Raw genomic sequence first — 56,187 nt, 5'->3', positions numbered from 1 at the left:
GCACCCTACCCCTTCACCTCCGGCTTCAACGACAGCGGATCGGTCGGATTGCGCTGCTGCGTGACATCATCGAAACGCAGTTGCACCGATGCCAGAATGTTCGGGTGCGTCAGCACATAAAACCGCCGCTCGCGCACCGCGTCGAAGGTCAGTTCCGCCACCTGTGCCGCGCTCAGCTTCCCGCTCTCCACCGCCTTCGAGAGTTGCTTTCCCGCCATGCGCTGCGATGCCGTCAGTGGTTCATCGTTGCGCAAACCCTCGGGCCGCACCCGTTCGGCGTTCGCAATGCCTGTCGGCACGAACGCCGGACATAGCAGCGAGCAATCCACCTGGCCGCCGATGATCTTCAGGTCGTGATACAGCGTCTCCGTCAACGCGACGACCGCATGTTTCGATGCGTTATAAACGCCCATTCCCGGCGCCGACAGCAAGCCTGCCACCGATGCCGTGTTGACAATATGCGCCGGCTCTTGCTGCGCGAGCATCAACGGCGTGAACGCGCGCAAGCCGTTCGCGACGCCCATCACGTTGACGCCGAAGACCCAAGCCCAGTCGTTCGCGCTGCTTTCCCAGACGAAACCGCCCGTGCCGACGCCCGCGTTATTGAAGAGCAGATGAACGGCGCCGTAGGTATCGATAGTCGTGCGCGCAAGCGCGTCGACCTGCGCGGCATCGGAAACGTCAGTAGGCACGCCGAGCGCCTCAGCGCCTAAACCGCGCGCCATCTCGACCGTTTCCGCGAGACCTTTCGCATCGACATCGGCGAGTACGAGCTTCATGCCCAGCGCCGCGCCCTTCAATGCGAACTCGCGGCCGAAGCCGCTGCCGGCGCCCGTGATCACGGCCACTTTGCCGTTGAAGTTATCCACCCTGTCTCCTTCGATCTTGTAGATTTCGAACGTTCAGATCAGCCTGACGAGCTGCTTGCCGAAGTTCTTGCCTTTGAGCAATCCGAGAAAAGCCTCCGGGGCATTCTCCAGGCCCTGCGCAATCGTCTCGCGATATTGCAGCTTCTTCTGAGCGACGAGCCCGCCGAGTTGCGTGAGCGCCTCGGGCCACACTTCCGGCGATTCGCTGACGATAAAACCCTGCACCTTCAAGCGCTGCGTGAGCATCAAAGCGGGCTTTTTGAGCGGCATCGGTGAACCGTCGTAACTGGCGATCATCCCGCACAACGCGATGCGACCGAATGCGTTCATGCGCGACAACACGGCGTCCAGTATCTCGCCGCCGACGTTTTCGAAGTAACCGTCGGCACCGTTCGGCAACGCGGCCTTGAGGTCGTCGTGGAGGTTGCCCGCTTTGTAGTCGATGCATGCGTCGAAACCGAGGGTCTCGGTGACGTAGCGGCATTTGTCCGCCCCACCTGCGATGCCCACCGCGCGGCAGCCCGCTGCTTTCGCCAACTGGCCGACCACGCTTCCCACCGCGCCGCTCGCCGCACTGACCACGACCGTTTCGCCTGCTTTCGGCTCGATGATCTTGTTGAGCCCAAGCCATGCTGTCACGCCGGGCATGCCGACCGGGCCGAGATACGCTGAAAGCGGGATATGGGTGTCATCGACTTTACGCAGGCCCTTGCCATCCGATGTGCCGAATTCCTGCCAGCCGTAGATCCCGACCACCTTGTCGCCGATCGCAAACTTCGGATTCTTCGATTCCACCACTTCACCCACCGTCCCGCCGATCATCACCTCGTTGAGCGGCTGCGATGCGGCGTAAGACTTCGAGTCGTCCATACGGCCGCGCATGTAGGGATCGAGCGAGAGGAAGTGATTACGTACGCGCACCTGGCCGTCCGCCAGGGCCCCAAGCGGGGTTTCGACGAGTTTGAAGTTGTCGACGCTTGCCGCGCCTTGCGGGCGCGAAACGAGGAGGATCTGGCGATTGATTGAAGTGTGTTCTGGCATTGTGATACTCCTGTGCGGTCGGGGACAAACCAGAGCGCGAGGCGCGCGCTGGCAGCGGCGTCAGGCGTCGCTGGGACCGGGTGTGGCGGACGGATCTGAGCGCAGGCGTTGCTTTGCGATATCGCGGCCGACAGCCAGCCTTCGCATGTATTTGAAGGTGCCGAGCGCCTTTGCGACGAAATGGCCTTCGCTGTCGCGGATTTCGCCTTCGCAATACGCCATGGTGGTCGAGCGGTGCAACACGCGGGCAAACGCGCGGAGTTCGCCGCGGCCCGGCTGCATGAAGTTGACTTTCATTTCGACGGTGACTACGCCGATGCCGTCGCCGGCGAGACTGCGCGCGGCCATCGCTAGGGCGCAGTCGGCGAGTGTCATGGTCACGCCGCCATGTGCGATGCCCCAGGTGTTCATATGCGTGCTGGTCAGCGGCAGCAGCACTTCGCTTGCGCCGTCTTCGGCGGTGACGAGCTGTACGCCGAGCGAATCGATGAACGGGCTTTCAGAAAGCGTGGAGAAGTCGGTCATGGCTTCAGACTTCGTAATCGATGCATTGACGCGATTCGCGTACCGCTGCAACGAACTCCTTGATCGCCAGGTGCTTGGGGTGAACCTGATACGCCTGAAGGGCTTGCGCATTGTCGAAATCGGACACGAGGACCACGTCATACGTGGCTTCGAAGCCGGGTTGCGCCACGCCTACTTCGAAGTGCCCCTGGCCCGAAACAATGCTGCGACAGGATTCGAGTTTGGCTTTCAGCTTGACGATGTTTTCCTCGCGCGTGCCGCCCTCGGCGCTTTCCTTCAACTTCCACATGACGATATGTCTTAGCAACTTGCTCACCTTGATTGGTTAGTGTTCAACGGCGTTTATCCCGGCGCATGGGTCGGGCCGATATCGGAAAAGGCAAGACCGGGCGTTGATACACTTTGTCCTACGTAGCGATATGCGAACGAACCCGCGAACGAACCCGCGAACGAACCGCAGCGGATCAGCCCGATAAATTAACAGATTCCTGGAGTCTTTACCTGAGGGTTAAACCCATGATCACTGCTCGCCGATGAAGCCGATTCTGTCCCGGGCATGGCCAACAAAAAAAGCCACCGGTTTGAGCGCGCAATTTCTGAGTGGGCCACATTCCGGCAGTAACGCGTTGGGTGACGAACTGACCGGTTGACCGAGCGGATCAGCCAGAGACCCAACACGTTTCCCGATCCAACGGATACACGGGCCGAGTAATCCGCTCGAAATTGAACAACTCGTACCCCGAACCCGTCACGCCTCGGCTATCGCACTCGACGAGCGCCGCCGCGATCGGCACGAACACCGGCCGGCAATACATGCGCGACTTGAGCAGCAGGAATCGCGCGCGCCGCGGGTCGATGCCGACGCTCTCGAATACGCCAAGATCCCACGGCTCCTGCGTGCGCTCGGTGACGACGAGTATCGCAGCACCGGTATCGAGCACGGCGGAGCGGCCCATGAACGCCCGCTGGCCGGTGTAGATCGGGCCGCTGATCACGTATTCGCCGTCGGTGATCGCGCGCACGATGCCTGTCGCGATGAACGGCGCGCGGCGCGCCCCGGGCCGTGCAGGCAGCTTGTTGCCGACCGGCACCGTCAGCGTCGAGCCGACACCGGCGGCGATCAGCGCGGCTACCGCCTCGGGATCGCACAGCGGACCGCTCACGAGACCGTCCAGACCCTGCGCCAGCGCCTCTTCGAGCAGGTCCATCGTGTCACAGGTGCCGCCCGACATGCAGTTGTCACCGTGGTCGAGCATCAGCACCGGCTTGTCCGCGCCGCGTGCAAGCGAGGCCGCCTGTGCGACCGATTCCGCAAGCGGCGGGCTACGATAGACGAAATCGTCGCGCTCGCGCCAGATCTGCTGCGCGATGCGCTCGGCGACCGCTTCGGCCTTGGCCGTATCGCCGTCCCCGACCACCACCACGCTGATGCACGGCGCAGGAATGTCTGCGAGCGCGAACCCGGCGAGCACTGACACCGCGAGCATCCCGTCCGCCTCTGCCGCGCGCGCCGCTTCGACCGCGCGGCGCATCGCGCCCTCGGCAGTGGCGCTGCGCAGCGTCGACGTCAGCAGTGGCGGCTGCCGCCAGGCGAGCACCGGTCGGGCACGTCCCTGCAGCCGGTCGAACAATAGCCGCGCCGCATGCTCGCCTGTTTCATACATGTCCACGTGCGGATAGGTCTTGAAGCTGACGATCACGTCGGCGTGGTCGATCATCTTCTGCGTGACATTCGCGTGCAGATCGAGCGCCACCGCAATAGGCGCAGCGGGCAACGCCGCGCGCACGCGCGCGAGCAGGTCGCCCTCGCCATCGGCTGTCTGCTCCGCCACCATCGCGCCGTGCAGGTCGAGCAGCACCGCGTCGCAACCCGGCGCGGCGGCGAGGATTGCATCGCAGATCGCGTCATAGGCATCGGCCGCGACGGGGCCGCTCGGGTTCGCCGACGCCGACACAGGCGTCACGCACTGCGCGCCGGCGCGCTCGGCCGCATCGATGAAAGCCGCCATCGCGGTACGCATGCCCTTGTTCTGCCGATACGCCTCGTCGCCGTAATCCGGACCGTGGTGACCGAACGCCGCAAGCGGAGTCGCCACCGGCGAAAACGTGTTGGTTTCGTGATTCATCCGGGCGATCAGGATTTTCATCGCGTCGTGCTCCCCATGGCTTGCGCCGCGTTCAGCATCGCATGCAGCAGTACGTTGCAGCCGGCTTCCAGATGCTCGGGGCGCGCATCTTCGATCTCGTTGTGGCTGATGCCGTCCTTGCACGGCACGAAGATCATCGCGGCCGGCGCCACACGCGCGAGATACACCGCGTCGTGGCCCGCACCGCTGATCACGTCCATCGCGCTCAGGCCGAGCGCTGCCGCACCCGCGCGTACCGCCTCCACGAGCGCCGGGTCGAACGGCTGAGGCGCAAAGTAGACAACCTGCTCTACGTCGATCCGCATGCCGGCCTTCGCGCCCGCGGCGGCGCACGCCGCGCGCAACGTCGAATCCATTGCGGTGAGCGCCGTATCGTCGGGCGCGCGCAAGTCGACCGTCAGCGTCACGCGGCCCGGGATCACGTTGCGCGAATTCGGATGCACATCGACCCAGCCAACCGTGCCGCGCCCGTGCGGCGCGTGATCGCGAGCGATGCGGTTCACCGTCATGATCAGCTCGGCCGCAACCAGCAGCGCATCGCGGCGCAGTTCCATTGGCGTCGGGCCCGCATGCGCCTCCATGCCGTGCACGCTCACGTCGTACCAGCGTTGGCCAAGCGCACCTTGCACGACGCCGATCGTCGTGTCATGCGCCTCCAGCACCGGCCCCTGTTCGATGTGCGCCTCGAAATATGCGCCGACCGGATGCGGCGCGGCGCTTGGGCCCGCGTAGCCGATCGCTTCCAGCGCATCGCGCACCGAGACACCCTCGCGATCGCGTTGCGCCAGCACATGGTCGAGTGTGAAGGCGCCGGCGAACACGCCCGAGCCCATCATCACGGGCACGAAGCGCGAGCCTTCCTCGTTGGTCCACACCGCGACTTCGAGCGGCGCCGGCGTCATCACGCCAGCCTCGGCAAGCGTGCGCAGGACCTCGAGCCCCGCGAGCACGCCGTAGTTGCCATCGAACTTGCCGCCCGTGGGTTGCGTGTCGATGTGGCTGCCCGTCGTCACGGGAGGGAGGTCGTCGCGGGTACCCGCGCGCCGCGCGAAGATGTTGCCGATCGCGTCGATCCGCACCGCACAGCCGATCTCCTTCGCCCACGCGACGAACAGGTCGCGGGCCTGCCGGTCGAGTTCCGTCAGCGCGAGGCGGCAGACGCCGCCCTTTTCGGTCGCGCCGATCCGCGCGAGCTGCATCAGGCTGTCCCACAGGCGCGCGCCGTTCACGCGCAACGCGGCCGAAGCCGGTGCGCCGGATGTCGATTCCCGCATGTCCATCGTTACGTTTCCTCGCAATGAAAAATGGACGTCGCTCAGACGACGCCGACGCCCAGGTATCGGTCCTTGATCGAATGATCGGCGGCGAACGCCGCGTTGTCGCCCACGTAGACGATCACGCCCTGTTCAATGATGTAGTGCCGGTCCGCGAGCTGCGTGCAGACCTCGAGATTCTGCTCGACGAGCAGGATCGCCACCCCTGCCGCCTTGATCAGCTTGAGCTGCGCGACGATCTCTTCGACGATCACCGGCGCAAGCCCTTCCACCGGCTCGTCGAGCATCAGCAGGCGAGGATGGTTCATGAGCGCGCGGCCGATCGCGAGCATCTGCTGCTCGCCACCGGACAACTGGCCGCCGCCGTTGGTACGGCGCTCCTTCAGGCGTGGGAAGATCCGGTAGATATCGTCGAGTTGCCACGGCGACTCCTTGCGCGCGCCGAGCCGCAGGTTCTCCTCGACTGTCAGCAGGCGGAAGATGCCGCGATGCTCCGGCACGAAGCAGATTCCGCGCGACGCAATCCGGTGCGGCGCGAGGCCGGTGAGCGTCGCGCCGTCGAACGTCACCGCGCCGTTGCGCGGCGCGACCACGCCCGCGATGCTCTTGAGCGTGGTCGACTTGCCCGCGCCGTTTCGCCCGAGCAGCGTGACCGTCTCGCCTGCGCCGACCGCCAGCGTCACACCCTGCAGGATGTGACTCTTGCCGTAATACCCGTGTACGTCCCGCACGTCGAGCATCATGCGCGGCCTCCCGTGATCATGTTGCCGAGATAGGCGGTCCGCACGCGCTCATCGCCGCGGATCTCGTCGGGGATGCCTTCCACCAGCACGCGACCCTGCTGCATTACGGTGATCGTGTCGGAGATGTCCATCACGATGTTCATGTTGTGCTCGATCAGGACGACCGTGTAGTCGGTGCGCAGACCCCGGATGAGTTCCTTCATGTCCTCGAGATCGTCGATCCCCATGCCCGAGGTCGGCTCGTCGAGAAAAATCGCCAGCGGCCGAGCGGCGAGCGCCATGCCCACTTCGAGGCGGCGCTGCTGGCCGTGCGACAGCGCGCCCGCCGCCACGTCGGCGTAGCGCTGCAGCGAAAGCCGTCCGAGCACGTCCGCCACCGTCTCTTCATGCGCGAGCGCACCGCGCGGCGGCGTCCAGGCGTTCAACGCCCGGCGTGCGTCGACGCCTTGGGCGGCAAGCCGCAGGTTCTCGCGCACACTGAGGTTCTGGAACAGGCTCGTCACCTGGAAAGAGCGCGCGATGCCGCGGCGCACCCGCTTGTGGTCGGGCTCGCGGGTCACGTCGTGCCCGTCGAAGACGATCTTCCCCGCCGAGATCGGCACGGTGCCCGTCAACACATGGAACAGCGTTGTCTTGCCGGCGCCGTTCGGCCCGATCACCGAATGCACGGTGCGCGGCGCGATGCGCAGGTCGACGCCCGCCAACGCCGTGAACTTGCCATAGCGCTTCACGACGCCGCTAGCGCTCAGAATGGCTTCGCTCATGCTTGCTCCTCGCCGGCCGGGGCCGCTTGTCGGGCGCGCCGCAGTGATGCCGCGAGCCGTTCCCCGAGCCCCCACAGTCCGCGTTGCATGAAGAGGCTGACCGCGATCAGCACGAGGCCGAGCAACAGCAGCCAGCGCGGCCATAGCGTCGCCAGCCAGTCGGCGAACAGCACATAGAACGCCGCGCCGAGCACCGACGCGAAGAGGTTGCCGGTCCCGCCGATCACGGTCATCACGAGAATCATCTCGCTCGTGTGGTAGTCGATGTTCGAGAGCGGCGCGATGCCCGTCATCAGCGCATGCAGCGCGCCGGCGAGCCCAGTGACTGCGCCCGAGATCGCGAACGCCAGCAGCTTGAAGCGCTTCACGTCATAGCCTGTTGCGGCCGCGCGCGCCTCGTTGTCGCGAATCGCGAGCAGCGTGCGGCCGAACACTGAGTGCGAGACGCGCAGCATCAACCAGAACACGAGGACGAAGAGCGTCGCGACGAAGCCGTAGAACTGCCAGGGCGTAGCGAGGGGTACGAGTGGATGGCCGAACAGCCCGAGCGCCGGGCGCGGGATGTCGAGCAGGCCGTTGTCGCCGCCAGTGAGATCGGGCGTGGTATAGGCAATGAAGTAGAACAACTGGCCAAACGCGAGCGTCAGCATGACGAAATACGTACCGCGCTGGCGGATGGAGAACCAGCCAACCAGCGCGGCGGCGGCGGCACCCACCACGAGCGCCGCCGCCAACGCAACGGGCACCGGCAGCGCGGCGCGCGTCAGGACGAGTCCCGCGGTATAGCTGCCCAGCCCGAAGAAGATGCCCTGCCCGAACGACAGCAGGCCGGTGAAGCCGAGCAGCAGGTTGCAGCCGAGCGCGGCTAGCGCGAACACGAGCACTTCGGTCGCGAGCGAACCGGAGCGCAGCACGAGCGGCAGCGCGCACACCACAGCGAGCGCGAGCAGAAGATAGCGGTGGCGCTGCAGCGGTTTCAGTGGTTTCAGTGGTTTTAGCGATTCGATCATGTGGCCCTCCCGAGCAAGCCATTCGGGCGCAGCAACAGCACGGCCGCCATCGCCACGTAGATCATCAGCCGCGCGCCTTCTGGCCACAGCGTGCTCATCACGCTCTGCACGATGCCGACCAGCAGGCCGCCGACGAGCGCCCCGAGAAAATTCCCCATGCCGCCCACCACCACCACGACGAACGCGACGCCGAGAGCCTCGATGCCCATGAAAGGATCGACGCCACGGATTGGTGCGGCCAGCACGCCGGCAAGCGCGGCCGTCGCTGCGCCGAGCGCGAACACCAGGCTGAACACGCGCGTGACGTTGATGCCGAGCAGTGACACCATCTCCGCCGCTTCGCTGCCCGCCCGCACGGTGCTGCCGAGCCGCGTGCCCTCGAGCAACCACCAGAGCAGCGCGGCAAGCACCGCGGTGAAGCCGATCACGAACAGGCGATATTTGGGGTAGATGAAGCCGCCCCACATGACGACGCCGTTGAGCGCATCGGGCGCCGGCACGTTGTCGCCGAGCGGCCCCCAAACGAGAATCGCGCATTCCTGCAACACGAGCGCGAGGCCGACGGTCGCGAGAATGTGGAATTCGTGTTGCTGCGCGTAGACGTGCCGCAGCACGAGTTTTTCGACGACCCATGCAAACGCCCCGACCACGACCGGCACCACGACGAGCGCGACCCAGAAGTTGGCCGACCATTGCAGCGCCTGATAGCAGAAATACGCGCCGAGCATATAGAACGCACCGTGCGCGAAATTCACGAAGCGCAACAGGCCGAACACAATCGACAGGCCCACCGCGAGCAGGAAATACAGCATCCCGATGCCGATGCCGTTGACGATCTGCAGCAGATAGACGTTCATGGCTTCAGAGTGTGAAAAATGAGGCGGAGCCGAATGTCCGCGGCGCGTGCGTCGCGGACCTGACGAGCCGTGTTGGCCGTGCGCTCTCAGGCGAGCTTGCAGCCCGTCTTGTCGAGCGGCAGGAACGACTGGCCGGAACTGACGATGTCGGCGTAATCGTCGGCGTTCTTCATCTTGTTCTTCGGCTTACCCTTCAACAAGTAGTAGTTCTTCAGCACCTGATGGTCCCCCTTGCGGATTTCCTCGGGGCCTGTGAGCCCGTCGTACTTCATACCCTCGAGCGCTGCGATCACCTTCTTCGGATCCGCGCTGCCCGCCTTCACCATCCCGTCGAGCAGGATCTTCGTGCAAATGTACGAACCCGCGAGGCTGTAGTTCGGATTGCTTTTGAACGCGGTGTTCGTGCGCTGGATGAGATCGCGGTTGAGCGGAGAATCGATGCCGTGCCAGTACTGCGCGCCAAAATAGACGCCATCGCACAGATCCGCGCCGAGCGCCTCGAACTGTTCGAGGCCCGACGCCCAGGCCACCAGGATCGTGCAGTTGTTCTTCATGCCGAAACTGACGGCCTGGCGGAGCGTATCTGACGACTGAGAGCCGAAGTTGAGGATCAGCAGCACGTCCGGCTTCGCTGCGACCGCGTTCGTCAGGTAGCCGCTGAATTCCTTTTCGCTCAAGGAGTGGTAGCTGTTGCCCACGTGCTCAATGCCCGTTTCCTTGAAGACCGCCTGCGCCGCCGACAGCAGGCCGTCGCCGAAGACGTACTGCGGCGTAATCGTGTACCAGCGCTTGGCCTTCGGCAGCATCCGTATCAGCGGCCGCACTGTCTGCTCGATCGCGCCGAAGGTCGGCACCGACCAGCGGAACGTGGCGCTGTTGCAGTCCTTGCCGGTAATTTCGTCCGCGCCCGCCGTGGTGATGAACACGCCGCCCGCCTTCTCGACTTCCTTGCCCATGGCGAGCGATTCGGACGACAGGATGCCACCCGCGAAATAACGCACGCCATTCTGCTGCGCGACTTCCTGCACACGCCGCACGGCGGTGGCTGGCTTGCCCTCGGTGTCGAGCACCGTATAGGAAAGCGGCGCGCCGAGCACCTTGCCGTACTGCCGGATGGCGAGTTGCATGCCGAGATCGGCATACTTGCCGTTCGCGGCGAATGGGCCCGACATCGGCACGGGACACGCGAGCTGGATAGGTGCACCCTGCGCGACGGCCGCGCGAGAGACGAGCGCACCCGGCACGGCCGACAGCGCGGCCAGTTTCAATAGTTCTCGGCGATTCAAGTTGACGCTCCTTATGGGGATGACCTATGCGATGCAGACCGGCTGCCCAGCCGTGTCGGCCACCTTGCGGGTGCACGCCGACGATCAATCCTATTTATCATGATGAATAGGATTAATCGGATACTAGGTATAATAAATTTGAGTGTCAATCGGAAAAAAATACCGGCCAGACGGCAGCCCGCTGGCCCCGAAATCGGGCCACCGGCGGCGCGTACCGCACACGAAAGGAGTTTCTAAAATGGTCATGGACAGAGCCAGGGCGGGGATCGCGGTCGAAATCAAGCAGCCGAAGCGCGCCGACCTGGTTGCCGAGGAAATCAAGCGGCTGATCACCGAGAAGGACCTGAAACCGGGCGACCGCCTGCCGCAAGAAGCGGAGTTGCAGCAGCTCTACTCGGTGAGCAAGAGCACGATTCGCGAGGCGCTGAAATCGCTCGAGGTCCAGGGCCTCATCAAGGTCACGACGGGGCCGGGCGGCGGCGGCATGGTGATCGAGGTACCGCTTGCCCGCACGCTGCAGTTGCTGCAGAACTACCTGTTCTTCAAGGACGTGACGATCGACGACATCTACACCGTGCGCAAGCTGCTCGAACCCGAGTTGGCTGCGGGGGCGGTGCCACACCTCACGGAACAGGATTTCGCCGCGCTGGAGGCGAACATTGAATGTTGTGACGGCTCGTCGGGCGCACACGATCGCGGCCATCTGATACGGCAGCGCAAGGAGGACATCACGTACCACGACATCCTCGCAGCGGCGAACCCGAATCCGTTCCTGCGTTTTAGCTGCGAGCTGATCAACGAGATGATCCGCCAGCTGATCGAATTTCGCAACGACACGCCCCTCGCCGCGCACAAGCGTTTTGGCGAGGCCAACGTGCAGATCCACCGCGCGATCACCCAGGCCGCGCGCGAACGCAACGTCGAGAAAGTGCGCACGTTGATGAGCGAACACATGACCGAGGCGCCCAAGCACGTGAAACGCATGAAGGGCAAGCTGCGTGGCCGGCTGATCCTCGATTCGGAGATGCGAAAACGGACGCGCGCTAAGGCCGTCGTGGTTGATAAGGATAGCTGATGAATCGGCCGGGTTTTGAAGCGGAAGTGATGGATTTGGAGAGATTGTTTATTTTCCTGCGGTCCCAAGGAGACACAGGAAGGTTTGCTACCGCATACTTCGATCGCCCAAGCGTATTAAAAACGCCGGGCGACCGTACAAAATCACACTACTTCGAACAACCCGGCCGCGCCCTGCCCGCCGCCGATACACATGGTCACCACGACGAACTTCGCGCCGCGCCGCTTGCCTTCGATCAACGCATGCCCCGTGAGCCGCGCTCCCGACACGCCATACGGATGTCCCACCGCAATCGCACCGCCGTTCACGTTCAGGCGATCAGCCGGGATACCCAACGTATCGCGGCAATAGAGCACTTGCACGGCGAACGCTTCGTTCAGTTCCCACAGGTCGATATCGCTGACTTTTAGTCCGGCTTTCTTCAAGAGCTTGGGCACGGCGAACACGGGTCCAATACCCATTTCATCCGGCTCGCAACCCGCGACCGCAAATCCCCTGAAAATCCCCAGCGGCTTCAGCCCTTCTTTTTCCGCCAGCGTAGCGTTCATCACAACACATGCCGACGCGCCATCGGAGAACTGGCTCGCATTGCCCGCCGTGACCACTCCGCCGGGCATCGCGGTGCGAATCTTCGATACGCCTTCGAGCGTCGTGTCGGCGCGAATGCCTTCATCGGCGGCGAGCGTGACTTCCTTCGTGAACATGCGGCCGGTGGCTTTATCGGCGACACCGGCAAGCACCGTGATAGGCACGATTTCGTCGTTGAACTTGCCCGCTGCTTGCGCTGCAGCGGCGCGCAATTGCGATTGCACGCCATACTCGTCCTGCCGTTCTTTCGAGATCTCGTAGCGCTTGGCGACATTCTCGGCCGTCTGCAGCATCGACCAGTAGATGGCTGGCCTGTGCTCCTTCAACCAGCCATCCAACAGCATGTGCTGGTTCATCTCGTTCTGTACACACGAGATGGACTCCACGCCGCCGGCGACATAAACATCACCCTCGCCGGCGATCACGCGTTGTGCTGCCAGGGCGATAGTCTGCAGCCCTGACGAGCAAAAGCGGTTCACAGTCATGCCCGCTACGCTGACCGGCAGGCCTGCACGCAGCGCAATCTGCCGCGCGATGTTCATGCCGGTCGCGCCTTCCGGATTCGCGCACCCCATGATCACGTCTTCCACGCGCGCCGGGTCGATGCCCGCGCGCGCCACGGCTGCTTGCGTGGCATGCCCGCCGAGCGTCGCGCCGTGGGTCATGTTGAATGCGCCGCGCCAGGATTTGGCGAGGCCCGTGCGTGCCGTCGATACGATTACCGCGTCAGTCATGCTTGTCTCCACTTCGAATACGAATAGGGTTGGTTCATTTGGCGGAACCCGCGGGCCTTAAATTAAACCCGCGAGTTCAGCCCGCCGTTCAGCGCAGCAAGTCCGTCGATCCGATTCGCGATACACCCGCTGCCGTCATCTGCTCCCACGCACGCGCAAGCGAACCGTCGAGATCGATCGCGCGACAGGCATCGTCGATAACGACAGCTTCGAAACCCGCGCTGCGCGCATCGAGCGCCGACCACGCGACGCAATAATCCGTCGCGAGTCCGCAGCAATAGACGCGCTTCACGCCGACATCGCGGAGATAACCCGTGAGGCCCGTCGGCGTGATACGGTCGGCCTCCATGAACGCCGAATAACTATCGACATCCACGTGATGGCCCTTGCGGATCACCAGCCGCGCGTGCGGCACGTCCAGATCACGATGCAGGGCCGCGCCGTCCGTGTTCTGCACGCAATGCGTCGGCCATAAAACCTGCTGGCCGTAGCTCAGCGTGGTCATGTCGAAAGGGGCGCGGCCCGCGTGGTTTTCCGCGAAGGAAATATGTTTCGCCGGATGCCAGTCCTGCGTCAACACGACATGCGAAAACGCACGCGCCAAGCGGTTGATCACGGGCACGACTTCGTCGCCGTGAGCGACCGCCAAAGCGCCGCGTGGCATGAAGTCATTCTGGACATCGACCACAAGCAGGACTTCGTCAGCGCCTTTCATCGCGAATCTCACGGGTTGTATCCAGCTCTTGGATCTAACTGTTAAAGCCGCGCCCTTCTGCGGCCAGTTCGGTCACGCGCACCGCGGGCTTCCATGCTTCGCCGTTAGCTTGGGCTCCGTACTTGCGCATCGCGCGTTCGACGTTGTACAGGCCGACCGTATCCGCAAACAGCATCGGTCCACCGCGATACAGCGGGAAACCGTAGCCCGTCAGGTACACCATGTCGATGTCCGACGCCTTCGATGCAATCCCTTCTTCCAGGATCAGCGCACCTTCATTGACGAGCGCGAACACGAGCCGTTCGACGATCTCGTCATCGGAGATCTTGCGGCGGGTAACGCCTTGCTCGTTCGAATACGCCACGATCATCTCGTCGACGATCTTCGATGGATGCGCCGTGCGATCGCCGGCCTTGTAGTCGTACCAGCCCGCCCCGGTCTTTTGTCCGAAGCGCCCGGTCTCGCACAAACGGTCGGCGATCTTCGAATACTTCAGATCCGGCTTCTCCTGATAACGCCGTTTGCGAATCGCCCAGCCGATGTCATTGCCCGCGAGATCGCTCATGCGAAACGGTCCCATCGCGAAGCCGAATTTTTCGATCGCGCGATCCACTTGCGCCGGCAACGCACCTTCTTCAAGCATGAAAAGCGCTTGACGCAGATACTGCTCGATCATCCGGTTGCCGATAAAACCATCGCAAACGCCCGACACCACGGCCGTCTTCTTGATCTTCTTCGCAAGTTGCATGACCGTGGCGAGCACGTCCTTCGACGTCTTCGCGCCGCGCACGACTTCCAGCAGCTTCATCACGTTCGCCGGGCTGAAGAAGTGCATGCCGACCACGTCTTCGGGACGCTTGGTGAAGGCTGCAATCTTGTCGACATCGAGCGTAGACGTATTCGATGCCAGGATTGCACCCTTCTTCGCGACCTGATCGAGTTTCGAAAACACCTGCTCTTTCACGCTGAGTTCTTCGAACACCGCTTCGATGATCAGGTCGGCGTCCTTGAGATCCTCATAGACAAGCGTAGGCGTGATCAGCGCCATGCGTTCTTCCAGTTTCTCGGCAGTCAGACGGCCCTTTTTCACGGCGCTTTCGTAGTTCTTGCGGATGGTGGCCAGGCCACGATCCAATGCTTCCTGCTTCGTTTCCAGCAGCGTCACCGGCAGGCCCGCGTTGACGAAATTCATGGCGATGCCGCCGCCCATCGTCCCTGCACCAATCACGCCAACGTGTTCGATCTTGCGCACTGGCGTGCTCGAAGGCACATCGGGAATCTTGCTCGCCGCGCGTTCGCCGAAGAACGCGTGCCGTAGCGCGCGGCTCTCGGGCGTCTGCACCAGCGCCATAAAACATTCGCGTTCGAAGGCCAGGCCTTTATCGAAACCGAGCTTCACGCCGGCTTCCACCGCATCGATACATTTGAGCGGTGCCGGGAAGTTCTTCGCCAGCGGCGTAACGCCGTTGCGTGCGAACTGGATAAAGCCCTCGGCATTCGGATGCTCGATTTTGCGATCACGTACCTTCGGATGCGGGCCGCTTTGCGCGCCCACTTTTTGCGCGAATTTGACGGCTTCGTCGAGCAGGTCGCCTTGCGCCATTTGATCGAACAATCCCGTGCCGGCCAGTTTCTCCGACATCACCGGCGCACCCGACACGATCATGTTGAGCGCAGTCTCCAGGCCGACCGCCCGCGGCAAGCGCTGCGTGCCACCTGCGCCCGGCAGGATGCCAAGCTTGACTTCGGGCAACGCGATCTGCGCTCCCGCCGACGCCACCCGATAATGCGCTCCAAGCGCCAGTTCGAGCCCGCCGCCCATTGCCACGCTGTGGATTGCGGCCACTATTGGCTTTGTGCTGCTTTCGACGGCCTTGATGACCGTGTGAAGCGTGGGTTCCTGGGTTGCCTTGGGCGTGTTGAATTCGGTGATATCGGCGCCGCCGGAAAACGCCTTGCCCGCGCCGATGATCACAATCGCGCTGACGGACGCGTCCGCTTGCGCTTTTTCAACGCCCTCGACAATGCCAAGCCGGGTGGAAAACCCAAGCCCGTTCACTGGCGGATTGTTCAGCGTGATAACGGCGATGCCGTCGCGAGTCGTGTAGTCCACTGCCATTTGTCTACCTCCATTCGATGCCTGCGATAGTCAGATTCTCCGGGGAATTCCCGGAAAGCGCTGATTACCGTGTCGCTGGGATTGTGAGTCACCCGAGAAGAATACACGGAAAAGAACGATCGTTCAATTTCGTTGTTTTTGGGATGGGGAAAAGAGGGAATGTCGTGAGGAAGAGGCGCTGATCAACGGGCTTGTACGACTCAGGCCCGGCTATGTGCAAATCTTGCACATCGCTTTCTTCGACGACCGTATTCCTGCTCAACAGGAAGAGACACGCTGCGGATAAAAACCAAGCCGCACGCATGCGGCCCGGCTTAAACAGAAAAACAGGAGTAGCAAAAAAAACTCAAACCACCTTCTCATCAACCGTCGGCAGCACATACTCCCGATACAACTCGCGCAACCTCAGCTTCTGCAGCTTCCCCGTAGCCGTATGCGGGAGTTCATCGGCGAAAACAACGTCGTCCGGTTTCCACCACTTCGCCACCTTGCCGTCGTAGAACGCGAGCAGCTCCTCCCGCGTGACAGTCGCGCCCGGACGCCGCACGACCACGACCAGCGGCCGTTCCGTCCACTTCGGATGCGAACACGCAATACACGCCGCTTCCGCCACTTGCGGATGCGACATCATCACGTTCTCCACGTCAATCGAACTGATCCATTCGCCGCCCGACTTGATCACGTCCTTGCTGCGATCGGTGATGTGCATGAAGCCATCAGCATCGATAGTCGCGACATCGCCAGTCGGAAACCAGCCGTCGATCAGCGGCGAATCGTCCTTGCGGAAATACCGGCTGATCACCCACGGCCCCCGCACATGCAGATCGCCGAACGACGTGCCGTCCCAGGGGAGTTCCTGGCCGTCATCGCCGACGACTTTCATGTCCACGCCGAACATCACATGCCCCTGCTTTTCGCGCAGATGCTGCTGCTCTTCCGGCGAGCGCTGCTGTTGCTTCCACGTGAGCTTGGCGAGCGTGCCGAGCGGCGACATCTCCGTCATGCCCCACGCGTGAATCACCTCCACGCCGAAGTCGTCCTCGAAGCTGCGCAGCATGGCCGGCGGACAGGCCGAACCACCGATCACCGTGCGTTTGAGCGTATTGAAGCGCACGCCCGCCTGCTTCACATAGTTCAGCAAGCCGAGCCAGACTGTCGGCACGCCCGCCGAAAACGTCACGCCTTCGGTTTCCATGAGTTCGTAGAGCGATTTGCCATCGAGACAATTGCCGGGCAGCACGAGCTTCGCGCCGACCAGCGGCGTGGCGTGCGGGATGCCCCACGCGTTGACGTGGAACATGGGCACCACGGGCAGGATGGCATCGCGGGCAGAACAGCCCATGGCGTCCGGGAGCGACGCGCCGTATGCATGCAGCACGGTGGATCGATGTGAATAGAGCGCGCCCTTCGGATTGCCGGTCGTACCCGATGTGTAGCAAAGAAACGATGCCGAGCGTTCATCGAGGACCGGCCAGGTGAAGTCGCCGTCGCATTTGCCGATCAGCGTTTCGTAGCTGAGTACGGGCGTGGCGATATCGGCGAGATGGGTGCTGATGCAAGTCTCGTCGCCCAGCGCAATCCAGCCTTTCACGTTAGGACACTGCGGCGCGATGATGTCGACGAGCGTGGCGAACGTCATATCGAACGCGACGTATTCGTCGTCGGCGTGATTGATGATGAACGCAACCTGATCGGGAAAGAGCCGCGGATTGATCGTGTGGCAGACGGCGCCCATGCCGCTCACGCCGTAATAACATTCCAGATGGCGATACCCGTTCCACGCCAAGGTGCCAACGCGTTCACCGGGATTCACACCCAGCCCGATCAACGCCTGCGCCAGTTGTTTCGCGCGCTTTTCGCAATCGCGCCAGGTATAGCGATGAATGTCGCCTTCGATGCGGCGCGAGACAATTTCGGTATCGCCGAAATGGCGTGCAGCGTGGGACAACAAAGATGAAGCGAGCAGCGGTACATCCATCATCTGGCCGAAAAGCGGCGACGTCATGGGCGAGTTCCTCACAAGTCCGGATGCACGGGTTTTGATGCCTGATCTGCTACTGGAAGGGATACCTTAATCGATCCTCGGGGCAATGTGGGAAAGCGATCGCGCGCGCTCGTGCAGCGGCGCGGGGGCGGATTTACAATATCGGTTAATCATGAGGTGCTCAATATGTCGTTTTCCCCAAGCAGCACCGCAGCGGTTGCCGAACCGGCAAGCCCTGCGCCCGTGGATTCGCTGCTCGCATCGATAGAAACCGACAGGCCCGACGCGTTCGTTTCACTCGGTTCCGCCTTTCTCACCCGCCTTCCCGCCGCCCCGTTGCCTGAGCCTTATCTGGTGGGCATTTCCGCCGATGTCGCCACGCAACTCGGTTTCAACGCCGCCGACGCGCACGATCCCGCATTCGCCGAGCCGTTTGCAGAGCTTTTGGCGGGCAATCCCACGCGGGAGTGGCCGGCGGAGAAATTGCCGTATGCGTCGGTGTATTCGGGGCACCAGTTCGGCGTGTGGGCCGGCCAGCTCGGCGACGGCCGCGCGATTGGCCTGGGCGAGATCGAACACGACGGCAAGCGCCTTGAGCTACAACTGAAAGGCGCGGGACGCACACCGTATTCGCGCATGGGCGACGGGCGGGCTGTGCTGCGTTCATCGATACGCGAATATTTGTGCTCCGAAGCCATGCACCATCTCGGCATCCCGACCACGCGGGCCTTGTGCGTCATTGGATCGGATCAGCCCGTGCGCCGCGAAACGATGGAAACGGCTGCCGTTGTGACGCGCGTCGCGCCGAGTTTCGTGCGCTTTGGCCACTTCGAGCACTTCTACACGAACGACCGCGTGGAAGAACTGAAAAAGCTCGCCGATCACGTGATCGACCGGTTCTACCCGCAATGCCGCGAAGCCGACGACCCCGCTTTGGCGCTCTTGCAGGAAGTCACGGAACGCACCGCCGACTTGATGGCCGACTGGCAAGCCGTCGGGTTTTGCCATGGGGTGATGAACACGGACAACATGTCGATTCTTGGGCTGACGATCGATTACGGCCCGTTTGGGTTTATCGATGGATTCAATGCGAATCACATCTGCAATCACTCGGATTCGCAGGGCCGGTACGCTTATAAAATGCAGCCGCAGATTGGCTACTGGAATCTGTTTTGCCTCGCGCAGGCGCTGGTGCCGCTGTTCGGTCCGCAATACGACAGCGACACTCGCAACACCAAGGTGATTGAAGACGCGCAGCGGGTGCTGGAGGGATTCAAGGACCGTTTTGCGCCCGCGCTCGAGCGCCGCATGCGTGCAAAACTCGGTCTGGTTGAGATTCGCGAAGGCGACGATAAACTCGCTAGTCGCCTGTTCGAAGTGATGAACGCCAATCGCGCCGATTTCACGCTGACGTTCCGAAACCTGGCGAAAATACGCAAGACCGACGCTTCCGGCGACGCTTCGGTGCGCGATCTGTTCCTCGATCGCGCCGCTTTCGATGTCTGGGCGAACGACTACCGGCTGCGTTTGTCGGAGGAAACACAAGGCGATGAAGCGCGGGCAAGCGCAATGAACGCCGTGAATCCAAAATACGTCTTGCGCAATCATCTGGCCGAAAACGCCATTCGCCTGGCGAAAGAGAAGAATTTTTCCGAGGTGGAGCGGGTGGCACAGGTGCTGCGCCATCCCTTTGATGAACAACCCGAATTTGAAGCGTATGCCGGTTTGCCGCCCGACTGGGCGAGCGACCTGGAAGTCAGTTGCTCTTCCTGAAATAGCCCCCAAATAGATGAGCCGAGCGAGCCGCATTCCTTGTCAGGCTCCGCCAAAGATCTGGAGATAGAGAACCATGAACCGAGACGATCTCACTAAAGCAACCATCGACCCCGTTGCTCCGCTGCAGAAGGACGACGCCGAGTACCGAAAGGAATTGACCGATATCCAGTACCAGGTGACGCGCCACGCCGCCACCGAACGGCCGTTCACCGGCGAATACTGGGATCACACGGAACGGGGCATCTATGACTGCGTGTGCTGTGGCACACCGCTGTTCGAGTCGGCTACGAAATTCGATGCCGGTTGCGGCTGGCCGAGTTACTTCAAGCCGATCAACGGCGAAGTCATCAAGGAAAAGACGGATCATGCGCACGGCATGCTGCGCATCGAAGTGGAGTGCAAGAACTGCGGCGCGCATCTGGGCCACGTTTTCGAGGACGGTCCCGCGCCGACCGGTCTGCGCTACTGCATCAACTCGGCTGCGCTACAATTCGAACCCAAGTAAGCGCGTCGGGCGACGCCGGCCGATGAATCAATGCTCCAGCAAGTCGGCGTTGGCGCGGCGAGCCACCTCGCCGCGTGTTTTTTAAACGCGGCTGACTTGGGGCCAAATCTGGCCAAACGCGGCTGACCGCGGCTATTCACTCGCCAGGCGTCGTGTTGTGCCAGTAGCGAACCGGCCAACCGACGAACCGCGGCGCATGCGCGCTTTCAAATTGATGCCCTCTTTGCCCCCTACCGCCCCTACGACATGAAATTTCTGTTTGATCTATTTCCGATCCTCCTCTTCTTCGTAGCATTCAAGATCTGGGGCATCTACACCGCGACCGCTGTGGCCATCGTTGCGACGCTTGTGCAGATCGCGTGGGTCGCATTCCGGCATCGCAAGGTCGATCCCATGCTGTGGGTGAGTCTGGGTGTGGTGGTGGTATTTGGTGGTGCGACGCTCGTGCTGCATAACGATACGTTCATCAAGTGGAAACCCACTGCGCTCTACTGGCTTTTTGCCGGTGCGCTGATCGTGTCGCAATTCGCTTTCGGCAAGAACCTCATCGAAGCGATGATGGGCAAGCAGATCGTGTTGCCACATCGCGTGTGGGGCCAATTGAATCTCGCCTGGGCTGTGTTCTTCGCGATTCTCGGCGTGGTGAATCTGTTCGTCGCGTTCAACTACACCACCAATCAATGGGTCAACTTCAAGCTGTTCGGCGCGACCGGGTGCTTGCTGGTGTTTATCGTGGCGCAAAGTTTGTGGCTCGCGAAGTACATGAAAGAGGATGAAGGGAAATGAGCGATCCCGGCTTTAAAGAAAACTTCGTCAACGCGTCCGCCGAGGGCAAGATTGCTTATCTCGAAGCGCGGCTCAATGCGGCGCTGGAAGCGTCGTCGGTGCATATCGATGATGACAGCGCGGCGCATGCCGGCCATGCCGGCGCCTCGGCGGGCAGTCACTACACGGTCACCATCGTGGCGGCCCGATTCGCCGGGAAGCCACGCGTGGCGCGGCATCGGCTGGTGTATGATGCGCTGGCCGACGAGCTGCGGCAGGGTATTCATGCGCTCGCCATCAAGGCTTTTACACCCGAAGAATTTGCAGACCAGTTCGAGTGACCGAGTAACACTCCTTTAGAGCTGTCCGTCATTTCAGCTTTGTTTTCAGCCAAGAGTTTCAGCCAAGAGTCTTAGCCCTCGTTCTGATCAGGAATTCATTTCGCCTTATCCAGCCTGATCTGTTGCGGTAAAACTACACTACGGCCTACACTATCGGCGTTCCCTGACGGTCGGGCGCCACGTCGACGACGTATCGGCGGCGCGCTTAAGTCGCGGCGCGAACGGTAATTGCCGATCGCCTTGAATCGCTTGCTAGCGCCCTTCGCTCGGTCACGACACCTTGCGTTTCGCAGGCGTCAACAGCCGCGCCAGAAGTTCGAGCCCGGCGAAAGCGCGCCGTTCCTGCGTGACCTTCTTTTCAGCCCGCTCCGCTGCTATCGAGTTCGCATACAGCGTGTCGTATTCATCCGGGCCGTGCGTGCTGAAGTGAATCGGACCATTCGAGCGAAGCCCCACGCTGTTATAGATCGAAGGGCGCCGGAACGTTGCGGTTCGCTCTGCGCTCGTTGGCTGTTCGTCACGCTGCCCGCTTTCGGCGCGTTCCAGCATGCGCATAACGGCTGCACGCGGGTGCTCAATACTCTGTTGCAGCGGTTCGCGTTGGTCGACAGCCTGAACGGGTTGCGATTCGGCCGCGATGCCCTTGCCGCGTGTTTTCCGAGCCTTGGCGGGCTTGGCGTCCGCGCCGGTGTCTTCGTGTGCCGCGCCGTCAAAGAAAGATGCGCCGGGCTTCGTTGCTGGCTTCGTTGCTGGCTTCGTTGCTGGCTTGGCTTCACGTTTGAACATTCCCATGATCGTTAGTCCTTTTCCGGGCTCAATAGTGTGTGATAAGTCTCGCTGGCGGCGCGCTCGAATTCGTCTTCTGATCCAGCGTTCGGCCAGCGTCGATTAAGGAATACAAAACACGCCACCTGGGCGGGTTCCGACAGGTTGCAAAGCCAACTGAATAGCTCGAACTCTTTCGTACCTTCTGGCGCTGCGCTGAGTGTGTCTCGCGTCTCGCGACTGTTGAACACGCCGTGCAGGGTTTCGATACTGAACGGCGGCGCCCGGCCGTTCAGGTGCGCGTCGATCAGCCCTTCAATCGTCCCGCTATCGTCCAGGTCGATCGCACGCTTGAACCACGGGTCGCCTTGACGATAGAACGACTCAAACAGGGCAGGGTCGAACTCGTAAAAGGCGTCGCCGGGTTCGAGCGCGTCGCGTCCTGGTGCGTACATTTCATAGAACAGGTCGATATCGCGATGGGTGCCGGGCATTTCGACGTAGATCACGCGGGCCAACGCTTGGCGCCCATGGTCCGCTAGGATCGCCGTAGCGTCTTCGCGCTTCATTGCTTGTCTACCCCTTCGGAACTATCAGCCGGGCCGCTGGCGGGCTTGCTCGCGCCGGGCACGGGTGCGTTCAACAGGTCGCGCCAGTTCGGCAAACCGCCAGCCTTGGGCGCCGTGATTGTGTCGATCTTGTACAGGGCTGCAATGCGATCGAGTGCAGCGATACGCGCGACGTCTTTCGTGTACGGGCCGTTGATCAGCCGAAGCAACGCGAGTGCGTGAAGCTTTTCATCCCACAACATCGAAAGGTCTAGACCGTCGAGCGAGTCACGCATCATTGCGTGAAACATCGGGTCGCGTGCAGAGTCCAAAAGGAAATCTTCGATGTACGCCGCAGGAACCTTTGCACTCTTCGCCGCTGTGACCTGATCCTGACCACGCAACAGGGCCGCGATGTAACGCGCATAGGTCCGCTTCGTGATCGATTCCAATTCGAACGCCGTCATATTAGTTTCGGTCATAGCTGGACCCTCTTTGCGATTCGTTAGTTAAACTGAATTGTACACGTAGCACGTATTTGGTCGTGCGTAAATGGTCGTTTGGGGGCTATTTCTGGGCGCTATCGCGAATGCGCATGATCACCTGACGCGCCACGTCGAACGATTTCGCGACGCCGTAGACCGTTTCACCTTCAGCCAGCCGACTAAGCGCCTGTCTCTGTTGATCCGGTGACAGCGCGGCCGGTCGACCCAGCTTCTTCCCTTCCGCTTTGGCGCGCTGCAATCCGGCGTTCGTGCGTTCGATAATCAAGTCGCGCTCGAACTGTGCAACGGCGGTAATTACGCCCATGGTCATCTTTCCCGCCGGGCTGGTTAGGTCGACGCCGCCAAGCGCCAAGCAATGAACGCGGACGCCCATTGCTTCGAGTGTCTGAACGGTCTGCTGTACGTCGATCGCATCACGGCCTAAGCGGTCAAGCTTCGTCACTACCAACGTATCACCGCGCTCGATCCGCTCTAACAGCTTGGCGAACCCAGGGCGCTGGCTTGCGACCGTCGAGCCGCTGACGTGCTCCATGGCGACCCTGTGAGCGTCGACGGTGAAGCCCGCGCCAGCGATTTCCTGAACTTGGTTCTCGGGGTGCTGATCAGCGGTTGATACACGGCAATAAGCGAAAACGCGGGTCATGTTGAGTCCTGAAGCTGGGATATGTACTAATACGGTATCTCTAGTTTAGCACATGTACTAAATAAATAAGTCAGGTTTTAATACACGTCCGTTCAGTGCCGCGTCTATGAGTCTTAAAACGGACGTTTTAGTACGTATTCGGTCGACGGTGCTGCAACTCACGCGCAAGCAACACGATCGGATGACCCTGTTTTCCGTTACGCCACGGCTCGTAACGGAAAACAGTTCGGCGGGTATGGCCGCGCTACCAGGGAGTGCATACCTTACAAATTGCCTTAGTGAGAGCCGCGCGCTTAGTGAAGGGCCGCACTGCAAGAATTTCACTAAGCGAAAATCGCCGAAAGCCGCGCCAGATATGGCTTTAGCTACCTTACAAATTGCCTTAGTGTCTTAGTGATCTAGTGAAATGTATTTATAAAGCTGTAGGAATCCACGGCCCTATAACCGGTTGCAATTTCGATTTCACTAAGCCCTTTTGTTCACTAAGGAAAATAATCGCGGCTAAGTCATTGATTATGCGGCATTTATTAAAATTTCCTTAGTGAACCGGTTTTCACTAAGGGGGCGTCTCACTAAGGATTCCGTGCGGCGCACAAGTGAAAACGGCGTACCCGTTAGAGCACGCCGCGCGCTGGTGTTACCCTGCAAAACTTGATTTTCTATTTCAGAATCCCGACGGTTGCGATGGTGTCCCGGCAATCAACCTAACTTCGTCCTGGTCGCCGGTCACACCGATATCCGCAAGCAATGCCGCTTTGTTCGGATGGTCATAGAACGCGAAGCCCGGTACGCGACCGGAATCACGAAGAGCCGGAACCGCGCCGCCTTTCATCGCGCACGCCTTCGCAAGGTCGGTAAGGAATCGCTTTTCGCGCGTGGGATCGATCGGCGTCGCAGCCTGAATAATCGCGCTGATCAGGTCGACACGGTCATAGAACACATACGATATACCGGAACCGTCGCGCTTTTTAACTTCCCGGCATGGAGCACTAGACAACGCGGCCGGAACGAACGGCAAAACGCTGTCGTCCTGGATCACGCCGCGCCCGGCCTTCGCTTCGCCCTGTGACCATTCGAAGACTTGCCGCGACACGTCGCGCACCATAGCGCTATAGCCGTCGATTCCGTTCTCTTCGATCCATGCGCGCGCCTCGGCCATGAGTTGCCAAAGGTTCGACTCGAAGTCGCTAAAGTCCGCTTTGAAGTCTTCGCGCCACGCCGTATTCCCGTCATGGTCCGTCGTCTGCGCGCAAAACATCGGGTAGAAACGACGGTTCCCCGTTTCGTCCCTAAGCAATCCGTTATAACGGTTGGCGTCTGCGATAAAAATCCATTGCCGGGCTTGCTGCAACACGCCTTCAAACTTCTGGTGCATCTGATCGTGAGTGCGGGTGATCAGGTTCTTAAGACGGTTCACGTCCGAGCGCTGATAGCCCGCAAGCTCACCAAGGGCGCACACGACGGAATGCCCGGTGATGTCGCGCAGAAGGTCGAGCGGCTTCGTGTCCAGGTCGTATTGCACCGAATCGGCTTCACGGTTGCCGGTGATTAGCCGCGCCAGCAATTTCCCGAAGTACGATTTCCCGCAGTTCTGCGCGCCGATCAGCGTCAATACAATGGGCGCTTCTTCGCCGGGCCGCGTGACGCGCATGAAAAACGAAGTCCAGAAGTAGACGCCGAACGCGCGATTCAGCGGCGTGTCAAACGCATCGAACATGCGAATCAACGCGCTATCCATGCGCTTAACGCCATCCCATTCCGGCGTAACGCTCAATACGCGCTGTGTAAGGTCGTTCTGACGATGCCGCAGGGCGAACAGGCGCACCGCTTCGATTACCTTGTTGAATTCCATCTTGCGCAACCCGGCCGCGTTGAATGCGTCGAGGTATTCGGTTGCGTCGTAAAAATCATCGATTATCACGCCGCGATGGTCGACCACACGTCCCTTGAATTCATCGAAGCGCGGCCGCTCCGATGCGTCCTTGAACAGGTAGTCGAGCACGGTGCGCCGGTTGGTCGCGGTGTCTTCAGGAACGGCAATGAACATGTCGCCCATGCGAACCTTGCGAATGTCTTCGAACAGGATATCTTCCGCGATGTTTTTGGCGCGCTCGACAAGGTCGACGATCTTCGTCGCTTCAACGATGCGTTGTTCTGTTTCCTGTTTAGCGACAGCCCGCGCCGCCTTTTGCCAATCCGCGCTGACGACGGCTTCGGACGCGTACCCTTGCGCTTCGAGTTCGAAAAGGTCGAGCGAGCGCGTATCGTCGATGTTGTCGACCGACGGGCGAATGATCTTTTTAGCCATGACGATGCACCCCAGTAAAAGCAATTAGGAGTGCAAAAATAACTTTGATAAACAATGGCGTACGTGCCATAATTTGCCCCGGATAAGACATTTTTTAAGCCCGCACAAGCGCTGATAACGCTAGCGGGCTTTCTTTTTGTCGTACTTATTTGGGCGAAGGGTGTTCAGTGCTGCGGTACAAATAGAAAGCCGTAATACGGGTGTCGAAGGATTTCGACTACAGCATTGTTACATGGCGCGCAGCGGAAATAGCGTCGAATTCGATTTAGCGCCCAATCACTAAGCGCCGCATTCCGTTTGCTAAAATTTCTCACAAGCCGCCTTAGAATTCGTGCGCTATTTATTCCAGTTCGATATAGCTTCCGCCCTGTACATTAGGCCGTCCCTTTCGCAATGTCGCACGCGAGCGGCAACGTGATGTCTTTGCCGATATATCCAATGTCGTTAAACCCTTTCGGCAAGTCCTCACCTTCACCGACCCGTGACCACCCAGCGGAATAGGAGACTTGCGATTCGTACTCAACCTGCACTTGAGCGCCGCATTTAAGGTGATAGGTAATGATCACGTGGTAGACCATATTCGCCGGGCTGTCGGAATGGGCTAACGACGGAAACCCCTTGCTGTATGACGTGAGAACGATCGCCGTGATAGAGCCGTCGGCGTTGCGCGTCAGGTGGTTGGTGTCAATGTCCTTTGTCGTTATTGCGTCACCCAGGCCGGTCACAGGGTCGCCATAGGTGCGATACGACTCGAACCATTCGGGGCGCTCTGCGGCCGGTATGCGATCACCATGTGCGGGCGCTTGACCCTCTTGATAGGCTATAGCGGAAAGGACGCCAAACACGATAATGAAGGCAACAATAGCCGCGCCGATATACAGTTCTTTGATCGATTTCATTTCGTCACCCGATCGAAGAAAGACGACTTGTCGACAGCCGCAACGTCGAGCGCTTCATTAAGCGATTCGCGAGTGTTTGCCGTGCGCTTGAAATTTACCGGGAAGGGCAAACGCTTGTGCATCACGACCCAGGCGGCGAAGAGTCGCCCGGCTTCGGACGGCGTCATGTCGATACGGCGCAACGTGTCCGCGAATTCTTTCCCCATACCAACAGGGAGTGCGGCGCCGAACATGTCTTTGCTGGGTGCGGTCATGGATCAATCCCCTTAGTGTGTGAGTGAGTGGAAGCGGGCCGCGATCGAGTCGACGACGTCATACAGAATGAAGTTTGCAGCGCGCGGAACGATCAGAACGGCGGCAATCAGATACGGGACGTTGTCGACGATGGTTTGTGCGATGTGCATGGGGTCAATCCTTTTAGGACTCCGAACCCTGTACAATAGCGATTGAAGCCATTGCAAGCGGTTGCGGTGTGTTTCACTTGAAGCCCTTAGATCAGCCTTGGCGGGAAGAATCTAGGGGCTTCGCCTTTTGTACCGTCGACGTTTGTCGATCGAACGACTAGATATTAACCGCATTACCCTTATAAATACGGCCGAAAATCCATAACGCCGAATCACTTAGCGCCGAATTTCCTAACGCGCTCCCTACTCCACAAGGGATGCAGACCGCAAGCGTCCACCTCATAACGCTCAGCCTTCGTATCAGATCGCACCGCACTCGTACCCTTCGAAAAATCCGGCGCTATTTGATCCGGCGTTAAGTCGTTTTCCCTTCCCTCCGCCTGTAATTCAGGTTTAAATGGAGTCCAACGAAGACGCATAAACAGCACGGCAAGCGTCAACGATCACCCCAATCTATATAGGAATCCTGACCATGCTTAAATCGATCCACCTGAACGACTACACGGACGAATTCACCGCTGAAGAAGTTGCGGCAAATCTCGAAGCGATTCTGAATCGCCAGCAACTATTGACCGTAGTCGCCGCGCGTGTCGCTGGGTTCGATCGTGTCGCGGCCGGTGCATTGCTGAATGGTGTCGAAGGTCACCCGGACGAACTCGCACGCATTGTCGAACTGTACGAGCAGACAACCAGCTTCGCGATCGCGTCGGAAGAAATCGCAGCCGCTATCGGTGAGCGTGGGATTCGCGCGGCCTGGAAGCGCCATAAGCAAGCGAACGCCGGTCGCTCGTCCGATGCCTTGATGGGCATACACCTGAAGATCGTCGACCTTGCAGCGAAGCCCATTGCACCGCACCGTAAAGAGAAGGCCGCGCGTCAGTTCGAAGCGCTGGTCGAGTCGAAGCGGCCCGGCGGCAATGCACTGAAACATCAGGGCTGGTTCGGGCGTACCGGCAATTAAGGGAGTCAATACCATGAGCACAGTTTTTCTCGACATCAAAAACGCCGTGATCGCGCTCGAAAGCAGACGCGAAATGCACATTCGAGCCGATGGTTCGCTAACGATTTCGGTCGACGAACTTTGCGCTTACGCCCTGGATTCACGGCGTGCAATGCCCGCACAGGGGAAGGTTCACGAAACGCTGTTGAGGCTCGGTTTCAAGCGTGCTTCGGCTGGCCGGTACGCGATTGAGCGCGCCGATTTCAACGAACTGAAATCGGCGTGATGGACATGCTCACATTGAAGCGGGCCATTGCAGGGGCCAAATTCGGCGCCACGCGAGACAGTCGCGTCGCTTACGAGATACCGGCAATCGTCCAGGCCGCGACGGAACAGGGTTCCGTTCTACCGTCGTCTAAGCGGATTGCAGCGGCAATGCGTGATCTAGGATTCGAAGAAATGGGCGGTACGAAATTTTCCCGCTACGCCTGCCCCCTTTCGGTCCTGTTGCCGATCATTGCCGAAGCCACTGAAGGGTTGTCCAAATGAACTTCGAGCGCGTATCGAATGAAATCTATTTCCCGGCTGTCGTAACGGTTCAAACCACGAAGGCATTTCGCAAACCGTTCGTGATCCAGCCGTATGAAAACTTGGTCGACGGTGACGGCGTGCAATCGCTCGCGGCATTCAAGACGTACGACGCCAAGGTGATCGACAAAAACGGTGCGGGTATGCGGCCGGTCGCTGAAGTGACGTTGCACGTGAAGCCCGACAGCGAAGCCGCGCACAACTTCATCATGATCGAGCCGGTTCCGTTTTCGAACAGCTATGGCGTCATGGCTGGCGATCATAGCGAACAGGTGTCCTTCGAAATAGATTGGCAAGACGGTTCGAGCATCACCCTTTCGCAAGGCGTCCTGATTCGCTCGCGCCGCACGGTCGACGACTATCAGTTCTCTTTTTCTTTCTCGCAAGTCATCCGCGACTAACCAACCCAATAAATTAGGAATATCACACCGTGGCAAATGACCTTGACACTTTCGTTTTGCAGTACAAAACAGATTTAACCGACAGTCTGCAAAGGCTCGAACGATTGCAGCAGAAAATGCAGGGCATAGACAAGGCGCAATCAAAAGCGGGGAAAGGCCTTAAGGACTTCGCAACCGGCGCGGCTGGTGAACTCGATAAGATGATTCCGGGTCTTTCGTCCGTAGCAAACGCAGTCAAAGGCATGGGCGCGGAATTCGCGGTTGCGGCTGGTGCTGTCGGTGCACTCGCGATCGGTATCAAGTCGGTCATGGACCTGCAAAGCCAGTTCAACGCGCAACGCTTGGCGGGCATGCAACTAGGCGTGAGCGGGACACGAGTCGAGAATTACCAACGAGCGATCAGCGGCGCTTCCGGCGGCATGGTGAGCCGCGACGCTGCATTGTCGGGCGTGCAGCGTCTATCGCAAATGTCGAACGATGCTTTCACCGATCCTTCCGGCATGAAACGCTTTCAGATGCAGCAATTCTTAGGCGTCAATCCGGGATCGTACGATAACCCGACCGGTATCAATGACGAAATGCGCCAAATGGCGACGTCGCTTCAGGGCAAGTCGGGTTCGCAGGTTCAGGGCATCGCAAAGGCCACGGGCTTTTCGCAAGACTGGCTGTTGTCGCTGCAAAAACTCGGACCGGCCATTGGCGAAATCAACAACATCACGCAGGCCGAAATAACCCAGCGGCAACAGGCAGAGCAGAGCCTAGCCAAGTTCAACGATGATCTTTCGAAATTCAAAGAGACGATCAACGAACTTGACATAAAGCTTGGCGAGAACCTTCTCCCGGCCGCTGAAAAGTTCGTGAAGCTGATCACGACGATGGTCGACGCATTCAACAAAGCGACGGCCCCTAGTGCCCCGCCGACAGGACTCGGATACAAGATCGTCAACGGTCGACGCGTGAACAATGCGCCACCGGCCGAAACGCCCGCGTCCGGTCCAGGGGGACATTTCGGACCTGGGCATACATGGATTTCAGACGCGCCGACAGCCGAACAGAAGCAGGCCGCTGCGAAGGCTGCGGAAGAGAAGAAAAAGGAACAGGCGAAGACGTCCGCGAATGTCACGAAGCTGGACGAAGCGAACTCGAAGGGGATTCAGACCGCCAATCAAACGACGCTCGCGATGAACCTGTTTTCGTCCGCAGTTGCAACCTTCAGCGGCGCGGTTGACCAACACCAAGCATGGGCGGCATGGGCGGGAAACATCGGCGCGGCGAACGGCGTGAAGGGTTCGAGCAATGCCCCCGTTCCGGGTGGAAATGCAGGGAGTAAGGGACTTCGCAACAATAACCCCGGCAATCTTGAGGCTGGCGCGTTTGCTACGGCGCATGGTGCGACCGGAACCGATGGGCGTTTCGCAATTTTCCCGTCGATGGAAGCGGGCGTCGCCGCGCATGGTGCATTGCTCGACAGCAACTATTACGCGAAGGGGCTCGACACACCGAGAAAGATCATCAGTAAGTACGCGCCCGCCAGCGAGAACAATCAAGGCGCCTATCTGGCGTATTTGAAGTCGAAAGGCTTCGATTCCGACAAGCCTATCACCGACAAGGCCGGATTCAATACGGCGCAAATGGCATTCGAGTCAGGGTACGGGAGCGGTCACGGCATCGGTCAAAGCCGTGAGTCGTTGATGCTGACCCAAACCCAACAGGCGATCGCGGGCGCGCTGGGTGTTCCCGTGCAGCAGTTGACACATGGCGGCGTTGGTAAGGGTGACGTTCAGTACGCAACCGACAACCTCGAAGCGGGGTATTTGAACAGCGCGAATCAAGCGAACGCGCGGCTTCAGAACCCTGTCGGCCTGTCGCCTATTCAGGTTGGCGACTTCAAAAATCAATTGCTCGTCGCACAGCGCGGCTTGGCTGCGATGGAAACGTATAAGAAGCAGATTATCGACGGCTCGAACGGCCCGACGTCACTCACCACGCAACGCGTCGGCGGAACTATGGCGGCAGCGCCGACGATCAACTTCAATATCAACGCGGCCGGTATGGACGCTAAGACGCTGGCGAAAGAAATCGACGACCGTCTTCAGCATCATATGCAGACCGCAGTTAATAGCGTCACGAACCAGGAAAAGGGATAACTTTTTCCGGCGCTAATATTTTCGATCCTGAAAGAATCAGCGCTAAGTCGTTTTCTCTTCCCTCCGCCTGTAATTCAGGTTTAAATACCACTTAACGAAGGGGGTCAACACGACGCCCGGTCATCAAACTAAACACCATAGGAGTCCTACAAAATGTCTGTATCCAATCGCCATATCACGAAGGCAACTAAAGACGCGTCGCGCACGCAACGCCCGGCGAAGTCGAGCACGGAAAAGGGTATGAAGTACACGGGAAAACACGCGGGCGAAGTGGCGGCGTTTATGGGCGACGCAAAGCGCGTATGTAGCGACCTGGTGTTCGCGGCCGATGCACATTCGAAGATCACGAAGGCGAAAGATGCCGGACTTGAATTCGACCCCTCGATTGTCGAACTGGCTGAACAGGTCTTGTGTAACGCGATGATCGCCGCGACGGCAATTTTGAATAGCGGAACCAGCTTGCTCGCGTCTGTGAATCAGGATATTGCGGCCGGTCAACCGGACGAAGAAGGCGTCGTCGAGACTGGCACGGGAGAAGTGCCGCGCGAGTATGGCGCAATGGACGCCGGTCGTTCTGTTGTGCTCGACCATATCGCGGCTGTGTCGGGCGAACCGGGCTCAGAGACGCGACGGCCGCACGTGATGGACGGCCTTCGCGTCGAAGCGTTGCGCCAGCACGCTGGCCGTGTTCTCGGTGCAATCAATCCCGCTCGTGTCCTGGCTGGCATGGACGATGAACCCTTGACCGACTACAGCCAACTTTCCTTCATGCGCGATCGCGCGAACAAGTAACCAACAGGAGAAACAAACCATGAGCACGGACCGAGAATCTTTCAAGGGCGAATCGCTGGCGGGCGGAACGATGGACACCATGCACGGCAAATTGTTCGACACCACGCCGCGCGTGAAGACATGCAAACCCGCGCCGGTAGCGTCTGAACCGGAAGTCGAATCCGCATTGGAAGCCGCATTGGAAGCCGAAGCCGCAGTCGAACCGAAAGCCGCTGAATAACCGATACGCGGCTGTCATCACGAAGCCGCACTTTTTGTATTACATAGGATTCTTAAATATGGAACATTCAGCATTCGTCAGCGGGCATCGTGAAGCCGGTCTTTTTGCTCTTCTTCACGCGTGCCGGTTCAAAGACGACCAGCGAAATAGGGGCTTCGGACTAGACGAAGTAAGGTTCGTTTCCTGCGGCTCGAACAATCCAGATTCTGGAAAGCTTCAAATGTTTTCCGGGCACTTTGTTGTGTGTCGGAGTCGCGTATATAGCCCGATCTCCCTATCGTTCGCCAAGGGATTTCGCGCTTTGTCCTGCTCGTTCGTGCACGGCGCATCGTTCGCGGAAGGTTTGGATATGGTTCAACGCGTTCGCAGCTACATGACCGCCCTTTCGTATCTGCGCTCTATCGATCTAATTCCGCAATCCGTTTTTGATGCAAGCGTCAATGCAACGATATCCGGGCGCGGCGCGGAACGTTGGGCGTCGATCGTTGAAGGCTGGCAAGAATGGGCGGAACATGCTGTGAAAACGTCCGCACTGTTGCCGTACAAGTACCAGGAGTTAATGCTTGCAGACATTCGCGCCAGTGCCGTCAAGGTGTCCGCATGAGAGTGCACCGGGGTCGCTGGACACGACCCGATCGCGAACAGGTAGCCGATACGCTGCGCCGTGATCCCTACTACCGCCATATCGTCGAAACCTGCCTAGCGGAAGCCGCCACGAAAGCGAAGCGCCACGGTTTCCGTAACCTAGACGGCGCGGCTCGACTGCTTCACGGGGAACTGTCCAGGCGCGGGCATTACCGTTTGCCTAATGGATGGACGATCGGAACGGTTGCCACGCTGCGGCATGCGCTGGCGGGATGGAAATGATCGATCAAGACCACGAAGGCGTGATTGCGCGTACTTGTATCGCTCTATGCTGGGGTGCTGTGGGCGTGGTGCTGGCCGCGATACAGGTACGTGATGCCATCCAGGCGATTGCTCACAAACTGAAGAGGAAGTCGAAATGAACGCTCAAAACCTGACCGAACAGAACAAGGCCGATATGCTCGAACTGTTGCCGGTCGTGCGCGAATCGCTTCTGGCGGTGTGTGCTGGTAATGCCGCCGGATTGCCGCTGCGCGCGCGAGCGCTTCGCATGCTCCGGGGTGAGTCTGTGCAAGGCGTCCGCAACCTGAAGCCGACGGCGGAAGAGACGCTTACTCTTTCGGGCCTTGAACGCAAGTTTTAGCATTTAAATTGCCCGCCAGACGCGGCAATAAACGCCCAAAAATGCGAACTCTTCAAGTCGACGGCCTCTACCTCGGGAATGCTGCGACAACTTTCTTCAAGTCCTCGGGTAGCGGCGGGAGATTGGGCTCGGCGCGCGGTGACTTCGGATCGAAGTCGATGTCTAGCGTCCACACTCGTGCGTGGAAACGTTCTCGCATCGCCTCTTCGAGTTTCGTGAAGCAGGTCTTGTTGATCGCCGGATTCTGTTCGACCTGCTGCAAGAGTGAAAGGAAGAGGGAAATGCGCCGTGCAATAAGTTCTGCACCTACGTGTTCCTCGATTTGTTCCCAGGATGCGTTCTGATTTATGCGTCGCAGGTCAACGGTGGATTTTTGAAATTCGACAGCCGTGTCCTGATGATGCGTGAATACGAGTTTGAGTGCGGAGAAGAATTCCTCTGCGTACTTCACATGCTTGACCGCTTCTCTTCCGGACTCGCTGTCAAGTAGGAAGGACAGGCTGTCGAAATCAAATACCTCGATGTCATCCATGTTCAGCAGCAAGGGTTTTACTAGCGACCATGTCGGGGTGTCCGAAAAGACCTTTCGTGTCACCGCGATTTCGTGCCTCACACCAAGGCGTAACTCGCCGGTCCGTCGCTGGATGGTGCGCAACTTGAACAGCGCAAGGTTTCCTGCCTGTAGGTTCGCTTTTCGCTCCTGCATCTGGCGATGTCGAACGGCGAATAAGAACGCAACTGCGGCACCGAAGAGTGATCCTATCCCTGCCTTCAATGCGTCGAGATACCAAGGAGGGGAGCCGCCCGAGACCACGACCCAGTTGGGAAACGGCGTCTGCAAGATGGCTGGTGGCAAGTACGCGGCGGTGATGGCTGCAATACAATTTAGCAATGGGTTTCTCTAGCGCTGTTTACTTTGCAAGGCTACCGCCCTTTGGAGGCAATCGCTTGCGCACCCGACAGATGTCGACGGGCTCTTGTGGCAAGCCAATGTCTTGACGTCAGATATCCTTAACCGAAAGGAACGGCCCCAACCTCTCCGGGATTACTTCTAGCTGTTGCTGAAACCACGTCGTGATTTCCGTTATACGATCGCCGTACTTCGCCCACTGCTCTTCCGTGATCGATGGGCGCTCCTGTGAGTGCAGTACGCCGTTCAACTTGACTGCGTTCGTGTTTAGTTGCTCCAGATAGTCGGCCATCTCTTTGTTCAAGAGGAATCGTGCGCCGCGCGTCTGGGCCAGAAACTCTTCGTATGAAGCGGAGGTCAGCTTGCCATCAGCAATAATTGACGTTGCAAAATTCATTGAAGCTTCATAGATCGAATAGCGCTTGTCGAACCGATCGAGCTTGAGCTTGTTCCTGTTTATGCGAACCTGTTGCCAAGCGATCCAGCCGCCCACTACCGCGATGATCGGAGATAACGCAGCGGCGCCGACTTGCATTGCAGTTATCCAGCCCGACTGTGGATCGCACGCCATCTAGCCCCCGCTTCTGGTATTTTCGTGCGAACATTTTGCCACCGAACATCACGCCACAGGCAACTGTCGACGCGCAAAGTTGGATAGTTAGTTGGAGTGGGAGTTAAAACGGCCCGCCAAACCCATATAGGAGCATAGTGTGTATATAAATATAGACGATCAATAATTATTATAATTATACAACTATTAGGCTGTATCCCTTTGCTGGCGCGGCTTTCGGATAGTTGGGTGAATAAATCGAAATCCAACTTCCTAACTTATTTCTCGCGCGGCATAATGGGCTCTCTTCTGGATTACGTCACGGGCTGACCCGGTGACGATACAGCTAACGTCGTGATCTTCACGCCTTTGCCGGGCAGACCCGGTATCGATACCCCATAGAAGCAACCCCGCCGAGAACGTGCGCGGGCTCCCTTAAGCCTTATTGGAGCCGTGCACATGCCAAAACACAATCCCGTCGTCACCACGAAGCCCGGCGCGCTCGCTATCGATGCCGCTGCGGCCTACGTCGCGCTGTCCGTTACTGGTATCCGCCGGATGGTCGCGACCGGAAGCTTTCCGAAGCCGCGCGAACTGTCGCCGCAGCGAGTCGGCTTCCTGGTGCGCGAATTGGATTCATGGCTCGACTCGCGCACCGTCGCGGACATGCTACCTGTCGGCTCCGACTGAACCGGCCGCGAGACTTTCCCACTTGTCCGACAGCGCCGTAAGCCACTGCACGCGCTCTTCGTCGTATGAGTGCCGGTTATATGCCCCTGCAACGCCCGCGAGAACGTGAGAAAGGATCGCTTCGCCGATTTCGTGCGGACAGCCCAGCTTGGCGAGCATGGTCCGCGCTGTACGTCGGCAATCGTGCAGCGCCCATCCTGAAACAGTCAGGCCGTCGTTGATGCGCCTTGCATGATATTTCATGCGCTTTGCCAGTTCTTCGCCGACACTGTTTTGTGCGATGTGCCCGGCTCTACGCACGCTGGGGAAAAGATAGCCTTCACCGCGCGCCAGCTTCAGCCGCTCGACGATCGCCGCAGCCCGGCCGATCAGCGGCACGCGTAAATCCGTCGCGCTCGGACGGTTGCGGTTTTTGGTCTTCGATTTTTTCATCGTAAGCCACAACACGCCGTCACCTTCCCGCCTTACCTCTTTCCCTTCGATTTGCACAATCTCGCCCGATCTAGCGCCCGTGAACAGCGCAAGCGTCAGGACGTCGCTCAACAGGTCCGTCGTGTTCGGGAGCCATGCGAAGATCGACGCCACTTCGGCATCGTCAAGAACCCGCCTTTCTGTCGTTTTCTCGCCGCCGCGAACGTGCCCGGTAGACCGCAATGCGCCATGACCGCGAAACACCGCGCGCCAGTGATTAGGCGTCGTGTCCGGTAGGCGCCCGGAATTTATTGCGTTTTCCCAGGCCGCGCCTAAATTCGCCTTCAGCTTCGCCGCGATCGCGGGCCGGTCTGCGAGCCCTTCGATAAGGTCGTTCGCTTCGGCGCGGGTGATGGTGTGCGGCTCGCGGTTCGCGATCGGCTCGATAGACCGGCGAAACATCGCGGTAACAGCCGCCAAACTTAGCGGCGTTCTCGTTCGTTCCAGCTTGCCCAGGTAGTCGGTACAAAGCTTTCGCACGCTGTACACTACTGGCGCGGAAACTTCGGCTTTGGCGGGCTGGCGCTTGGCTTTCTTTTCGGCCGCAGCATCAATGCCGTTTTCGCGTGCCGTGCGTGCAGTTTTCCACGCGCTGATCGCCGCCGCGTAATCCATCGCGGGCCACTCGCCGAGCTTGACTTGCTTCAGGGCTTTGTCGACCCGGTAGCGATAGAACCACGTCCGTTTCGTCTTCGTCACCGCGATCCGCAGACCGGGAAAGCCGTCGATTGATTCGTTCGATCCCGCCGCAAGTTGCGCGATCTTTCTTTTGTCGAATTTCATGGTATTTGATCGGTGTAGTTTTCTGGCTGGTGTAGGCCGAAATACTACACTAAACGTTGGTCTGATATGGTTGCATATGGTCCGATATGGTTTCACCAGTCGGAGTGTTGAACAGCCTGTGAAGCCCGCCAGTGCTGGGGTTGATCACCGAGAAGCCATACAGGACGGGGCTTCTCGGGAAATGGCGAAAAGTCCCAATTAATTCTGATCAGGAACCATTGATGATTTTAAAAAATCCCCGTATCTGGGTGTTGCTGGCCGCGTTCGCGGCGGCGCCCGTGTTTGCTCAGAACATTGCCGTGGTGAACGGCACGCCGATTCCGAAGTCCCGTGTCGATGCGCTTGTCGCGCAACTCGTCCAGCAGGGTCAGCAGGACACGCCACAATTGCAGGCGGCCGTGCGTCAAGAGCTGGTGAATCGCGAGATCCTGATGCAGGAAGCCATGCGGCGCGGTATTGCCACGCGTCCCGACGTGAAGGCGCAAATTGCCGTTGCTCAGCAGACCGTGGTTTTGCGCGCGTTGATTGAAGATTTCGTGAAGAACAATGCGCCGACCGATGCCGAGATCAAGGCACGTTACGACGACATGGTGAAGCAGGTTGGCGGCGGCAAGGAATATCACCTGCACCATATCCTGGTCGACAACGAAGCCCAGGCTAAGGACTTGATTGCGAAGATCAAGGCGGGCGCGAGTTTTGAAGATCTGGCGAAGCAGTTTTCGAAGGACCCGGGATCGGGCAAGAATGGTGGTGACCTGGATTGGTCAAGCCCGCAGGCGTATGTGCCGGAGTTCGGCGCTGCTGCTGAGAAGCTGAAGAAAGGCGAGATGACCGACGAGCCGGTGAAGACGCAATTCGGCTGGCACATCATCCGTCTGGACGATATCCGCGATGTCGCCCCGCCGCCGCTCGAGCAAGTGAAGGATCAGATTGCGAAGCAGATTCAGCAGGAAAAGCTGCAGGCTTTCGAAGAAGGTTTGCAGAAGAAGGCTGTTATCAAGTAATTGCTGATTTCAGCCGATGTGAAAATGCCCCGCTGGCTTGCGTCAAGCGGGGCATTTTCATTGGGCTCTGACTTACGTTGCGGTGCCCTCTTCCTGAATGAAAGGAGCACCGCGCGGCTTCACCCCACCCAGCGCCGTGCGTTCTGGAACGCGCGCAACCACGGACTTGCGTCTGCGGTCCAATCAGCAGGCGTCCAGCTCATCTGCACGGTCCTGTGCACCCGCTCCATGTGCGGCATGAGGACAGTGAAACGGCCGTCAGACGTCGTCACCGACGTGATCCCTTCCGGCGACCCATTCGGGTTCAACGGATAACGCTCGGTTGCAGCGCCCTGGTTATCGACGAAACGCATGGCGACTAACGCGTTCGCAGAATCGCCCTGCTGCGAGAAATCCGCAAAGCCTTCACCATGCGCAACGGCCACCGGAATCCGCGAACCTTCCATCCCGGCGAAGAATATCGACGGCGAGCTTTGTATCTCAACCGATGCAAATCGCGCTTCAAATTGCTCCGATTTGTTCCTCGTAAACTTCGGCCATGCATCGGCGCCAGGGATCATCGAAGCGAGGCTGCTCATCATCTGGCAACCATTGCAGATGCCCAGAGCAAAGGTGTCCGAGCGACCGAAAAACGCCTCGAACATATCAGCCAGTCGCGGATTGAAACGAATCGTCTTCGCCCAGCCCTCGCCCGCGCCGAGCACGTCGCCGTAAGAGAAACCGCCGCACGCCACCGCACCCGCAAAGTCCGCCAGCGTGACTCGCCCTTCCAGCAGATCGCTCATGTGAACGTCGTGGGTGTCGAACCCCGAGCGGTCGAACGCGTAAGCCGTTTCCAGATGCGAATTGACACCCTGCTCGCGCAGGATAGCGACGCGCGGACGCGCTCCCTTGCCAACGAACGGAGCCGATACATCCTGCGTCGGATCAAAAGTCAAAACTGGCGAAATGCCCGGATCAGCGGGATCGAGCAACGCGTCGTATTCGGCATCGGCGCAGGCGGGGTTATCGCGTAACCGTGCGATGCGCCAGCTCACTTCGCTCCACGCACGCTGCAATTCATGGCGCGGCGCGTCGTAAATCTTCTTCGCGTCTCGATAAATTTCGATTGCGTCACGCTCGTTCGGTTTGCCGATCACTTCGCTGCAACCAAACAGCCCGTGTTCGCGCAACACAGCCAGCACGGCATCGCGATCCGCCAGAGGCACCTGGATCACGCCGCCCAATTCCTCGGTGAACAACGCGCGAATGGTCCGGTCTTCACGACGGCCGCTGGTCTGCTTCGCCCAATCCTTGGCATCGCCGTAATCGGATTCGTGGTTGGGATCGAGGATCAGCATATCGACGTTCAGCGACACCCCCACGTGTCCCGCAAACGCCATTTCGCAGACAGTCGCCCAGAGGCCACCATCGGAACGATCGTGGTACGCGAGCAGCTTGCCCGCAGCATTGAGCGACTGGATCGCGTTGAAGAAACGCTTCAGGTCCTCGGCGTCGTCGACGTCAGGAACCGTATCGCCGATCTGCTGCGTCACTTGCGCCAGAATGCTGCCGCCAAGTCGATTCTTGCCACGGCCGAGGTCGATCGAGATCAGCACCGTGTCCGTGCCAGGCTGCAACTGCGGCGTGAGCTGACGGCGTACATCTTCAACCGGCGCAAACGCCGAGATGATCAGCGACACCGGCGATACGACTTCCTTCGCCGCGCCCGTCGCATCCTGCCATTTGGTGCGCATCGACAGCGAATCCTTGCCGACCGGAATGCTGATGCCCAGCGCCGGGCACAACTCCATGCCAATCGCCTTCACCGTGTCAAACAGCGCCGCGTCTTCGCCCGGACTGCCGCACGCGGCCATCCAGTTGGCGGAGAGCTTCAGCTTGTTCAACGATTCGATTGGCGCCGACGCAATGTTCGTCACCGCTTCGCCCACCGCCATGCGGCCGGATGCGGGTGCATCGATCACGGCGAGCGGCGTGCGTTCGGCAATGGTCATTGCTTCGCCACGATAACCCGCGTAATCCATGGTGGTGATCGCGCAATCGGCGACCGGCACTTGCCACGGGCCGACCATCTGGTCGCGCGCCGTCGTGCCGCCCACCGAGCGGTCGCCGATGGTAATCAGGAACGATTTGCTGGCGACCGTCGGGTGCTTGAGCACGCTCACCGCGATCTCGGACAACACCATTCCGGTCACATCGACAGGTTCGAACTTCAGGACTTCGCGCTTCACATCGCGATGCATCTTCGGCGTCTTGCCGAGCAGGACTTCCATGGGCATATCGACGGGTTCGAGCGTTTGATCCGCGCTCTTCACGTCGTCGATCAACTGCAACTGGCGTTCTTCCGTCGCGACGCCCACCACCGCTACCGGGCAGCGTTCACGCGTGCAGATGGCTTCGAAGGCCGGCAGGCTGTCCGGCGCGATGGCAAGAACGTAACGCTCCTGAGCTTCGTTTGACCAGATTTCTCGCGGCGACAACCCCGATTCCTCAAGCTGCACGCGACGCAATTCGAAGCGTGCACCCTTGTCCGCGCCATCGACCAGTTCAGGGAACGCATTCGACAACCCGCCCGCGCCCACGTCATGGATGCTCAGGATCGGATTCTCGGCGCCCAACTGCCAGCACGCATTGATGACTTCCTGCGCGCGCCGCTGGATTTCCGGGTTGCCGCGCTGGACGGAATCGAAGTCGAGTTGCGCGGTGTTCGCGCCGGTCGCCATCGAACTTGCCGCGCCGCCGCCCATGCCGATCCGCATGCCCGGACCGCCGATCTGAATCAACAACGATCCCGCCGGCAAATCCATCTTGTGGGTGTGCTGGTCCGAGATATTGCCGATGCCGCCCGCGATCATGATCGGCTTGTGATAACCCCGCACGCGACCGGCGGCGTTCTGCTCATACGCGCGGAAATAGCCGCCCAGATTGGGCCGGCCGAACTCGTTGTTAAAAGCGGCCGCGCCGATCGGGCCATCGATCATGATCTGCAACGACGACGCAATTCGCTCCGGCTTGCCGTACGGCTCGTGGGTATCCGACGGATTGCGCTGCGGCACCGGCACGGCGCTGTCGCGGGCGTTTTCCCACGGCTGGCGTGCATCGGGCAAGTCCAGATTCGATACCGTGAAACCGGCCAACCCCGCCTTCGGACGCGCACCACGGCCGGTCGCGCCCTCGTCGCGGATCTCGCCGCCCGAGCCTGTTGCAGCCCCGGCGAACGGCGAAATGGCGGTCGGATGGTTATGGGTCTCGACCTTCATCAACGTGTGCGTCAATTCGGTGTGACGGCCGTAATGTTCTTTCGATCCACGCGGGAACCAGCGCTCGGCCGTGCCGCCTTCCATGATTGCCGAGTTGTCCGAATACGCGACGATCGTGCCGGCGTGGTTCAGCTTCTCGGTGTTGCGGATCATGTTGAAAAGCGAGATGTCCTGCGGCTCGCCGTCGATGGTCCACTGCCCGTTGAAAATCTTGTGACGGCAATGCTCGCTGTTGGCTTGCGCGAACATCATCAGTTCGACGTCGGTCGGGTTGCGCTCCAACTGCTTGAACGAATCGACGAGATAGTCGATTTCATCGTCTGCCAGCGCGAGGCCCAGTTCCGCGTTCGCCGTTTCCAGCGCGCCGCGGCCATGACCCAGGATATCGACGGCTTGCAGCGGCTGTGCCGGCAGTTCGTCGAAGAGATGCAGCGCGTGATCCCGCGACGGCGCCACGCTTTCAGTCATTCGGTCGTGCAGCGCAGCGGCAACCGCCGCGCGTTCCTGCTCGCCCAACGCCTTCTTGCCGCCAATGCCGCTGCCAAGCAAGCCGCCTTTCAGGATCACCGTATATTCGATCCCCCGCTCGATCCGGCGCACCTGCGTGAGGCCGCAGTGATGCGCAATATCTGTCGCCTTGCTCGCCCACGGCGAAACGGTGCCGAAACGCGGCACGACCATGAAGGTTTCGTGCGCGCCGCGCTCGGCGCCGGCCTCGAACGGCGTGCCGTAATGCATCAGCGCGTGGATGCGATTGCTGTCTTCATCGGAGAGCGGATCGACGGAGTTCACGAAATGCAGATACTGGCCGCGCACGCCGACAATTGCCGGGTCGATGCGCGTCAATGTTTCGAGCAGGCGGGTTTGACGGAAATCGGAGAGGGCCGAAGCGCCGGGGAAACACGAGAAGTGGGCCATTGTCGCGGTGCTTAAAGGACGTCGAATACGTCAAGGCAGACGTCGAGACGAGAGACGTCGGAGCCGATTGCGGCAGTGCCGCAATCGGCGGCGAGAAGACCCGGATTATAACCCGGAAGTGTCTCGAAAACGGACCCCGAGCCACGTCGCGAAACGGCCTGACGGCGCTGGCTCAATCTCTGAAATATGCCCTTACCGTTTTCGTGAACGTTGGGCGGGGCGCTTCAGGAGCCTTGCTGCGCCTGGATTTTCAACCGCGGGGGCGCTCACCGGCGCCTCTGTGCCGCGCCTCGCGGCGTCCCGGCGGCACGCGTTTAACGCTATCATTGCGCGCTTTCCCCGACCGGCGTTTGTTGCACAAACGCCGGTTCGCCTCTCTCACGAGAATCCCGGCGAATCCCGGACGCCCTGACGCATCGGGCGCCGGCTCGTGAACCAGTCTGGTCTTGCGCCTTCGGGCGAGAACGAATCATGGATGTCATCGTCATCGGCGGCGGAATCGCCGGCATCGCCACCGCGTATCAATTGCGTGCCAACGGCCACCGCGTCTGCGTGGTCGAGCGCCATGCCACCGTTGCGCAGGGCGCAACCTACGGTCACGGCGGCTCCGTGCTGCCCTCACCGCTCGACGTGTGGTTCGGACCGACGTTCATGCAGACGCGCCGCGCGGCCAAAACCGGCATTGTGTTCAAACCCGGCTTCAATTCCGAGACCCGCGAGTTCGCGAAGCAACTCGCGCGATTCCAGGACCCGGCGCTCTTCAAGGGCCAATACGTTGCTTTGCGCCCGCTGGTGGATCTGTCGCGCGACGTAATTGCCGATATCGACGCTCGATACTCGCTCGAATACGAACAGCGCACCGGCGTGCTGCACGTGTTCCGCCATGAACGCGATCTCGAACTGACGCAGCCCGCCATCGCCCTGCTGCAACGCTTCGAGATACCGCACCGCGTGCTGACGCCCGAGGAATGCGTGGTGGCGGAGCACTCCATTCCCGACGATCCGCCGCTGGCCGGTGGCGTATTGCTGGGCGATGCGCGCACCGCCAATTGCCCGTTGTTCACCAAGCTGCTGAAGCAGGTGCTGGAAGACGACGGCGTGCAATTTCAGCTGGGCCGCGAAGTGACGGCCATTCGCGCCGACACCCAGCGTGCCGCCGTGGAGCTTGGTCCGCGCGCGGGAGAAGTGGACGGCAAAGGCCGCAAGTCCCGCGATGTCGAACTGATCGGCGCCGACGCCATTGTGGTCGCAGCCGGTACCGGCACGCCGGCCTTGCTGGCTACGCTGGGAATCACGCTGCCTTTGCATCCGCTGCGCCTGCACACGCTGACTGCGCCGATTGCTTACGAGGAACGCGCGCCGCACATGACGGTGGTCGATTCGGTGAAACGCATCACGATGACGCGGATCAACCAGCGCATGCGTGTGACTGGTGGCGCGGTGCTGGAGAGCGTGGCGAAAGCGCACAAGCCGATGACCGAAAGCATGACGCGGCGCGCCCTCGCGTTGTTGGGACAGGCGACCCACGACTGGATTCCGGGCGCGGCGAAGGTATCGGCAGCGCGGGCTTGGGACGGTATCCGGCTGGTGTCGCCCGATGGTTTGCCCGTTGTAAGCCCGACCGATCATGCCCGTTTGTTCATCAACGCGGCGCACGGGCCAGCAGGCTGGGGCATCGCTTGCGGGGCGGCCAAGGTGGTTGCGGCCATGGTCTCCGGAATCACGCCCGACGTGCCTATTGAAACGCTGCGCGCGCTGCGGATGAACCGGTTTTAGGAAGGTTTGAGCGTTTTCGGCTCGAGTCCGGGGCGCGACGAAAGGGTTAGCGAAGGCGAGCAGCGAAGCGGACTAACGAAACGTCTTTCGCGAACGTAATGCACATTACGAATCCTTGGCCGGCGTTTGCGCCCATTTGGGCGCAATAATTGCGATGAGTTAACGCACTCCTCCTACGCTGGCGCCATGACCGACTCCCCCGTCTCAAACACCCCTGTATCGCCGTACGTCGAGCCACGCGATTCTGCGCTGGTACTCCTGACACTCGGTGAACTCAGCACGCTTGAAAGCCGCGCAGCGGCGTCCCTGCCCGCGAATACGCTGATGGGTCGCGCCGGTGCTGCCGCGGCGCAATTTGTCATCGATCAGAACCAGAATGGACATGCGCCGCATCTTGCCGCGCTGCCGGTCTGGATCGTGGCCGGGCCGGGCAACAATGGCGGCGATGCGCTCGTGATGGCTGCCCGCTTGCGGCAAGCAGGGATAGACGTAGAAGTCTGCATGCCGGTGGAAGTCAAACCCGACGATGCACGCTGGGCGCTGGCCGAAGCCCGGCAAGCGGGCGTGAAAATCACCAACGAATCGCCTCCCTCCTTCGATAACTTCGGCTGGCTGGTCGACGGCATGTTCGGCATCGGTCTCGGACGGCCGCTGGAAGGCGAGTTCGCGGAGCTCGCCGCGCGCTTGTCGCGGCGCTCGAGGGCGAGCGGCGGCGTGCTTGCGCTGGATATCGCCAGCGGGCTGTCGAGCGACACCGGCGAACCGGTCAGCCGCGGCGCCGATGGCCGCGCGCAGGCCGTGCGCGCCACGCACACCATCACATTCATTGGCGCGAAGCCGGGCCATTTCACCGGCGATGGCCGCGACCTGACTGGCAAACTTTATATCGCCGATCTGGGCGTCAAGCCGCCCCTTGAACCCTCTGTCGTGCTGAACGCGCCATCGCTGTTCGGTTCACACTTGCCACCCCGCGATTACGCGACCAATAAGGGCACGTTCGGCACGCTGGCCGTGCTCGGCGGCGACACCGGCATGTGCGGCGCGCCAATCCTGGCCGCGCGCATGGCGTTGTACGGAGGCGCGGGCAAGGTCAACGTGGCGTTCATCGGCACCGATTCGCCTCCTTATGACCCGCCGCATCCGGAACTGATGCTGCACCACGTCGACCAGATCTCCCTCGACAAGATGAACGCGCTTGCGGTCGGCTGCGGCATGGGCCAGAGCGAGCGAGCGAAGAAAGTGCTCATCGATGTCCTCGCGCTCGATGTCCCCAAGCTCTTCGATGCCGACGCGCTCAACCTGATTTCATCGGATGAAAAACTGGCTGCCAAGGTCGCCGAACGGGGCGCTCGCGGCGACCCGTGCGTATTGACGCCGCATCCGCTCGAAGCCGCGCGCTTGCTCGGATCGGATGTGAAAAAGGTGCAAGCGGATCGTATTGCTGCCGCTCGGCAACTGGCCGCGCGCTTCGCTTCGGTGATTGTGTTGAAAGGCACAGGCACGATCGTCGCTTCGCCGGACGGGCGCGTTTCAGTGAACCCTACCGGCAATGCCGCGCTCGCCACCGGCGGGACTGGCGACGTGCTGGGCGGGTTGATCGGGGCGTTTCTCGCTCAGCGGTTGCCGGCTTATGAAGCCGCACTGGCGGGTGTGTATCTGCACGGACTTGCCGCCGAGGAATTGACCGGTGAAGGCGAAGGTCCGGCAGGATTGACCGCTGGCGAACTCGCGCCAAAGGTGCGCAGTTTGCTCAACCGGCTGTTTTACGCTACTTGAGTTACGACGCACGATTTACGCCAGATAAGTCACGCTGAATGAGCGGGCTCGCCTTCACCCCCGTTCGCCAAGCGGCGTTTATCCATGACGAACGAAACACGAATCGCGTCAGCTTCCTTGCAAGCAATCATTCATACATCGTGGCTATACTTGTTAGCTCGCGCGTGTCGTGGTTGACGAGGTGGTCGATAAAGCGGTCGATAAGCCCGTCGAGACAGACCCTCATCAGACTCCGCGCGATGACCCGTATTTCCCGTCACCCTCTGATAAACGGACCGTTATGACGCTCAATTCGCTCCCTGCCTGGCCGGCGCTCCAGACGCATTACGATGCCATCCGTGACGAACGCCTGCGCGACTGGTTCGCGCCGCAAAACGATACAACGCCGTCCCGCGCCGAGCGCCTGACTTTTGATGGCGGCGGCATCTCCATCGATTTCTCGAAGAACCGCGTCACCGAAGCCACGCTCAAGCTGCTGGTCGAACTCGCGCAGCAGGCCAAGGTCGCTGACAAGCGCGATGCCGTGTTTGCCGGCGATATCGTCAACGTCACGGAACATCGCGCGGTGCTGCATACGGCCCTGCGTTCCACCGACGACAACTCCCCGTTCCAGAAAGAAATCCGCGCTGAAAAAGCCAAGATGGCCGCGTTCGCGAACAAGGTTCGCGACGGCTCGTGGACCGGCTATACCGGCAAGCGGATTCGCCATGTGGTGAACATCGGCATTGGCGGCTCGGATCTCGGGCCGAAGATGGTCGTGCATGCGTTGCAGCACCTCGCGCAACCGGGTCTGGACACGCATTTCGTCTCGAACGTCGATGGCGCAGATATCTACAACGTGCTCAAAGGCATCGACGCTGAAGAGACGCTGGCTATCGTTGTATCGAAGACGTTTACCACGCTCGAAACCATGACCAATGCGCGTTCCATGCGCGAGTGGTTCGTGAAAAACGGCTGCCCGGAAGACGCGCTGTCGAAGCACTTCGTGGGGGTATCGGCGAATCCTGAGGAAGTGGTCAAGTTCGGCATTGCGAAGGAAAACGTCTTCGAGATGTGGGACTGGGTCGGCGGCCGTTATTCGCTATGGTCGACCGTCGGCTTGTCGATCGTGATCTCGGTCGGACCGGAGAACTTCGAAAAGCTGCTCGCCGGCGCGCATGCCATGGACGAGCATTTCCGTACTGCGCCGTTCGAACGCAACCTGCCCGTGCTGATGGGCACGATCGGCATCTGGTATCGCGACTTCTTCAAGTCGCAAAGCGTGATGGTCGCGCCGTACTCGCAAGCCATGCGCTACCTGTCTTCGTATCTCCAGCAACTCGAGATGGAAAGCAACGGCAAGTCAGCGCGGCTCGACGGCACGATGGTCGATTACCCGACCGCCGCCGTGATCTGGGGCGAGCCCGGCACGAACGGCCAGCACGCGTTTTACCAGATGCTGCATCAGGGTCCGACGGTGATTCCGATCGACTTCATTGCCGTGCTGACGCCGGAACATCCTCTTGTCGATCATCACGCCAAGCTGCTCGCGAACTGCTTCGCGCAAAGCGAAGCGCTGATGCTCGGACGTACGCTGGAAGAAGCGAAGAAGGTCGCAGGACCGGGCAAGGAAGATCTTGCTACGCACCTGAGCTTCCCCGGCAATCGCCCGACCACGACGATTATTCTCGATGCCCTCACGCCCGAGACTTTGGGCGCGGTCATCGCGCTGTACGAGCACAAGGTGCTGGTGCAAGGCGCGATCTGGGACATCAACTCGTTCGATCAGTGGGGCGTGGAACTGGGCAAGATCCTCGGCAAGGTAGTGGAAGCCGATATCGTCAGCGACAAGGCCGATCCCACGAAGCACGATTCGTCGACATCGGCATTGATCGCGCGTGCGCAGGCTGCGTTGAAGGGGCTTTAAGCGCTTTAGTTTGAACGGCGTCTCGCGTCTTCTATTGATGAAGACGCGAGACGCCTCGCGCTGAACCTGCTCTACACATTCAAGCCGTTCACCAGGCGCCCTGCTTCTATTGTCACCGTGGCGTCGCATCGCCCGGCCAGTTCGGTATCGTGCGTGACGAGGATCAACGTGGCGCCATTACGCCGGTTCATCTCGAACATCAGGTCGATGATTGCGTAACCCGTTGCGGCATCAAGACTCCCAGTAGGTTCATCGGCGAACAGCACGGCCGGATGTGTGACAAACGCACGCGCAAGCGCGACGCGCTGTTGCTCCCCCCCGGATAAAAGCTTGGGATAATGCGCGGTCCGCTGACCGAGGCCGACCTGTTCGAGCAGATCCCGTGCACGGGTCGCAATCTCCTTGTGCGGCACGTCGCCGCGCAATTCCAGAGGCAACATCACGTTCTCGAGAGCGGTCAGGTGCGGCATCAACTGGAACGACTGGAAGACGAATCCCACCGAGCCGCTGCGCAATGCCGCGCGTTCGTCTTCGTTCAGCGTGCCCAGGTCGCGCCCGAGCAATCGAACCGAGCCGGCTGTCGCGCTGTCCAATCCCGCAAGCAGACCGAGCAATGTGGACTTGCCCGATCCCGACGCACCCACGATAGCGACGCTGCTGCCCTTTTCGATCGACAGGTCGATCTGATCGAGGATGATCAATTCACCCGTCGCGTCCTTCACCCGCTTGCTTAAACCCCGTACTTCAATGACTGGTTCGATATTGTTTTGCATGGAGAGACTTAAGGTGAACTGGACAACGCGCGCCACTGTGGCACCGCTGGCATGGGTTGCATTGATCGCATGCATGGGCGTTACGCCGGCCTACGCGGCGCAAGACGCGACTGCGGTTGTGGCCACTGCTTCGGCCGCAGCGGCCAAGCCGTCGATCGTGGTCCTCGGCGACAGCATTTCCGCGGAATACGGCCTGCCGCGCGATACAGGCTGGGTTGCATTATTGCGCTCGAAGCTGCCGCAGGAGCATTTCGATTATAGCGTCGCCAATTCAAGCATCAGCGGCGACACCACCAGCGGTGGCCTCGCCCGCCTGCCCGCTGCGCTCAACCGCATCAAACCAAACATTGTCATCGTGGAACTCGGCGCCAACGACGCGCTGCGCGGCGTGCCGCTCGCGACCACCGAGGCGAACTTGCGGGCCATCATCGAGAAATCACAGGCCGCCAACGCGAAAGTTTTACTCGTGGGGATGTATGTTCCGCCTAACTATGGCCCTGACTATTCGCAAAAGTTTCACGGCGTCTACGAACAATTGTCCAAAGAAAAACACGTGCCGCTAGTCCCGTTCTTATTGGCTGGCATTGAAAACAAGCCCGAAATGTTTCAGGCGGATCAGATTCATCCGACCCCTCAGGCCCAGCCCTTGCTGTTGAACAACGTCTGGCCAGTTTTAAGACCTTTGCTGGGCGCGCCATTGAAATGACCGGAGGTTATAGCTGAGTGAAGTAATTCATCGATATAACCCGCTTGAACCCTGTCAGCGCGTCGCCTGGTTGGCATTTAGCCATGCGCGGAATACGGCCACGATTCAGTAATCAAGACTTTCGCGTAACCCTGAAAAACCCCGGCTCCGCTGTGAGCGCATTGAAAGGAGGTAACGTGAAATATTTACCAATTCTCGCCATGACCGTCGCGATTTCGGCTTGCGCCGCTCCCATGTCCCCTGGCGTCAGTCAGGTTGGCACGAGCCAGCAACCGCCGAAGGCCGTCGCACAATGTATCGCGCAGAAATGGGCCGATAAATCTCAGCAACAAGTGATTTCGCAAGACACCCTCGCGAACGACATGGCATCCAACGTCTACGTTCCGGGTCAGCAACCGCCAGACGGCGCGGCTGCCATCGTTCGCCCCAACTATTCGGGCCCGGGTACATGGGTCGGTTTCCGCGCTGCGGGCTCGGGCGGCAGCGATGCCACCGGCGACATCCAGGCATGCCTCTAACCTTGGTACAGGTCTCGTAACGCTTCCATCGGGCGGCTTCATCTGCTCCTAAGACGCTCAGAAGAAGCAAGAAGCCCGATATAAAAAAGCCCCGCTGGCGAAAACCGGCGGGGCTTTTTATTGGTGCGGGTCAGACCACGAGAATCATTGCGACTGATCGGACGTGGTGGGCATGTTCGTGATCTTCACCTTCGAGCGCGCCTTCAATGAATCGAGGTACGACTCCATCTCGGCTTGCGCGTAGACCTGAGCGACTTGCTGCTGCGCGCCGGCCAGGCGGTCCGCGGTCACGGGATCAGGCTTCTCGACACCGTCCACACGATAGATAGCGTATCCGTCCGCACCGAGATCGACGCCCACGTAGGTTGGCAGCTTCGACGAATCCGCCTTGAAAATAGCGGCGAGCGCGGCAGGCGGCATGCCCTGCGCGTCGTTACGCGACACCTTCGATACCGACGAAAAACCTGCCGTCGAGTTCGACTTCAGCAACTCGGCCAGTTTGGCGGCTCCTTCTTTGCGTGCGGCCTCGGCCGCTTGTTCCGCCACGACCTTCGCGCGCACTGCGTCCTTGATGGTATCGAGTGCAGGCACGGCTGCCGCTTTGTAGTCCGTCACACGGCCGGCGATGAGCGTGCTGTTGCCGATATCGATAGCCTGTGTGTTGTTGTGCTGCTTGACGGCGTCCGGCGCGAATACGGCTGCGAGGAACTTCGGGTTGTTCAGCGGGCTGTCAGGCGGCAGTTTCGGATCTGGCTTCGATCCCACCGTCGCCGTCTGGATTTGCAGCTTGTATTTGTCGGCGGCGGGTTGCAGCGACTTCGACTTCTCGTAGACCGTCGAGGTGAAACCTTCCGCATCGTCGGCCAGACTCTTAGCCGCTTGCTGCGCGATAACTTCCTTCGTGATCGCGTCCTTCACTTCGTCGAACGGCTGCGTGACGGACGGCTTTACATCGGTTGCCTGAAGGATGTGATAACCGAAATCCGTCTGCACGATCCCGCTGATTTCGCCCTTCTTCAGGCCGAACGCAGCGTCGTCGAATGACGAACCGCCGGCGATCATGCCGCGGCTGAAATAGCCCAGGTCACCGCCTTTTGCAGCGGACCCCGGGTCCTGCGAATTCTTCTGTGCAATTTCAGCGAACTGATCCGGATGCGCCTTCACCTGTGCGAGCAGTGCTTCGGCTTGTTGCTTGGCCTTCGCTTTGTCAGCAGCGCTTGCGTCTTTCGGCGCCGTGATCAGGATGTGGCTCGCGCGCACCTGTGCCTGCGTCTTGAAGCGCGCGATGTTGTCGTCGTAGTACTTCTTGAGGTCCACGTCAGACGGCTTGACCGCCGCCGACAACGTGGCCGGCGACATCACCAGGTACTGAATAGTCGCGGACTCGGGCGTGGCAAACTCGGCACTGTGCGCGTCGTAATACGACTTCACTTGCGCGTCGGTGGGCTGAATCTTGGCGGTGTAATCGACAGTGCGGAACGCCAGGCCTTGAACATCGCGGCGCTGCTCGGCGATCTCGGTTAGCGATTGCGCCAGGGTCTTCGACGTGAACGCCGTGGACTGGATGCTCGCCGGAATCTGGTCCGAGGACAGGCCATAACGTACGCGCTCGTCGTACTGCTCGGGCGTCATGCCCTGCATAGCGAGCAATTGCTTGTACTGGTCGACGTCGATGGAACCGTCGGGCTTGCGCAGCGAAGCGATAGTCGGATCGGCCAGCAATGCGCGGCGCACGGCTGCGTCGGAGGCGGTCAGGTGGAGGCGCTGGGTTTCATCGGCGAGCACGCGCTGTTGCACGAGGCTGTCGATCAGCGATGCGCGCATTTCCGGCGTTTCGAACATCTTCGGGTCGAACTGGCCGCCGAGCATTTGCCGCGCGCGATCGACTTGCTGGCGCATTGCGCCATCGAACTCGACACGCGTGATCTTGTGGCCGTTGACGCTGGCGACGTTGGCGTTTTCGTCGAAGAAACTGCTGAAGCCCTGGATACCCACAATTCCCAATCCTGGCACGACGATCAGGATCAACAGGGCCATCATCAGGCGTTGGTGATTACGGAAAAAGTCGAGCATGCGTGACGATTCTGCCTAATACGAAACGCCCGATGTTACAGCAGCGGGCAATAAAAAAGGCGAACCGGAGTTCGCCTTTCTCGTGAATGCTGGCGGAGTGGACGGGACTCGAACCCGCGACCCCCGGCGTGACAGGCCGGTATTCTAACCAACTGAACTACCACTCCTTTTTTGCATCTTTTGCAACGATCCAGACGCGTTCAGCGCAGCCGATTGATCAGTTGCTTGCAGCAACCTATCGGCCGGCAGAACCGGAAAGTGGCGCGCCGGGAGGTTTGATCAACACCCTGCCAGCCTTGCTCCACAACCGTTTGCTCAATCGGGGACGAAGTATACAACGAAAAATCATACGATGCGAAATTTTCTCATGCGACGCAGCAATGACGGTTTGAGCCAGGATCGCTCCAGGGTGATTCCGCCTGGCCGTGAAGCTAATCACCGTCGGCATCGACTGAACCCGCCAGCCGATAGCGACGGCGAAAACTGAAGCTTCCAGTTAGCTTGCCGGGTGCGCATTTCATGACCGTCGAGTCGCGTCGACGCCCATGAAATCCCCCTACTCCACCGCGCTAACGTCCCCCCACTCCTTCTGACGCAGCCACGTCCAGCGGTTGGGCATCCGGAACATGAAGCGGCTCGATCTTGCCCACGATCACCAGGTAACTGAACGCACCGAGAAAACAGAAACCGCCCGCGACAACCAGCGGAATGGTGAATGACCCTTTGGTGAGTGCGAGCATGAGGCCGGTGAATGTGGTGATCACGATGCCCGCGAGGTTCGATGCAAAGTTCTGGATACCGCTGATCGAGGCCACGTAATCCGGCGTCGGCGCCACGTCGCCGGGAAGCGACCAGATGCTTGCCGCGGCGAACGCGAGGCTGCCATAAGCGATTCCAAACGATGCGAGCATCACGTAGATGCTGGTCGTGAACGCCGACAATGTGATGATCGATGAAAGCAGCATGCCGCCGACCATGCAGGTCTTGCGCGACTTCGTCAGGCTCCAGCCGCGCTTATAGAGCGCGTCCGACACGATGCCGCCCAGCCAGCCGCCCGGAATCGAAATGAGCGCGGGGATCATGCCGAGCGTGCCGAGCGACTTGAGCGAAAAACCGCGCGTCTGCACGAGATAACTCGGGAACCACGTGATGAAAAAGTAGATCACGAAGTTCAGGCAGAAGAAGCCGAGCATCATGCCCCACAGCGTGCGATGCCTGAAGAGCGAGGCCCACGTGACGTTCTGACCCGCTGTTTTTTCGCGCGGCACAGGTGCTGCATTTTCCTCGCCGGTCAGATCGCCACGCGACGGATTGCGGTAGATCAGGAACCAGCCAAGCACCCATAACAAGCCGACCGCGCCCGTCGCGACGAACGACGCTTCCCAGCCGAAGCCGCTGATGATCAGCGCGACAATCGGAATGGAAAGTGCGGAGCCGACCCGCGAGCCGCTATCGAAGATACTGGTGGCGAACGCGCGCTGCGCCGGTTTGAACCATTGCGAGACGAGCTTCGCGCACGCCGGATAAGCGCCCGCCTCGCCCACGCCGAGCATCAGGCGGCAGCCGAACATGCCCGCTACGCTCGTGGTCGCCGCCGTGAGTGCGGTGAATATGGACCACCATCCGACCGCAAGCGGCAATGCGACGCGCGCGCCGACTTTATCGATGAACCAGCCGAACGGCATCTGCATCAGCGCGTAGGTCCAGAAGAAGCCGCTCATGACCAGGCCCATTTGCGCCGGGCCTATGTTGAGCGCCTTCTGTATCTGCGGGGCTGCGACTGCAAGGTTCGCGCGATCGACATAGTTGATCGCGATTGCCAAGAAACATAGAAATATGACCATCCAGCGCATCTTGCGCATACTTCGTCTCCTCCATTACGGCACGTTTTTTTTATCTACGATGCTCGGGGCTAAATGCATCTAGCGATGCCGCGAGCAAGCGCAGGATCGGTCCGGTCAAGCGCGGTATGTGTTCTTGCCGGGTCGTGACATGCTACTCGTTAAATGGGAGTGTCTGCACGGCCGATGTCGGATGCCACCATTCATGGCGTGAGCGAAGTCCGCCAGGCCTCGCTGGCGTGGTTAGGTAGATAAGTTCGCTGATGGGTCGCAGCAAACCGGACGGTCGCGGCTCATCCGATGGCGCCGCTCGCCGCGGGATGAGCCGCGGATGCGACTAGCCCGGCAGGTTGATCATGGCGTCCAGCGATAAACAATGACGCTGCTGCCGTTGTAGTTATCCTTCGTGACCACGTACTGTCCGGTCGAGCTAAGGTACGACCTGAGGCCGTACATGGAGTCCACGTCATTGCCCACGTACACGGTGCCGGGGCTGCTGTTGATAAACGTGGTGTCCAGGTTCCCGGTGGTCAGATTGAAGGCATCGATGTTGGGCACGGTGTGTACGTATCCGACGAAGAGATAGTTACCGGTTGCCGTGATCGACTTGGGATTGACGCTGGTGAGGCTGATCACGGGGTTGGGAGCGCTCGTGTTGCCTGCGAGCCAGCCGTGATACACCTCGACCCTCGTTCCAATCGATGTCCAACCTGAACCTCCGGTCAGACCCTGGGCCAGGATCATGGTGTCGCTCTCAGGCAGGTAGATGATCCGCGACAAAGGCGTGATCGTGCCTGGAATGGGCGTTGCGATTCCTGCTCCCCATGTTGGCTTGCCGGTGCCATCGAAGCCGGTCAGCGGGTAGTGCCAGATGGCATTCGTCTTGTCCAGACCGGCCCAGACGTCGCCGTTGCTGGCAAGGCAGAATCCGTCCCTGACCGGCGCGGTCGCGTTGAACAATGTCCCTGGAATCGAGCCATCCGGTATGGCGATGTAGCCATTCGCGTTATTGAAGTGGAAGAAGTAGAAGGTATCGGGATTCTGGCCGGACGCGACCAGGATCCGGTTGGTGCCAACGGCCGCGACTTGACCGAAGTGCTCATCGCGTGAGGCATCGTTTAGGTTGATCCGTGGATCGGAGGGATAGTCGATCGGATCGACCGTGTTCGCTACGAAGGTTCCTCCAGCGGTGCCGCGGTAGAGATTGGTGCCGCCATAGAAGTAGGCGCCGTCGGTACCTGGGTCCGGAGCGGCGACGCCCTCGAAGTTCAGAGACTGAAGCTTCCATTGCAGAGTGCCGGTGCTGCTGTAGGAGTGGATATCGGTGCCGCCGTCGCGGCCGAGGTCCCAGCTTCCGCCCCATGGATTGTTAAGGACGTACAGGTTGCCGCCCGCGTCTTTGCCGATGCCGGTGATGCGTGTGAAGCGCTTATCGCCGACCTGGCCTTTTGTTCCAGCAGTCGTGTCGAGGTATCCGCCCAGGATGCCAAACGTACTGACCAGAGACGGCGTGCTCGAGATGTTGTAGATCTTGATGTTCATGTCGGGTCCTTCGTCCCCGACCATGAGATACCCCGTCGACGAATCGAAATACAGCGCGGACGGTCGAGCGGTGGCGGACAACTGGATGGTGTTCACCTGCACGCCGGCCGGATTGAATTCGACGATCGCGGCGGCGCTCTTCTGCGCAACCCAGATGTTTCCTGCGCCGTCCACGGCGAGCGCGCCGGGGCTTGAGACGTTGATGTCCTGTCGCCAGGTGCCGTCGGTGGTGTAGACCCGGACGCGATTTCCCGGGAAGTCGCTCGCATAGAGGAGCGAGCCCGACGTTGTGAGCCCCGTGATGACGTCGGTCAACTGCGTCGTCGTTGCCGCGCTGACGGAGAGAAGCAAATCGCGGGTCTGGGTGGTCCGGTTGTATCGCCCTACTGTGCCGCTTCCGTAAGCGGTAGTGAATGCCAATGCAGCGAAGATTGAAGTTGCATTACCCGTGATGGCCCCGCCCTGAAAATCGCCATGACCTCCTATGGACCCCGTGCTTTGGCCGTTCTGGTAGATGGCGACACCGCCCTCGTTTTCGTCCCACAGTGAAGCCGTGTAGATGACGCCCTCGGGCGCTACCCACATGGAGCGCGCGACGCTGCCCACGCGGGTGGCGTTGGTCCCATAGGTGTTTGCTAGCCAGTCGGTGGTGTACTGCGCCTGGCACGCGGGCGCAATCGTAGCGGTCAGCAGTGCGGCGAGGAACGTGGCATGGATTCGTTTCATGATTTTCAAGGCGCCCTTTTAAGGCAACTGAATTGGGGATGGTGGCGTCGCCCTTGATCGCGGCGTGGATAGCTGGGTAAGCTGGTGGGTGCTCCCGTGGCGGCCTTCGCTTTCGTTATCGTGCTGGCATTCACGGCTAGTGGGCCGGGAAGATTTTTTGAGCTGAAAAGGTCTTTTTGAAGACGTGGCCGGTGGGCAGCGTTCTGCGGAAATTGACCCGATCGACTCGCCACTCCCACAAGTGTCGAGTCTGTTCAATCCGATGCTGTCTTCAGGCGGTATATCGGCGGGGGAAGCGGAAAGTTGAGCTGTTCGCGTTTCTTGTACGGGCGATCGCGCTAGGGCGTGTAGTGCTTCTAGTCGGTCCGCGAGGCGGGAGAGCGTTCACCTGTTAACGGGTGGCTCAGGGCTGGCAAGCGTGCCGGCGATTGGCTGATTTCTCGTGAGGCGAAGGTCT

Annotated in this window: 54 protein-coding genes and 1 tRNA gene; 23 read left to right on the top strand and 32 right to left on the bottom strand. The window is 60.1% G+C overall.

Annotated features, from left to right (window positions below):
• Nucleotides 1–5: 5 nt before the first annotated feature.
• The 11 genes from FH08_RS0116215 to FH08_RS0116165 form a co-directional block, all read right to left on the bottom strand.
• Entirely contained in the window at nt 6–869 is an 864-nt protein-coding gene (locus FH08_RS0116215; RefSeq protein ID WP_031359324.1) for an SDR family oxidoreductase, read from the bottom strand.
• Nucleotides 870–902: 33 nt separating this feature from the next.
• Nucleotides 903–1,910 (bottom strand): NADP-dependent oxidoreductase, encoded by a 1,008-nt coding sequence (locus FH08_RS0116210; protein ID WP_031359323.1) that lies wholly within the window; start codon nt 1,908–1,910, stop codon nt 903–905.
• A gap of 60 nt (nt 1,911–1,970) precedes the next feature.
• The gene (locus tag FH08_RS0116205; RefSeq protein WP_031359322.1) at nt 1,971–2,435 is read right to left on the bottom strand and encodes a PaaI family thioesterase; all 465 of its coding nucleotides are present in this window, start codon (nt 2,433–2,435) and stop codon (nt 1,971–1,973) included.
• Between the two features lie 4 nt (nt 2,436–2,439).
• On the bottom strand, nt 2,440–2,742 hold the full coding sequence (locus tag FH08_RS0116200) for a Dabb family protein (protein ID WP_035566371.1): 303 nt from the start codon (nt 2,740–2,742) through the stop codon (nt 2,440–2,442).
• Nucleotides 2,743–3,094: 352 nt separating this feature from the next.
• Complete coding sequence (locus FH08_RS0116195; protein WP_031359320.1) at nt 3,095–4,582, bottom strand: M81 family metallopeptidase; 1,488 nt, start codon at nt 4,580–4,582, stop codon at nt 3,095–3,097.
• Nucleotides 4,579–5,862 carry a Zn-dependent hydrolase gene (locus tag FH08_RS0116190; protein WP_031359319.1) on the bottom strand — a complete coding sequence of 428 codons (1,284 nt, stop codon included), beginning with the start codon at nt 5,860–5,862 and terminating at the stop codon, nt 4,579–4,581. The genes FH08_RS0116195 and FH08_RS0116190 overlap by 4 nt, the downstream gene beginning before the upstream one ends.
• 35 nt (nt 5,863–5,897) lie before the next feature.
• Nucleotides 5,898–6,599: an ABC transporter ATP-binding protein gene (locus FH08_RS0116185; protein ID WP_031359318.1), complete on the bottom strand. Its 702-nt coding sequence runs from the start codon at nt 6,597–6,599 to the stop codon at nt 5,898–5,900.
• Nucleotides 6,596–7,363 carry an ABC transporter ATP-binding protein gene (locus FH08_RS0116180; protein WP_031359317.1) on the bottom strand — a complete coding sequence of 256 codons (768 nt, stop codon included), beginning with the start codon at nt 7,361–7,363 and terminating at the stop codon, nt 6,596–6,598. The genes FH08_RS0116185 and FH08_RS0116180 overlap by 4 nt, the downstream gene beginning before the upstream one ends.
• Nucleotides 7,360–8,373, bottom strand: coding sequence for a branched-chain amino acid ABC transporter permease (locus FH08_RS0116175; RefSeq protein WP_031359316.1), 1,014 nt, complete (start codon nt 8,371–8,373; stop codon nt 7,360–7,362). Before FH08_RS0116175 ends, FH08_RS0116180 begins: the two co-directional genes overlap by 4 nt.
• Nucleotides 8,370–9,230 carry a branched-chain amino acid ABC transporter permease gene (locus FH08_RS0116170; RefSeq protein ID WP_031359315.1) on the bottom strand — a complete coding sequence of 287 codons (861 nt, stop codon included), beginning with the start codon at nt 9,228–9,230 and terminating at the stop codon, nt 8,370–8,372. The genes FH08_RS0116175 and FH08_RS0116170 overlap by 4 nt, the downstream gene beginning before the upstream one ends.
• A gap of 86 nt (nt 9,231–9,316) precedes the next feature.
• Nucleotides 9,317–10,516 (bottom strand): ABC transporter substrate-binding protein, encoded by a 1,200-nt coding sequence (locus FH08_RS0116165; protein WP_031359314.1) that lies wholly within the window; start codon nt 10,514–10,516, stop codon nt 9,317–9,319.
• Nucleotides 10,517–10,754: 238 nt separating this feature from the next.
• On the opposite strand from FH08_RS0116165, the gene FH08_RS0116160 reads away from it, so the two are divergent.
• The gene (locus FH08_RS0116160) at nt 10,755–11,591 is read left to right on the top strand and encodes a FadR/GntR family transcriptional regulator (RefSeq protein ID WP_031359313.1); all 837 of its coding nucleotides are present in this window, start codon (nt 10,755–10,757) and stop codon (nt 11,589–11,591) included.
• A gap of 143 nt (nt 11,592–11,734) precedes the next feature.
• Here the strand turns inward: FH08_RS0116160 and FH08_RS0116155 are convergent, their stop codons facing one another.
• The 4 genes from FH08_RS0116155 to FH08_RS0116140 all read right to left on the bottom strand — a co-directional run bounded on the left by FH08_RS0116155 (nt 11,735) and on the right by FH08_RS0116140 (nt 17,752).
• Entirely contained in the window at nt 11,735–12,913 is a 1,179-nt protein-coding gene (locus FH08_RS0116155; RefSeq protein WP_031359312.1) for an acetyl-CoA C-acyltransferase, read from the bottom strand.
• An 88-nt stretch (nt 12,914–13,001) separates the two neighbouring features.
• Nucleotides 13,002–13,628 (bottom strand): bifunctional nicotinamidase/pyrazinamidase, encoded by a 627-nt coding sequence (gene pncA, locus FH08_RS0116150; RefSeq protein WP_031359311.1) that lies wholly within the window; start codon nt 13,626–13,628, stop codon nt 13,002–13,004.
• Nucleotides 13,629–13,662: 34 nt separating this feature from the next.
• Nucleotides 13,663–15,747, bottom strand: coding sequence for a 3-hydroxyacyl-CoA dehydrogenase NAD-binding domain-containing protein (locus tag FH08_RS0116145; protein ID WP_031359310.1), 2,085 nt, complete (start codon nt 15,745–15,747; stop codon nt 13,663–13,665).
• A gap of 346 nt (nt 15,748–16,093) precedes the next feature.
• Entirely contained in the window at nt 16,094–17,752 is a 1,659-nt protein-coding gene (locus FH08_RS0116140) for a 3-(methylthio)propionyl-CoA ligase (RefSeq protein ID WP_031359309.1), read from the bottom strand.
• A gap of 165 nt (nt 17,753–17,917) precedes the next feature.
• Between FH08_RS0116140 and FH08_RS0116135 the strand changes: the two genes are divergently transcribed.
• The 4 genes from FH08_RS0116135 (at nt 17,918) to FH08_RS0116120 (ending at nt 21,118) form a co-directional block, all read left to right on the top strand.
• The gene (locus FH08_RS0116135) at nt 17,918–19,504 is read left to right on the top strand and encodes a protein adenylyltransferase SelO (RefSeq protein ID WP_031359308.1); all 1,587 of its coding nucleotides are present in this window, start codon (nt 17,918–17,920) and stop codon (nt 19,502–19,504) included.
• 76 nt (nt 19,505–19,580) lie between these two features.
• A complete protein-coding gene (gene msrB, locus FH08_RS0116130) occupies nt 19,581–20,012 on the top strand; it encodes a peptide-methionine (R)-S-oxide reductase MsrB (protein WP_031359307.1) in 432 nt (143 codons plus the stop codon).
• 246 nt (nt 20,013–20,258) lie between these two features.
• On the top strand, nt 20,259–20,798 hold the full coding sequence (locus FH08_RS0116125; RefSeq protein WP_031359306.1) for a septation protein A: 540 nt from the start codon (nt 20,259–20,261) through the stop codon (nt 20,796–20,798).
• Nucleotides 20,795–21,118 (top strand): BolA family protein, encoded by a 324-nt coding sequence (locus FH08_RS0116120; protein WP_031359305.1) that lies wholly within the window; start codon nt 20,795–20,797, stop codon nt 21,116–21,118. The genes FH08_RS0116125 and FH08_RS0116120 overlap by 4 nt, the downstream gene beginning before the upstream one ends.
• Before the next feature lie 270 nt (nt 21,119–21,388).
• Here FH08_RS0116120 and FH08_RS0116115 read toward each other — a convergent pair whose 3' ends face one another.
• The 8 genes from FH08_RS0116115 to FH08_RS52575 form a co-directional block, all read right to left on the bottom strand.
• Nucleotides 21,389–21,910: a hypothetical protein gene (locus FH08_RS0116115; protein ID WP_152602846.1), complete on the bottom strand. Its 522-nt coding sequence runs from the start codon at nt 21,908–21,910 to the stop codon at nt 21,389–21,391.
• A 5-nt stretch (nt 21,911–21,915) separates the two neighbouring features.
• Nucleotides 21,916–22,452, bottom strand: coding sequence for a hypothetical protein (locus FH08_RS0116110; protein ID WP_031359303.1), 537 nt, complete (start codon nt 22,450–22,452; stop codon nt 21,916–21,918).
• Nucleotides 22,449–22,913, bottom strand: a complete 465-nt coding sequence (locus tag FH08_RS0116105; protein ID WP_152602845.1) for a hypothetical protein — start codon at nt 22,911–22,913, stop codon at nt 22,449–22,451. Before FH08_RS0116105 ends, FH08_RS0116110 begins: the two co-directional genes overlap by 4 nt.
• 85 nt (nt 22,914–22,998) lie before the next feature.
• Nucleotides 22,999–23,580, bottom strand: coding sequence for a recombinase family protein (locus FH08_RS0116100; protein WP_031359301.1), 582 nt, complete (start codon nt 23,578–23,580; stop codon nt 22,999–23,001).
• 664 nt (nt 23,581–24,244) lie between these two features.
• Nucleotides 24,245–25,888: a VapE domain-containing protein gene (locus tag FH08_RS0116095; RefSeq protein WP_051888306.1), complete on the bottom strand. Its 1,644-nt coding sequence runs from the start codon at nt 25,886–25,888 to the stop codon at nt 24,245–24,247.
• Between the two features lie 374 nt (nt 25,889–26,262).
• The gene (locus tag FH08_RS0116090; RefSeq protein ID WP_031359299.1) at nt 26,263–26,787 is read right to left on the bottom strand and encodes a hypothetical protein; all 525 of its coding nucleotides are present in this window, start codon (nt 26,785–26,787) and stop codon (nt 26,263–26,265) included.
• Nucleotides 26,784–27,041 carry a type II toxin-antitoxin system RelB/DinJ family antitoxin gene (locus FH08_RS0116085; protein ID WP_152602844.1) on the bottom strand — a complete coding sequence of 86 codons (258 nt, stop codon included), beginning with the start codon at nt 27,039–27,041 and terminating at the stop codon, nt 26,784–26,786. The genes FH08_RS0116090 and FH08_RS0116085 overlap by 4 nt, the downstream gene beginning before the upstream one ends.
• Before the next feature lie 12 nt (nt 27,042–27,053).
• The gene (locus FH08_RS52575; RefSeq protein WP_160172477.1) at nt 27,054–27,191 is read right to left on the bottom strand and encodes a hypothetical protein; all 138 of its coding nucleotides are present in this window, start codon (nt 27,189–27,191) and stop codon (nt 27,054–27,056) included.
• A 472-nt stretch (nt 27,192–27,663) separates the two neighbouring features.
• Between FH08_RS52575 and FH08_RS0116075 the strand changes: the two genes are divergently transcribed.
• The 11 genes from FH08_RS0116075 (at nt 27,664) to FH08_RS0116030 (ending at nt 33,507) form a co-directional block, all read left to right on the top strand.
• The gene (locus tag FH08_RS0116075; RefSeq protein WP_031359297.1) at nt 27,664–28,152 is read left to right on the top strand and encodes a hypothetical protein; all 489 of its coding nucleotides are present in this window, start codon (nt 27,664–27,666) and stop codon (nt 28,150–28,152) included.
• Nucleotides 28,153–28,165: 13 nt separating this feature from the next.
• Nucleotides 28,166–28,417 (top strand): hypothetical protein, encoded by a 252-nt coding sequence (locus tag FH08_RS0116070; RefSeq protein WP_031359296.1) that lies wholly within the window; start codon nt 28,166–28,168, stop codon nt 28,415–28,417.
• Between the two features lie 5 nt (nt 28,418–28,422).
• On the top strand, nt 28,423–28,680 hold the full coding sequence (locus FH08_RS0116065) for a hypothetical protein (protein WP_152602843.1): 258 nt from the start codon (nt 28,423–28,425) through the stop codon (nt 28,678–28,680).
• Nucleotides 28,677–29,120, top strand: a complete 444-nt coding sequence (locus FH08_RS0116060; protein WP_031359294.1) for a hypothetical protein — start codon at nt 28,677–28,679, stop codon at nt 29,118–29,120. Before FH08_RS0116065 ends, FH08_RS0116060 begins: the two co-directional genes overlap by 4 nt.
• 29 nt (nt 29,121–29,149) lie before the next feature.
• Nucleotides 29,150–31,267 carry a hypothetical protein gene (locus FH08_RS49510; RefSeq protein WP_051888305.1) on the top strand — a complete coding sequence of 706 codons (2,118 nt, stop codon included), beginning with the start codon at nt 29,150–29,152 and terminating at the stop codon, nt 31,265–31,267.
• A 153-nt stretch (nt 31,268–31,420) separates the two neighbouring features.
• A complete protein-coding gene (locus FH08_RS0116050; protein ID WP_031359292.1) occupies nt 31,421–32,059 on the top strand; it encodes a hypothetical protein in 639 nt (212 codons plus the stop codon).
• 19 nt (nt 32,060–32,078) lie between these two features.
• On the top strand, nt 32,079–32,279 hold the full coding sequence (locus tag FH08_RS0116045; RefSeq protein WP_031359291.1) for a hypothetical protein: 201 nt from the start codon (nt 32,079–32,081) through the stop codon (nt 32,277–32,279).
• Between the two features lie 58 nt (nt 32,280–32,337).
• Complete coding sequence (locus FH08_RS0116040; RefSeq protein ID WP_152602842.1) at nt 32,338–32,883, top strand: hypothetical protein; 546 nt, start codon at nt 32,338–32,340, stop codon at nt 32,881–32,883.
• Nucleotides 32,880–33,146 carry a hypothetical protein gene (locus FH08_RS51885; protein ID WP_152602841.1) on the top strand — a complete coding sequence of 89 codons (267 nt, stop codon included), beginning with the start codon at nt 32,880–32,882 and terminating at the stop codon, nt 33,144–33,146. Before FH08_RS0116040 ends, FH08_RS51885 begins: the two co-directional genes overlap by 4 nt.
• Nucleotides 33,143–33,286, top strand: coding sequence for a hypothetical protein (locus FH08_RS52570; protein WP_160172476.1), 144 nt, complete (start codon nt 33,143–33,145; stop codon nt 33,284–33,286). The genes FH08_RS51885 and FH08_RS52570 overlap by 4 nt, the downstream gene beginning before the upstream one ends.
• A complete protein-coding gene (locus FH08_RS0116030) occupies nt 33,283–33,507 on the top strand; it encodes a hypothetical protein (RefSeq protein WP_031359289.1) in 225 nt (74 codons plus the stop codon). Before FH08_RS52570 ends, FH08_RS0116030 begins: the two co-directional genes overlap by 4 nt.
• A 67-nt stretch (nt 33,508–33,574) precedes the next feature.
• Here the strand turns inward: FH08_RS0116030 and FH08_RS0116025 are convergent, their stop codons facing one another.
• Nucleotides 33,575–34,399, bottom strand: coding sequence for a hypothetical protein (locus FH08_RS0116025; protein WP_031359288.1), 825 nt, complete (start codon nt 34,397–34,399; stop codon nt 33,575–33,577).
• 109 nt (nt 34,400–34,508) lie between these two features.
• Nucleotides 34,509–34,952 carry a hypothetical protein gene (locus tag FH08_RS0116020; RefSeq protein WP_031359287.1) on the bottom strand — a complete coding sequence of 148 codons (444 nt, stop codon included), beginning with the start codon at nt 34,950–34,952 and terminating at the stop codon, nt 34,509–34,511.
• Nucleotides 34,953–35,426: 474 nt separating this feature from the next.
• Here FH08_RS0116020 and FH08_RS0116015 point away from each other — a divergent pair, with 474 nt between their 5' ends.
• A complete protein-coding gene (locus FH08_RS0116015) occupies nt 35,427–35,657 on the top strand; it encodes a helix-turn-helix transcriptional regulator (protein WP_031359286.1) in 231 nt (76 codons plus the stop codon).
• On the opposite strand, the gene FH08_RS0116010 is transcribed toward FH08_RS0116015, so the two are convergent.
• Entirely contained in the window at nt 35,637–36,911 is a 1,275-nt protein-coding gene (locus FH08_RS0116010) for a tyrosine-type recombinase/integrase (protein ID WP_031359285.1), read from the bottom strand. The genes FH08_RS0116015 and FH08_RS0116010 overlap by 21 nt on opposite strands.
• 221 nt (nt 36,912–37,132) lie before the next feature.
• Between FH08_RS0116010 and FH08_RS0116005 the strand changes: the two genes are divergently transcribed.
• Nucleotides 37,133–37,915 (top strand): peptidylprolyl isomerase, encoded by a 783-nt coding sequence (locus FH08_RS0116005; protein WP_031359284.1) that lies wholly within the window; start codon nt 37,133–37,135, stop codon nt 37,913–37,915.
• A gap of 119 nt (nt 37,916–38,034) precedes the next feature.
• Here the strand turns inward: FH08_RS0116005 and purL are convergent, their stop codons facing one another.
• Nucleotides 38,035–42,093: a phosphoribosylformylglycinamidine synthase gene (gene purL / locus FH08_RS0116000; RefSeq protein WP_031359283.1), complete on the bottom strand. Its 4,059-nt coding sequence runs from the start codon at nt 42,091–42,093 to the stop codon at nt 38,035–38,037.
• Between the two features lie 471 nt (nt 42,094–42,564).
• On the opposite strand from purL, the gene FH08_RS0115995 reads away from it, so the two are divergent.
• From FH08_RS0115995 to pgi, 3 genes are all read left to right on the top strand, one after another.
• A complete protein-coding gene (locus FH08_RS0115995; protein ID WP_031359282.1) occupies nt 42,565–43,869 on the top strand; it encodes an FAD-dependent oxidoreductase in 1,305 nt (434 codons plus the stop codon).
• A 186-nt stretch (nt 43,870–44,055) separates the two neighbouring features.
• Nucleotides 44,056–45,645, top strand: coding sequence for an NAD(P)H-hydrate dehydratase (locus tag FH08_RS0115990; protein ID WP_031359281.1), 1,590 nt, complete (start codon nt 44,056–44,058; stop codon nt 45,643–45,645).
• Between the two features lie 280 nt (nt 45,646–45,925).
• Nucleotides 45,926–47,551: a glucose-6-phosphate isomerase gene (gene pgi / locus FH08_RS0115980; protein WP_031359280.1), complete on the top strand. Its 1,626-nt coding sequence runs from the start codon at nt 45,926–45,928 to the stop codon at nt 47,549–47,551.
• A gap of 71 nt (nt 47,552–47,622) precedes the next feature.
• Here the strand turns inward: pgi and FH08_RS0115975 are convergent, their stop codons facing one another.
• Nucleotides 47,623–48,324, bottom strand: a complete 702-nt coding sequence (locus FH08_RS0115975) for an ABC transporter ATP-binding protein (RefSeq protein ID WP_031359279.1) — start codon at nt 48,322–48,324, stop codon at nt 47,623–47,625.
• Between FH08_RS0115975 and FH08_RS0115970 the strand changes: the two genes are divergently transcribed.
• Together FH08_RS0115970 and FH08_RS0115965 are read left to right on the top strand one after the other, a co-directional pair.
• On the top strand, nt 48,323–49,030 hold the full coding sequence (locus tag FH08_RS0115970; protein WP_031359278.1) for an arylesterase: 708 nt from the start codon (nt 48,323–48,325) through the stop codon (nt 49,028–49,030). The two genes, FH08_RS0115975 and FH08_RS0115970, sit on opposite strands and share 2 nt — an antisense overlap.
• 176 nt (nt 49,031–49,206) lie before the next feature.
• A complete protein-coding gene (locus tag FH08_RS0115965) occupies nt 49,207–49,548 on the top strand; it encodes a hypothetical protein (protein WP_031359277.1) in 342 nt (113 codons plus the stop codon).
• Between the two features lie 144 nt (nt 49,549–49,692).
• On the opposite strand, the gene FH08_RS0115960 is transcribed toward FH08_RS0115965, so the two are convergent.
• The 4 genes from FH08_RS0115960 to FH08_RS0115945 all read right to left on the bottom strand — a co-directional run bounded on the left by FH08_RS0115960 (nt 49,693) and on the right by FH08_RS0115945 (nt 55,730).
• Entirely contained in the window at nt 49,693–51,621 is a 1,929-nt protein-coding gene (locus FH08_RS0115960) for a SurA N-terminal domain-containing protein (RefSeq protein ID WP_031359276.1), read from the bottom strand.
• A gap of 90 nt (nt 51,622–51,711) precedes the next feature.
• Nucleotides 51,712–51,788, bottom strand: a tRNA-Asp gene (locus FH08_RS0115955).
• A gap of 402 nt (nt 51,789–52,190) precedes the next feature.
• Nucleotides 52,191–53,483 (bottom strand): MFS transporter, encoded by a 1,293-nt coding sequence (locus tag FH08_RS0115950; RefSeq protein ID WP_035566347.1) that lies wholly within the window; start codon nt 53,481–53,483, stop codon nt 52,191–52,193.
• 333 nt (nt 53,484–53,816) lie between these two features.
• Nucleotides 53,817–55,730 (bottom strand): SMP-30/gluconolactonase/LRE family protein, encoded by a 1,914-nt coding sequence (locus FH08_RS0115945; RefSeq protein WP_063177211.1) that lies wholly within the window; start codon nt 55,728–55,730, stop codon nt 53,817–53,819.
• Between the last annotated feature and the right edge of the window lie 457 nt (nt 55,731–56,187).

The organism is Caballeronia sordidicola (assembly GCF_000729995.1).
Classification (GTDB): Bacteria; Pseudomonadota; Gammaproteobacteria; order Burkholderiales; family Burkholderiaceae; genus Caballeronia; species Caballeronia sordidicola_A.
Note: the sequence above shows the minus strand (reverse complement) of the source record. Positions and strands in the feature narration are given on the sequence as shown.

What these genes read in the sequence shown, in the direction of transcription:
- FH08_RS0116145 (WP_031359310.1), bottom strand. Translation starts at nt 15,747, where the DNA reads ATGGCAGTGGACTACACGACTCGCGACGGCATCGCCGTTATCACGCTG.
- FH08_RS0116090 (WP_031359299.1), bottom strand. Translation starts at nt 26,787, where the DNA reads ATGAAATCGATCAAAGAACTGTATATCGGCGCGGCTATTGTTGCCTTC.
- FH08_RS0116205 (WP_031359322.1), bottom strand. Translation starts at nt 2,435, where the DNA reads ATGACCGACTTCTCCACGCTTTCTGAAAGCCCGTTCATCGATTCGCTC.
- FH08_RS0115960 (WP_031359276.1), bottom strand. Translation starts at nt 51,621, where the DNA reads ATGCTCGACTTTTTCCGTAATCACCAACGCCTGATGATGGCCCTGTTG.
- FH08_RS0116140 (WP_031359309.1), bottom strand. Translation starts at nt 17,752, where the DNA reads ATGACGTCGCCGCTTTTCGGCCAGATGATGGATGTACCGCTGCTCGCT.
- FH08_RS0115970 (WP_031359278.1), top strand. Translation starts at nt 48,323, where the DNA reads ATGGAGAGACTTAAGGTGAACTGGACAACGCGCGCCACTGTGGCACCG.
- FH08_RS0116095 (WP_051888306.1), bottom strand. Translation starts at nt 25,888, where the DNA reads ATGGCTAAAAAGATCATTCGCCCGTCGGTCGACAACATCGACGATACG.
- purL (WP_031359283.1), bottom strand. Translation starts at nt 42,093, where the DNA reads ATGGCCCACTTCTCGTGTTTCCCCGGCGCTTCGGCCCTCTCCGATTTC.
- FH08_RS0116060 (WP_031359294.1), top strand. Translation starts at nt 28,677, where the DNA reads ATGAACTTCGAGCGCGTATCGAATGAAATCTATTTCCCGGCTGTCGTA.
- FH08_RS0116105 (WP_152602845.1), bottom strand. Translation starts at nt 22,913, where the DNA reads ATGACCGAAACTAATATGACGGCGTTCGAATTGGAATCGATCACGAAG.
- FH08_RS0115995 (WP_031359282.1), top strand. Translation starts at nt 42,565, where the DNA reads ATGGATGTCATCGTCATCGGCGGCGGAATCGCCGGCATCGCCACCGCG.
- FH08_RS0115990 (WP_031359281.1), top strand. Translation starts at nt 44,056, where the DNA reads ATGACCGACTCCCCCGTCTCAAACACCCCTGTATCGCCGTACGTCGAG.
- FH08_RS0116180 (WP_031359317.1), bottom strand. Translation starts at nt 7,363, where the DNA reads ATGAGCGAAGCCATTCTGAGCGCTAGCGGCGTCGTGAAGCGCTATGGC.
- FH08_RS0116175 (WP_031359316.1), bottom strand. Translation starts at nt 8,373, where the DNA reads ATGATCGAATCGCTAAAACCACTGAAACCACTGAAACCGCTGCAGCGC.
- FH08_RS0116020 (WP_031359287.1), bottom strand. Translation starts at nt 34,952, where the DNA reads ATGCAAGTCGGCGCCGCTGCGTTATCTCCGATCATCGCGGTAGTGGGC.
- FH08_RS0116040 (WP_152602842.1), top strand. Translation starts at nt 32,338, where the DNA reads ATGGAACATTCAGCATTCGTCAGCGGGCATCGTGAAGCCGGTCTTTTT.
- FH08_RS0116110 (WP_031359303.1), bottom strand. Translation starts at nt 22,452, where the DNA reads ATGAAGCGCGAAGACGCTACGGCGATCCTAGCGGACCATGGGCGCCAA.
- msrB (WP_031359307.1), top strand. Translation starts at nt 19,581, where the DNA reads ATGAACCGAGACGATCTCACTAAAGCAACCATCGACCCCGTTGCTCCG.
- FH08_RS0116085 (WP_152602844.1), bottom strand. Translation starts at nt 27,041, where the DNA reads ATGACCGCACCCAGCAAAGACATGTTCGGCGCCGCACTCCCTGTTGGT.
- FH08_RS0116065 (WP_152602843.1), top strand. Translation starts at nt 28,423, where the DNA reads ATGCTCACATTGAAGCGGGCCATTGCAGGGGCCAAATTCGGCGCCACG.
- FH08_RS0116195 (WP_031359320.1), bottom strand. Translation starts at nt 4,582, where the DNA reads ATGAAAATCCTGATCGCCCGGATGAATCACGAAACCAACACGTTTTCG.
- FH08_RS0116155 (WP_031359312.1), bottom strand. Translation starts at nt 12,913, where the DNA reads ATGACTGACGCGGTAATCGTATCGACGGCACGCACGGGCCTCGCCAAA.
- FH08_RS0116210 (WP_031359323.1), bottom strand. Translation starts at nt 1,910, where the DNA reads ATGCCAGAACACACTTCAATCAATCGCCAGATCCTCCTCGTTTCGCGC.
- FH08_RS51885 (WP_152602841.1), top strand. Translation starts at nt 32,880, where the DNA reads ATGAGAGTGCACCGGGGTCGCTGGACACGACCCGATCGCGAACAGGTA.
- FH08_RS0115945 (WP_063177211.1), bottom strand. Translation starts at nt 55,730, where the DNA reads ATGAAACGAATCCATGCCACGTTCCTCGCCGCACTGCTGACCGCTACG.
- FH08_RS0116125 (WP_031359306.1), top strand. Translation starts at nt 20,259, where the DNA reads ATGAAATTTCTGTTTGATCTATTTCCGATCCTCCTCTTCTTCGTAGCA.
- FH08_RS0116120 (WP_031359305.1), top strand. Translation starts at nt 20,795, where the DNA reads ATGAGCGATCCCGGCTTTAAAGAAAACTTCGTCAACGCGTCCGCCGAG.
- FH08_RS0116045 (WP_031359291.1), top strand. Translation starts at nt 32,079, where the DNA reads ATGAGCACGGACCGAGAATCTTTCAAGGGCGAATCGCTGGCGGGCGGA.
- FH08_RS0115975 (WP_031359279.1), bottom strand. Translation starts at nt 48,324, where the DNA reads ATGCAAAACAATATCGAACCAGTCATTGAAGTACGGGGTTTAAGCAAG.
- FH08_RS0116015 (WP_031359286.1), top strand. Translation starts at nt 35,427, where the DNA reads ATGCCAAAACACAATCCCGTCGTCACCACGAAGCCCGGCGCGCTCGCT.
- FH08_RS0116075 (WP_031359297.1), top strand. Translation starts at nt 27,664, where the DNA reads ATGCTTAAATCGATCCACCTGAACGACTACACGGACGAATTCACCGCT.
- FH08_RS0116190 (WP_031359319.1), bottom strand. Translation starts at nt 5,862, where the DNA reads ATGGACATGCGGGAATCGACATCCGGCGCACCGGCTTCGGCCGCGTTG.
- pncA (WP_031359311.1), bottom strand. Translation starts at nt 13,628, where the DNA reads ATGAAAGGCGCTGACGAAGTCCTGCTTGTGGTCGATGTCCAGAATGAC.
- FH08_RS0116135 (WP_031359308.1), top strand. Translation starts at nt 17,918, where the DNA reads ATGTCGTTTTCCCCAAGCAGCACCGCAGCGGTTGCCGAACCGGCAAGC.
- FH08_RS0116100 (WP_031359301.1), bottom strand. Translation starts at nt 23,580, where the DNA reads ATGACCCGCGTTTTCGCTTATTGCCGTGTATCAACCGCTGATCAGCAC.
- FH08_RS0116160 (WP_031359313.1), top strand. Translation starts at nt 10,755, where the DNA reads ATGGTCATGGACAGAGCCAGGGCGGGGATCGCGGTCGAAATCAAGCAG.
- FH08_RS0116070 (WP_031359296.1), top strand. Translation starts at nt 28,166, where the DNA reads ATGAGCACAGTTTTTCTCGACATCAAAAACGCCGTGATCGCGCTCGAA.
- FH08_RS0115950 (WP_035566347.1), bottom strand. Translation starts at nt 53,483, where the DNA reads ATGCGCAAGATGCGCTGGATGGTCATATTTCTATGTTTCTTGGCAATC.
- FH08_RS0116010 (WP_031359285.1), bottom strand. Translation starts at nt 36,911, where the DNA reads ATGAAATTCGACAAAAGAAAGATCGCGCAACTTGCGGCGGGATCGAAC.
- FH08_RS52575 (WP_160172477.1), bottom strand. Translation starts at nt 27,191, where the DNA reads ATGCACATCGCACAAACCATCGTCGACAACGTCCCGTATCTGATTGCC.
- FH08_RS0116115 (WP_152602846.1), bottom strand. Translation starts at nt 21,910, where the DNA reads ATGGGAATGTTCAAACGTGAAGCCAAGCCAGCAACGAAGCCAGCAACG.
- FH08_RS0116185 (WP_031359318.1), bottom strand. Translation starts at nt 6,599, where the DNA reads ATGATGCTCGACGTGCGGGACGTACACGGGTATTACGGCAAGAGTCAC.
- FH08_RS0116170 (WP_031359315.1), bottom strand. Translation starts at nt 9,230, where the DNA reads ATGAACGTCTATCTGCTGCAGATCGTCAACGGCATCGGCATCGGGATG.
- FH08_RS0116030 (WP_031359289.1), top strand. Translation starts at nt 33,283, where the DNA reads ATGAACGCTCAAAACCTGACCGAACAGAACAAGGCCGATATGCTCGAA.
- pgi (WP_031359280.1), top strand. Translation starts at nt 45,926, where the DNA reads ATGACGCTCAATTCGCTCCCTGCCTGGCCGGCGCTCCAGACGCATTAC.
- FH08_RS52570 (WP_160172476.1), top strand. Translation starts at nt 33,143, where the DNA reads ATGATCGATCAAGACCACGAAGGCGTGATTGCGCGTACTTGTATCGCT.
- FH08_RS0116050 (WP_031359292.1), top strand. Translation starts at nt 31,421, where the DNA reads ATGTCTGTATCCAATCGCCATATCACGAAGGCAACTAAAGACGCGTCG.
- FH08_RS0116005 (WP_031359284.1), top strand. Translation starts at nt 37,133, where the DNA reads ATGATTTTAAAAAATCCCCGTATCTGGGTGTTGCTGGCCGCGTTCGCG.